Annotated in this window: 53 protein-coding genes; 28 read left to right on the top strand and 25 right to left on the bottom strand. The window is 38.6% G+C overall.

Annotation, left to right across the window (positions count from 1 at the left end; all coding sequences use genetic code 11):
• Positions 1 to 13: 13 nt before the first annotated feature.
• From DRW42_RS22295 to DRW42_RS22265, 7 genes are all read right to left on the bottom strand, one after another.
• Positions 14 to 352, bottom strand: coding sequence for an MmcQ/YjbR family DNA-binding protein (locus tag DRW42_RS22295; RefSeq protein WP_113951085.1), 339 nt, complete (start codon positions 350 to 352; stop codon positions 14 to 16).
• Between the two features lie 287 nt (positions 353 to 639).
• The gene (locus tag DRW42_RS22290; RefSeq protein ID WP_113951084.1) at positions 640 to 2,013 is read right to left on the bottom strand and encodes an exonuclease domain-containing protein; all 1,374 of its coding nucleotides are present in this window, start codon (positions 2,011 to 2,013) and stop codon (positions 640 to 642) included.
• 130 nt (positions 2,014 to 2,143) lie between these two features.
• Positions 2,144 to 2,770, bottom strand: coding sequence for a hypothetical protein (locus tag DRW42_RS22285; RefSeq protein ID WP_113951083.1), 627 nt, complete (start codon positions 2,768 to 2,770; stop codon positions 2,144 to 2,146).
• A 12-nt stretch (positions 2,771 to 2,782) separates the two neighbouring features.
• Positions 2,783 to 3,145, bottom strand: coding sequence for a response regulator (locus DRW42_RS22280; RefSeq protein ID WP_158544383.1), 363 nt, complete (start codon positions 3,143 to 3,145; stop codon positions 2,783 to 2,785).
• 128 nt (positions 3,146 to 3,273) lie between these two features.
• Positions 3,274 to 4,014, bottom strand: coding sequence for a LytR/AlgR family response regulator transcription factor (locus DRW42_RS22275; protein WP_113951081.1), 741 nt, complete (start codon positions 4,012 to 4,014; stop codon positions 3,274 to 3,276).
• A 158-nt stretch (positions 4,015 to 4,172) separates the two neighbouring features.
• On the bottom strand, positions 4,173 to 5,261 hold the full coding sequence (locus DRW42_RS22270) for a sensor histidine kinase (RefSeq protein WP_113951080.1): 1,089 nt from the start codon (positions 5,259 to 5,261) through the stop codon (positions 4,173 to 4,175).
• 91 nt (positions 5,262 to 5,352) lie between these two features.
• The gene (locus DRW42_RS22265) at positions 5,353 to 6,093 is read right to left on the bottom strand and encodes a LytR/AlgR family response regulator transcription factor (RefSeq protein ID WP_113951079.1); all 741 of its coding nucleotides are present in this window, start codon (positions 6,091 to 6,093) and stop codon (positions 5,353 to 5,355) included.
• 279 nt (positions 6,094 to 6,372) lie between these two features.
• Here DRW42_RS22265 and DRW42_RS22260 point away from each other — a divergent pair, with 279 nt between their 5' ends.
• The 5 genes from DRW42_RS22260 (at position 6,373) to idi (ending at position 10,068) form a co-directional block, all read left to right on the top strand.
• Complete coding sequence (locus DRW42_RS22260; protein ID WP_113951078.1) at positions 6,373 to 6,651, top strand: hypothetical protein; 279 nt, start codon at positions 6,373 to 6,375, stop codon at positions 6,649 to 6,651.
• A gap of 70 nt (positions 6,652 to 6,721) precedes the next feature.
• The gene (locus DRW42_RS22255; RefSeq protein ID WP_113951077.1) at positions 6,722 to 7,597 is read left to right on the top strand and encodes an SDR family oxidoreductase; all 876 of its coding nucleotides are present in this window, start codon (positions 6,722 to 6,724) and stop codon (positions 7,595 to 7,597) included.
• Between the two features lie 202 nt (positions 7,598 to 7,799).
• A complete protein-coding gene (locus tag DRW42_RS22250) occupies positions 7,800 to 8,705 on the top strand; it encodes a MerR family transcriptional regulator (RefSeq protein WP_113951076.1) in 906 nt (301 codons plus the stop codon).
• Entirely contained in the window at positions 8,689 to 9,525 is an 837-nt protein-coding gene (locus tag DRW42_RS22245; protein WP_113951075.1) for a phytoene/squalene synthase family protein, read from the top strand. Before DRW42_RS22250 ends, DRW42_RS22245 begins: the two co-directional genes overlap by 17 nt.
• A complete protein-coding gene (gene idi, locus DRW42_RS22240) occupies positions 9,526 to 10,068 on the top strand; it encodes an isopentenyl-diphosphate Delta-isomerase (RefSeq protein WP_113951074.1) in 543 nt (180 codons plus the stop codon).
• 188 nt (positions 10,069 to 10,256) lie between these two features.
• Here the strand turns inward: idi and DRW42_RS22235 are convergent, their stop codons facing one another.
• From DRW42_RS22235 to DRW42_RS22225, 3 genes are read right to left on the bottom strand one after another with little or no spacing between them, the layout of a single operon-like run.
• Positions 10,257 to 11,000 (bottom strand): DNA-formamidopyrimidine glycosylase family protein, encoded by a 744-nt coding sequence (locus DRW42_RS22235; RefSeq protein ID WP_113951073.1) that lies wholly within the window; start codon positions 10,998 to 11,000, stop codon positions 10,257 to 10,259.
• 1 nt (position 11,001) lies between these two features.
• Positions 11,002 to 11,205, bottom strand: coding sequence for a KTSC domain-containing protein (locus DRW42_RS22230; protein WP_113951072.1), 204 nt, complete (start codon positions 11,203 to 11,205; stop codon positions 11,002 to 11,004).
• 42 nt (positions 11,206 to 11,247) lie between these two features.
• On the bottom strand, positions 11,248 to 11,628 hold the full coding sequence (locus tag DRW42_RS22225) for a hypothetical protein (protein ID WP_113951071.1): 381 nt from the start codon (positions 11,626 to 11,628) through the stop codon (positions 11,248 to 11,250).
• Between the two features lie 111 nt (positions 11,629 to 11,739).
• Between DRW42_RS22225 and DRW42_RS22220 the strand changes: the two genes are divergently transcribed.
• The 5 genes from DRW42_RS22220 to DRW42_RS22200 all read left to right on the top strand — a co-directional run bounded on the left by DRW42_RS22220 (position 11,740) and on the right by DRW42_RS22200 (position 15,989).
• A complete protein-coding gene (locus tag DRW42_RS22220) occupies positions 11,740 to 11,928 on the top strand; it encodes a hypothetical protein (RefSeq protein ID WP_113951070.1) in 189 nt (62 codons plus the stop codon).
• A 108-nt stretch (positions 11,929 to 12,036) separates the two neighbouring features.
• Complete coding sequence (locus DRW42_RS22215; protein WP_425273506.1) at positions 12,037 to 12,849, top strand: HipA family kinase; 813 nt, start codon at positions 12,037 to 12,039, stop codon at positions 12,847 to 12,849.
• On the top strand, positions 12,827 to 13,210 hold the full coding sequence (locus tag DRW42_RS22210; protein ID WP_113951069.1) for a DUF3037 domain-containing protein: 384 nt from the start codon (positions 12,827 to 12,829) through the stop codon (positions 13,208 to 13,210). Before DRW42_RS22215 ends, DRW42_RS22210 begins: the two co-directional genes overlap by 23 nt.
• A 321-nt stretch (positions 13,211 to 13,531) precedes the next feature.
• Complete coding sequence (locus tag DRW42_RS22205; RefSeq protein ID WP_113951068.1) at positions 13,532 to 15,442, top strand: AAA domain-containing protein; 1,911 nt, start codon at positions 13,532 to 13,534, stop codon at positions 15,440 to 15,442.
• Positions 15,443 to 15,611: 169 nt separating this feature from the next.
• Positions 15,612 to 15,989 carry a response regulator gene (locus DRW42_RS22200; RefSeq protein WP_113951067.1) on the top strand — a complete coding sequence of 126 codons (378 nt, stop codon included), beginning with the start codon at positions 15,612 to 15,614 and terminating at the stop codon, positions 15,987 to 15,989.
• Between the two features lie 134 nt (positions 15,990 to 16,123).
• Here the strand turns inward: DRW42_RS22200 and topB are convergent, their stop codons facing one another.
• Positions 16,124 to 17,977 carry a DNA topoisomerase III gene (gene topB / locus DRW42_RS22195; RefSeq protein ID WP_113951066.1) on the bottom strand — a complete coding sequence of 618 codons (1,854 nt, stop codon included), beginning with the start codon at positions 17,975 to 17,977 and terminating at the stop codon, positions 16,124 to 16,126.
• A gap of 203 nt (positions 17,978 to 18,180) precedes the next feature.
• Between topB and DRW42_RS22190 the strand changes: the two genes are divergently transcribed.
• A complete protein-coding gene (locus DRW42_RS22190) occupies positions 18,181 to 18,624 on the top strand; it encodes a hypothetical protein (protein ID WP_113951065.1) in 444 nt (147 codons plus the stop codon).
• On the opposite strand, the gene DRW42_RS22185 is transcribed toward DRW42_RS22190, so the two are convergent.
• Positions 18,621 to 19,406, bottom strand: coding sequence for a murein L,D-transpeptidase catalytic domain family protein (locus tag DRW42_RS22185; protein ID WP_113951064.1), 786 nt, complete (start codon positions 19,404 to 19,406; stop codon positions 18,621 to 18,623). The genes DRW42_RS22190 and DRW42_RS22185 overlap by 4 nt on opposite strands.
• Before the next feature lie 225 nt (positions 19,407 to 19,631).
• Between DRW42_RS22185 and DRW42_RS29405 the strand changes: the two genes are divergently transcribed.
• Positions 19,632 to 19,754, top strand: coding sequence for a hypothetical protein (locus DRW42_RS29405; RefSeq protein WP_279634201.1), 123 nt, complete (start codon positions 19,632 to 19,634; stop codon positions 19,752 to 19,754).
• Positions 19,755 to 19,889: 135 nt separating this feature from the next.
• Here the strand turns inward: DRW42_RS29405 and DRW42_RS22180 are convergent, their stop codons facing one another.
• Complete coding sequence (locus tag DRW42_RS22180; protein WP_113951063.1) at positions 19,890 to 21,797, bottom strand: DUF3857 domain-containing transglutaminase family protein; 1,908 nt, start codon at positions 21,795 to 21,797, stop codon at positions 19,890 to 19,892.
• A 1-nt stretch (position 21,798) separates the two neighbouring features.
• On the bottom strand, positions 21,799 to 23,772 hold the full coding sequence (locus DRW42_RS22175; RefSeq protein ID WP_113951062.1) for a transglutaminase family protein: 1,974 nt from the start codon (positions 23,770 to 23,772) through the stop codon (positions 21,799 to 21,801).
• Between the two features lie 184 nt (positions 23,773 to 23,956).
• Here DRW42_RS22175 and DRW42_RS22170 point away from each other — a divergent pair, with 184 nt between their 5' ends.
• Together DRW42_RS22170 and DRW42_RS22165 are read left to right on the top strand one after the other, a co-directional pair.
• Positions 23,957 to 24,910 carry a 3'-5' exonuclease gene (locus DRW42_RS22170; RefSeq protein WP_113951061.1) on the top strand — a complete coding sequence of 318 codons (954 nt, stop codon included), beginning with the start codon at positions 23,957 to 23,959 and terminating at the stop codon, positions 24,908 to 24,910.
• 98 nt (positions 24,911 to 25,008) lie between these two features.
• Positions 25,009 to 26,868, top strand: a complete 1,860-nt coding sequence (locus tag DRW42_RS22165; protein ID WP_113951131.1) for a M1 family metallopeptidase — start codon at positions 25,009 to 25,011, stop codon at positions 26,866 to 26,868.
• A 109-nt stretch (positions 26,869 to 26,977) separates the two neighbouring features.
• Here DRW42_RS22165 and queG read toward each other — a convergent pair whose 3' ends face one another.
• Complete coding sequence (gene queG, locus DRW42_RS22160) at positions 26,978 to 27,910, bottom strand: tRNA epoxyqueuosine(34) reductase QueG (RefSeq protein WP_113951060.1); 933 nt, start codon at positions 27,908 to 27,910, stop codon at positions 26,978 to 26,980.
• Positions 27,911 to 28,048: 138 nt separating this feature from the next.
• Here queG and DRW42_RS22155 point away from each other — a divergent pair, with 138 nt between their 5' ends.
• Positions 28,049 to 28,255: a hypothetical protein gene (locus tag DRW42_RS22155; RefSeq protein ID WP_113951059.1), complete on the top strand. Its 207-nt coding sequence runs from the start codon at positions 28,049 to 28,051 to the stop codon at positions 28,253 to 28,255.
• A gap of 60 nt (positions 28,256 to 28,315) precedes the next feature.
• On the opposite strand, the gene DRW42_RS22150 is transcribed toward DRW42_RS22155, so the two are convergent.
• The 3 genes from DRW42_RS22150 to DRW42_RS22140 form a co-directional block, all read right to left on the bottom strand.
• Positions 28,316 to 29,824, bottom strand: coding sequence for a bifunctional GNAT family N-acetyltransferase/carbon-nitrogen hydrolase family protein (locus DRW42_RS22150; protein ID WP_113951058.1), 1,509 nt, complete (start codon positions 29,822 to 29,824; stop codon positions 28,316 to 28,318).
• 453 nt (positions 29,825 to 30,277) lie between these two features.
• Positions 30,278 to 31,300, bottom strand: a complete 1,023-nt coding sequence (ruvB, locus tag DRW42_RS22145) for a Holliday junction branch migration DNA helicase RuvB (protein ID WP_113951057.1) — start codon at positions 31,298 to 31,300, stop codon at positions 30,278 to 30,280.
• Positions 31,301 to 31,332: 32 nt separating this feature from the next.
• Positions 31,333 to 32,226: a 3-hydroxybutyryl-CoA dehydrogenase gene (locus tag DRW42_RS22140; RefSeq protein WP_113951056.1), complete on the bottom strand. Its 894-nt coding sequence runs from the start codon at positions 32,224 to 32,226 to the stop codon at positions 31,333 to 31,335.
• 560 nt (positions 32,227 to 32,786) lie between these two features.
• On the opposite strand from DRW42_RS22140, the gene DRW42_RS22135 reads away from it, so the two are divergent.
• Genes DRW42_RS22135 through DRW42_RS22125 form a run of 3 tightly spaced genes read left to right on the top strand, consistent with a single transcriptional unit; the run spans position 32,787 to position 38,447 of the window.
• Complete coding sequence (locus DRW42_RS22135) at positions 32,787 to 35,897, top strand: SusC/RagA family TonB-linked outer membrane protein (RefSeq protein WP_113951055.1); 3,111 nt, start codon at positions 32,787 to 32,789, stop codon at positions 35,895 to 35,897.
• A gap of 11 nt (positions 35,898 to 35,908) precedes the next feature.
• Complete coding sequence (locus tag DRW42_RS22130; protein ID WP_244215350.1) at positions 35,909 to 37,510, top strand: SusD/RagB family nutrient-binding outer membrane lipoprotein; 1,602 nt, start codon at positions 35,909 to 35,911, stop codon at positions 37,508 to 37,510.
• A 22-nt stretch (positions 37,511 to 37,532) separates the two neighbouring features.
• Positions 37,533 to 38,447, top strand: a complete 915-nt coding sequence (locus tag DRW42_RS22125) for a DUF1735 domain-containing protein (RefSeq protein WP_158544382.1) — start codon at positions 37,533 to 37,535, stop codon at positions 38,445 to 38,447.
• A 700-nt stretch (positions 38,448 to 39,147) separates the two neighbouring features.
• Here DRW42_RS22125 and pdxH read toward each other — a convergent pair.
• Positions 39,148 to 39,798 carry a pyridoxamine 5'-phosphate oxidase gene (gene pdxH, locus DRW42_RS22120; RefSeq protein WP_113951052.1) on the bottom strand — a complete coding sequence of 217 codons (651 nt, stop codon included), beginning with the start codon at positions 39,796 to 39,798 and terminating at the stop codon, positions 39,148 to 39,150.
• Between the two features lie 46 nt (positions 39,799 to 39,844).
• On the opposite strand from pdxH, the gene DRW42_RS22115 reads away from it, so the two are divergent.
• The 3 genes from DRW42_RS22115 (at position 39,845) to DRW42_RS22105 (ending at position 41,392) form a co-directional block, all read left to right on the top strand.
• Positions 39,845 to 40,408, top strand: a complete 564-nt coding sequence (locus tag DRW42_RS22115; RefSeq protein ID WP_113951130.1) for a YqgE/AlgH family protein — start codon at positions 39,845 to 39,847, stop codon at positions 40,406 to 40,408.
• A gap of 117 nt (positions 40,409 to 40,525) precedes the next feature.
• Positions 40,526 to 41,182: a DUF2975 domain-containing protein gene (locus tag DRW42_RS22110; protein ID WP_113951051.1), complete on the top strand. Its 657-nt coding sequence runs from the start codon at positions 40,526 to 40,528 to the stop codon at positions 41,180 to 41,182.
• A 9-nt stretch (positions 41,183 to 41,191) separates the two neighbouring features.
• Positions 41,192 to 41,392 (top strand): helix-turn-helix domain-containing protein, encoded by a 201-nt coding sequence (locus tag DRW42_RS22105; RefSeq protein ID WP_113951050.1) that lies wholly within the window; start codon positions 41,192 to 41,194, stop codon positions 41,390 to 41,392.
• A 154-nt stretch (positions 41,393 to 41,546) separates the two neighbouring features.
• On the opposite strand, the gene purE is transcribed toward DRW42_RS22105, so the two are convergent.
• Together purE and DRW42_RS22095 are read right to left on the bottom strand one after the other, a co-directional pair.
• Positions 41,547 to 42,053: a 5-(carboxyamino)imidazole ribonucleotide mutase gene (purE, locus tag DRW42_RS22100; protein ID WP_113951049.1), complete on the bottom strand. Its 507-nt coding sequence runs from the start codon at positions 42,051 to 42,053 to the stop codon at positions 41,547 to 41,549.
• Between the two features lie 53 nt (positions 42,054 to 42,106).
• Complete coding sequence (locus tag DRW42_RS22095) at positions 42,107 to 43,246, bottom strand: 5-(carboxyamino)imidazole ribonucleotide synthase (RefSeq protein WP_113951048.1); 1,140 nt, start codon at positions 43,244 to 43,246, stop codon at positions 42,107 to 42,109.
• A gap of 54 nt (positions 43,247 to 43,300) precedes the next feature.
• On the opposite strand from DRW42_RS22095, the gene DRW42_RS22090 reads away from it, so the two are divergent.
• The 3 genes from DRW42_RS22090 to DRW42_RS22080 all read left to right on the top strand — a co-directional run bounded on the left by DRW42_RS22090 (position 43,301) and on the right by DRW42_RS22080 (position 45,328).
• The gene (locus tag DRW42_RS22090; protein WP_113951047.1) at positions 43,301 to 44,491 is read left to right on the top strand and encodes a BaiN/RdsA family NAD(P)/FAD-dependent oxidoreductase; all 1,191 of its coding nucleotides are present in this window, start codon (positions 43,301 to 43,303) and stop codon (positions 44,489 to 44,491) included.
• Positions 44,492 to 44,775: 284 nt separating this feature from the next.
• Positions 44,776 to 45,018 (top strand): DUF433 domain-containing protein, encoded by a 243-nt coding sequence (locus tag DRW42_RS22085; protein WP_113951046.1) that lies wholly within the window; start codon positions 44,776 to 44,778, stop codon positions 45,016 to 45,018.
• Complete coding sequence (locus DRW42_RS22080) at positions 45,002 to 45,328, top strand: DUF5615 family PIN-like protein (RefSeq protein ID WP_113951045.1); 327 nt, start codon at positions 45,002 to 45,004, stop codon at positions 45,326 to 45,328. The genes DRW42_RS22085 and DRW42_RS22080 overlap by 17 nt, the downstream gene beginning before the upstream one ends.
• On the opposite strand, the gene DRW42_RS22075 is transcribed toward DRW42_RS22080, so the two are convergent.
• A complete protein-coding gene (locus tag DRW42_RS22075; RefSeq protein WP_113951044.1) occupies positions 45,319 to 46,032 on the bottom strand; it encodes a hypothetical protein in 714 nt (237 codons plus the stop codon). The genes DRW42_RS22080 and DRW42_RS22075 overlap by 10 nt on opposite strands.
• A 195-nt stretch (positions 46,033 to 46,227) precedes the next feature.
• Between DRW42_RS22075 and DRW42_RS22070 the strand changes: the two genes are divergently transcribed.
• Positions 46,228 to 48,444, top strand: coding sequence for a B12-binding domain-containing radical SAM protein (locus DRW42_RS22070; RefSeq protein ID WP_113951043.1), 2,217 nt, complete (start codon positions 46,228 to 46,230; stop codon positions 48,442 to 48,444).
• 647 nt (positions 48,445 to 49,091) lie between these two features.
• On the opposite strand, the gene DRW42_RS22060 is transcribed toward DRW42_RS22070, so the two are convergent.
• The 3 genes from DRW42_RS22060 to DRW42_RS22050 are packed head-to-tail and all read right to left on the bottom strand — an operon-like array spanning position 49,092 to position 52,956.
• Complete coding sequence (locus DRW42_RS22060) at positions 49,092 to 49,481, bottom strand: type II toxin-antitoxin system VapC family toxin (RefSeq protein ID WP_113951041.1); 390 nt, start codon at positions 49,479 to 49,481, stop codon at positions 49,092 to 49,094.
• Positions 49,468 to 49,689 carry a hypothetical protein gene (locus DRW42_RS22055; protein WP_113951040.1) on the bottom strand — a complete coding sequence of 74 codons (222 nt, stop codon included), beginning with the start codon at positions 49,687 to 49,689 and terminating at the stop codon, positions 49,468 to 49,470. Before DRW42_RS22055 ends, DRW42_RS22060 begins: the two co-directional genes overlap by 14 nt.
• A 39-nt stretch (positions 49,690 to 49,728) precedes the next feature.
• Positions 49,729 to 52,956: an amidohydrolase family protein gene (locus DRW42_RS22050; RefSeq protein WP_167437825.1), complete on the bottom strand. Its 3,228-nt coding sequence runs from the start codon at positions 52,954 to 52,956 to the stop codon at positions 49,729 to 49,731.
• A gap of 445 nt (positions 52,957 to 53,401) precedes the next feature.
• On the opposite strand from DRW42_RS22050, the gene DRW42_RS22045 reads away from it, so the two are divergent.
• The 3 genes from DRW42_RS22045 to DRW42_RS22035 all read left to right on the top strand — a co-directional run bounded on the left by DRW42_RS22045 (position 53,402) and on the right by DRW42_RS22035 (position 57,498).
• A complete protein-coding gene (locus tag DRW42_RS22045) occupies positions 53,402 to 55,294 on the top strand; it encodes a RecQ family ATP-dependent DNA helicase (protein ID WP_113951039.1) in 1,893 nt (630 codons plus the stop codon).
• Positions 55,295 to 55,430: 136 nt separating this feature from the next.
• Positions 55,431 to 56,738: an MFS transporter gene (locus DRW42_RS22040; protein WP_113951038.1), complete on the top strand. Its 1,308-nt coding sequence runs from the start codon at positions 55,431 to 55,433 to the stop codon at positions 56,736 to 56,738.
• 22 nt (positions 56,739 to 56,760) lie between these two features.
• Complete coding sequence (locus tag DRW42_RS22035; protein WP_113951037.1) at positions 56,761 to 57,498, top strand: (Fe-S)-binding protein; 738 nt, start codon at positions 56,761 to 56,763, stop codon at positions 57,496 to 57,498.
• Positions 57,499 to 57,671: the final 173 nt, after the last annotated feature.

Genomic DNA, 57,671 nt, shown 5'->3' with positions numbered 1-57,671 from the left:
CCATTCAGGACAATTAATCTTTGCTGTATTTTTCGGAAAGTTTTTGTGGGGCCACACTGCAGTATGAAAGGCTAAGTGCATCGATGATCATCTCATCTTTTAGTTCGCTTATCTCAAAAAGTGTCCAGCCTTGTTTGCCCCAGGCCCCGGTTGCGGGTTTTATTTTGCCAGGATCAAAAGCGCAAAAAACTGATTGATTAATTGCTGATAATTTTAGCGTAGCACTGTTTTTTTTGATATTCAGCGTTGCAAAAATCTTTTTATTTACTCTAAAAGAAGTTTTTTCGAAATGAGGTTGTTCTGTTGCCTCTTCAAAAGACAAACAAAGGACCTTAAAAGCTAAATTATCCATTTATCTGCTGGTGTTTGAGGGGAAAATATTTTGAAGTTAAATATATTACTTTACATTTCGTCATTTCGAGCGGAGTATATCGAAGCCGAGAACAACGAAGTGCTCAGCGAAGCTAAATCTATCTCTAGAAATAGACCTCTCCACTCCACTGCATTCCGGTCGAGATGACGACAATTTTTATATTAATCTGCCAATGGTAGCGGAGTGCAGCGATGCCAAAAACTCTATCGAGGTCGATCTCTCCATTTCACTGCGTTTCAGTCGAGATGACGATCTGCAATAACTTTTTACAATTTATATAATTTCTGCGGATGTTGTTCTGCGTGGCTTAAAATTAAATTAAGGATATAACTATTGGATTGATAAATGGATAAGTCGCTTTTAACCGGTGCCAAACCATCAGAGAGATAATTTTTATCGGTAAAATAACCCATTCCGTAAAATTTTCCATTTTCTACCACTAAACAACTAAATTCTTCCTCTTTTCGACCTTCATCAACCAGTGCAAAGCTTGGTTGTTGTTGCTGGATGTCGTTTAATGCTGTTTTTAACTTTTTATTGTAAACCGACACGGTTTCTATGCCGCTACAGGCACCAAAACATTGTCCGTTTTCGTGGGCGTAACATTTTGTAGCCGTTTTTTGCAGGTAACAGAGTTTGGCGCAAAGCTGATATTTATCAATCAGCTGGGTTAAAAAGTTGTAACCTTCTAATAAGCTGTTAAAACTTTGTATGGCATTGTTGTTCTTTTTGTGTTTATCAACAGCTAAACGCAGGTAGCCGTTCTGATCTTCGAAAACGTATAAATCGTATTTATGTTCGTAACGTTTCATGGCCCGGTTGTTTTCCGGCCATAAACGTTTAATTTCATTCGCTTCTAAAATTAAAGCCATCAGTTCGGTACCACAGATTACAAAATCTACATGGTGTATGGTCCGCAAAAAATCCTGCCGCTGTCGGTTGGGTGTATTGCCCGTAAAATGGCTGGTTACCCGTTTTTTAAGGTTTTTCGCTTTGCCTACGTAAACAATCTTACCTTTACTATCCTTAAAATAATAAACACCGGGTTGGTTGGGTAACCTTAAAATAGAACTCTTATCTAAATTTGGTGGTAAAACCTGTTCTTTTGAGGTTTTCTTCAGCATTTCTGCAATTACACCTTCCTGATCATGATCCAGCAACATATTAAAAAGTATACTGGTTGCATCGGCGTCACCAGCCGCCCTATGCCGGTTTTGTATGGGAATCTGCAAAGCTGTACATAATTTACCGAGGCTGTATGATGATTTTCCGGGGATCAGTTTCCTGCTCAACCTAACGGTACAGAGCTTTCGGCATTGCAAATCGTAACCTGAGGCAGCCAAATGGTGTTTCAGGAATGAATAATCGAAATTTACATTGTGCGCCACAAAAACCTTATCGTTAAGTAACTGAAATATCTGTAGCGCAACATCATCAAAAGTTGGGGCATCTTTCAGCATGGCATCATCAATACCTGTTAAGGCTGTAATGTATACCGGGATGGACTGCCTGGGGTTGATCAATGTTGTATAAGATTCAACAATCTGATTGCCATCATGTATGTTAATGGCAACTTCGGTAATGCCATTTGCTGAGGCATGACCGCCAGTGGTTTCGATATCTACAACGGCGTATAACATTAAATTGATTTGAAATACAAATTTATGCTAAAATAGTTAGTATGAAAATAATTTTGATGATTTCTTTAGCATAAAAAAAGCGGTTACATTATTTAAACGTAACCGCTCCGGTATTTTGTATGTGGATATGTTAAAGCTTACTTAATAGTTTACTTAAATTGGGCTTAATACCAATATTAATGGGTACGGTATTGAATGCCCTGTTCTGGATTTTGCTAAAGCCATACATATAACTGGCCTCTACAAATAAATTTGCGCCTCCAATATTGTATTCAATACCTGCACCACCTTCTGCAATGCCCAAACCATTCGATTTATTATCCTGCGTAACCTGTAAATTGGTGCTATTTACACCAACTTGTGGGGTAAGGATAAAACCACCACCAGCGCCAGCAAAACCATAAAAGGCCCATTTATTTACAATTTTACGGTAGCCTAATGCTACATTAAGCAGGTAAGTTGTGGCCCTTCCTTTTTGTATGGTATAGGTATAACCTTCATCCGGTGTAATCTGATTAAAAGTAAAAGCATGTAAGCTTACTTTTGGATAAAGGAACAATCCGCCATCGCCCAGGCCTAAATTTAAACCCAGTGAAGTAGAAAATTTCGGCTTAAAATAATCCGATGTTTCGCCCATGGGAAAGGCAAAGCCAATGCCACTCATTGAATAAAGTTTATCAGGCCTGCTTTGTGCCTTCGTTTTAACTGATACTATTGCACACAGCAACATCACCGGCATAATCAATCTTAATTTCATATCTGATTTTTTTTAATTTTCGGTTAAGGCATTTACTTTCTGTAGTAAATCGCCCATATTAAATGGTTTTTCTAAATAATCGTCGGGATGATATTTTTGGGATGCAATATAGGTTTCGTCGTATCTGGCCGAGGCTAAAATAACCGGTATATTTTCGGTTTCCGGATTTAGCCTTAACTCTTTAAACACGGCACGTCCATCCATTCCATTTAACATAATGTCGAGAATAATCAGGTCAGGATCAAAATCCCTGATGGTTTTAAAAATATACCTTGGTGATAATAAAGGGTAAACTTTATAGTGCTCAGTTTCCAAAACCTCCTGAAAAACTTCCAATACATCAGGATCATCATCCACAACCAATACTCTTTTCAAAACAGATAAATCAATTAATAACTAAATAGACTATCCTAATACAAAGTTTAAGCGGGAATGTTTTAACCAGAGGTTAAAAAATGGTTAAGCTGAAAAGCTGCGCTAAAATTTTATTCAATTGAAGCGTATTATGGTTTTCTATGGGGGAAATTATTTCGCACAAAATCGGCAAAAAGGGGCATATACATTTTGGAAATGGTAAATGCAGTTTCTCCGGATAACAGTACGGTATCGCCCAATACACTTTTTATATGTTGCTTGGCAATAATTACCATCGCACTGATTTGTATAAATGCAGAATGTTGCTTCAACATTTTTAAGGTTTTGATAAAATCCGACTTCGAACTCAAAAAAGTATCATTGATGATTGTAAACCGTATATCATCATTAATTTCTTCAATGGCAATAAGTTCATTCAAATCTACACGTACCAGGTTACCTTTTTCACCTTGGATGGGAATATAAAAGAAATGACCATCTTCAGGTGCAAACATGTTCAGTGTTTCTTTACCGGTGGGATAAAGATTATTTATTGTTTTGGCAAAATGTAATATAGAATAGGGTTTAAGGAGGTAGGCATCTGCTTCAACTTTAAAGGCATCGATGGCGTAACGTGCATGCGCAGTGGTAAAAACGAGGTGTTTGGTTTTCTGTCTTAATAAACCGGCCAGTTCTATTCCGGATAATGCAGGCATTTCTACATCCAGAAAAATAATGTCAACGGGATTCAGGACTGAAATTTCTGCCAATGCCTTTAGCGGTTCGGTAAAAGTTTGCACAAGTTTCAAATCTGGCAGTTTATCCACATACTCCGTTAAGCTTTCGAGCGCACTGGGGTCGTCATCTATTGCGATGCAACTTATAGACATTTTGATAGGTTTAGGTACTGCAAATTACAACTTCAGTGAATAAAAAGAAAAAAAAACCTGCCCGTAACGGATTTTTATCTATTCGGCAAGGAAAAATGGTTTTTTATTTGAGATTGTCGCAGAAATTTAAGCTTTTGGATAAAAATGCTAAAAGTCAGTTAATCTAACCTGATTGTTAATCTTACCTTAAAATAATTGTTTTCGTCGGTTATATAACTAAAGGCTGCATTTTTGCCATAAGTATAATTTAAACGTTTTTTGATGTTTTCAATACCCGAACTTAGCCCCGAATGATCTTTAACTTTATTAACCAGGTTGGATGTTTCGATAATAAGGTGATTATCTTCAATCCTGATATTTACTTCTGCCGGATCGGAAGCTTTAAATAACTCCCCGTGTTTAAAAATATTCTCTACCAGGGTGATCAGCACCATCGGAATGATTTTAATGTTTCTGATTTCGTCGTCATAGCCAAAACGCAACTGAATGCTATGGTCTTTGCGGAGCTGATGTAAATTGATCAGGTTTTCTACCTGATTAATTTCTTCATCAAGCAGAATAAATTCGCGGTCTTTGTTACTGTCTACCGAGTAGCGCATCATCTCTGATAACGAATGGATGGCTTCTGCTGCAACAGGCGACGACTCGCGTGCGTTCTGATAGATAAAATCCAGGGTATTAAATAATAAATGGGGTTGTATCTGTGCCTTTAAGAAAGCATTTTCCGACCTGGCTATCTGGATCAGGTTGTTTAAGCGCTGTTTTTCAAGTTCCTCTGTCTTTTTTCTTTCTTTAATGTAATTCAGCAAAAAATAATAGCCTGTAGAAAAACACATAAAATACACGCAACGGTATAAGGGAGACGAAAAATACTGCAGATCGAGCGTGATTTTTCGCGATCCGGTGTAGTGGGTATGATAAATAATGATATAATCCAACAGTACCGCCATAACAAGGTAACATGCAATTTCGAGTATTAAAGCTATGGGCAACTTCCAGAAGCTTTGCTTGGGGTTTTCAAAACCAAAGGCCAGTACAACATGGGCATGTACATAAAAGGTGATGATATTAAGCGTATAGTATAAAATATATGGAGGCAGGTTGCCAAATTTTCCGTTAATTAAGCCTACAATGATCGATTCGTAAAAAATAAAAATGATCCAGACAATGATATGGAGCTTTTTATCGGTAAGCCACTGTATTACCGGGCTTTTTTTTCTTGTTTCGCTTTCGTTCGATGCGTTCATCTGGCTAGTTAACTGGGGGGACGGCTATGTATAATTAACAAAAAAACTATTGTTTAATTGTTTTAATAACGAAAATACTAAAAAATTAGTTTTAAGAACGATTCGTTTTTATTGTTTTTTCTTTAATGTACTCCTGGATGCTTTCGCGGTAACTGTTTCCAATGTTAATAGTAAGGTCGTTGATCATTTTTAGTGTATTGCCTTCTATTTTTTCAATATAGTTTTTAGCAATAATAAAAGAGCGGTGAGCCTGTAAAAAATTCTGGAAATCTTTTAAAATGATCTTTACTTCTGATAAGGCGATATACGATACAATGGTTTCGTTCAGGGTAAAAATACGCACATAATTCTGCAGACTTTCTACTGCAACAATATCGGCATACCTTACTTTAATCAGGTTATTTTTCTCACTCTTATTTCTTACAAAAAAATAATCGTCTTTCTGCTTTACCTGAACATTGGGTACACTGGGTGCGTGGGGAAAAAGGTGGTTAATGGTTTCTGCAAAGCGCGCAAATGTATAAGGTTTTAATAAATAGGCGCTTGCATATAATTCAAAAGCATCATAAGCATATTTGGAATGGGAGGTGGTAAAGATCAATTTATCGGTTTTGTGCCTGATGCTTTTTGATAGTTCAAGGCCCGAAATCATGGGCATATCCACATCGATAAAAATGATATCGACATTTTGCCCTGCCGTGATTTCATTTAAAGCCTGAACCGGATCGGTATACGATTTCACCAATTCAACATTCGTTAGATTATTGATATACGCAGTTATCCCGTTGACGGCAAGGATGTCGTCATCGATTACGATGCATTTCAGTTTCATTGTGTGTGTGTTAAGGTATACTAATTTATGGCATGCATTTTTAAATAAAGAAATTATTTTTATTTTGTGTGTTTACTTAGTATAGTATGTAATAAAGAAGATACATTATCCTATCTGGCGTTAAATTGCTATCCCTGTAGCACAGACGTTGATAACCGGCAAGATGATAATCAAAACAAAATGTTTTAATTACTTGTATAACAATATATTGTATTTTGAAACGTGGTTATTAATAGATATATTTAATAACCTAATAATCATCCCTAAAACCAATGTCCCATGAAACGTAAAATCCGCACCACCAATAGATTAAACGTATCTATCACCAAAAAAGTTATCGAACTACAGGAAAAAGGTTACGATTGCGATTTTCTTCTACTGGCTAATGGCAGTTTGTTGTGTATGCAAACCAACCTGAAATATCCGGTAAATACAGTTGCCATTAAACAAATGGAACATGGTTACGATTTTTTTAGCCATTCTTACAAACATGTACATACCATCGAAACGGGTAATGGCGAAAGGGGCGTACTCTTAACCGAAAAACGTTTTAACTAGGTCTTCGTTTTCTTACAATTTTATTCCTGTCTGAAGGTTGAAATTTGTGATGTAATTAAATCTTAAAAACATGACACATTCACAACCAACCATACTGGTTATCGGTGCCACTGGTAGCGTAGGGTCTGCATTGGCTAAACAACTAGGCGATCACAACATCCCTTTTAGGGCAATGGTAAGAAATTTAGATCTGGCTAAAACTTTAAAACAGCTAAATGGTGCCGAACTGGTAGTTGGCGATTTTAAAGACAAACAAAGCATTGTAAGTGCCTTAAAAGGTATAGAAAAAGTTTTTCTGGTAACTAATTCATCAGAAGAAGCCGAAGATCTCCAGTGTAATTTTGTATATTCTGCCCGAAAAAACGGCGTAAAACACCTGGTGAAATTATCACAGTTTGCTGCCGATGTAAATTCGCCGGTACGTTTTTTGCGTTACCACGCAGTTGTAGAACAGAAAATCAGGGAATCGGGTTTGCAGTATACTTTTTTGAGGCCAAACCTTTTTATGCAGGGATTATTGGGCTTTGCCGAGCCGATTAAATACCAGCAGCAGTTTTTTGCTACCGCTGGCAATGCCAAAATCAGCCTGGTTGATATCCGCGATATTGCAGCCGTTGCGCTGAAAGTGCTAACCACAGCCGGACATGAGAACCATATTTACAACATTACCGGACCGGAAGCTATTACTCATCAGGAAATAGCTAAAATTCTTTCGCAGGTAATGGGAAGGGAGATAAGGTATATTAATGTTTCCGATGAAGAAATGCAAAGTGCTTTATTAAAAGTTGGTTTCCCAGCATGGCAGGCAGCCGGTTTAATAGAAGATTATGCGCATTATGCCCGTGGCGAAGCCGCGGTCATCAGCAATGCGGTGGAAGAGGTTACCGGTAAAGCTCCAAGAAAATTTATTGATTTCGTTCAGGAATATAAATCTGCCTTTGAGTAACGGTTTTCCGAGGTGGTGTCAGATGTTACGATCCGGCACTTAGTTTCATGTAGAACCGTTTTCGGATCGTGTTGGATGTTACCATCCGACACTTATTCTGAAAATTAGGATTAATCAGTCAGATGGTAACATCCGACTGCAAAAAAAAACTTTCTTTAATTTATTTTGTTTAGATTTTATTGAATATATTTAAACAAAATAAATGACCTATTCTATCTCAGATCTTGAACAGCTTTCGGGCATTCATTCTCATACCATCAGGATCTGGGAGCAACGGTACCATGCATTAAGCCCCATGCGTACAGAGGGCAATACGCGCCTTTACGATGATAAACAGCTTAGAAAGCTCTTAAATATTGTTAGTTTAAATAAAAGTGGCCTTAAAATTTCTAAAATCTGTAGTCTTTCTGATGAGGATATAGAACAGCTTTTAGATCAGCAGCTTACTTACCCTTCTCCTGATAAAGAAACGGAATATTATATATCTAAGTTAATTAACAGCGGATTAGCTTTTGATGAGCCCTCTTTTAATCATTTAATTGATGATGGAATAAGTAAATTCGGCCTTTCGGATTGTTACCGGAAAATCATGTATCCCTTGCTGGTACGTTTGGGCTTAATGTGGCGAAAAGACGATATTTGCCCTGCCCATGAGCACTTTTTATCCAATATTATCCGTCAGAAAATATTTACACACATAAATAACCTTCCATTTGCAAGTACATCTTCAGATAAATGGCTCCTTTTTCTGCCCGAAGATGAAGATCACGATATCGGATTGCTTTTTGCCAGTTATATGTTAAGGATGCATGGTCATCAGGTTATTTTTTTAGGGAGTAAAGTTCCGTTAGATTCTATCGAACGGGTATTTTCGACGCTAAATATTAACCAGGTTTTACTTTTTATGGTAAAATCGAGAACAGTTACTGCAGCACAGAAATATATAGATCAATTATCCGAAATATGCACATCCACCCGGATCCATCTTGCCGGAAACAGTCAGTTAATCGGTAACCTAAAAAATATAGGTCACATCAACTGGTTTAAAACGCTCGATGAATTTGAAACATCCATTAATTATCCCATTTTACATGAAAGAAATTTTTGATCAGCTATCTGCCGATTGTAGCCGGCTCACCACCAAGCGTTATAGTACCAGTTTTTCTTTTGGCATCTATTTTCTTGGTAAAGAACTGCGCATGCCCATCCATTCAATTTATGGTTTTGTGCGTTTGGCAGATGAAATTGTAGACAGTTTTCATCACTATGATAAAAAATTTCTGCTGGATAAATTCAAACAAGACACTTTTGAAGCGATTAATTTAGGCATCAGTTTAAACCCAATCCTAAACTCATTTCAAAAGATAGTTAATCATTATCAAATCGATCATGAGCTGATCCATCTTTTTTTAAAAAGCATGGAAATGGACCTTTCTACCCAAAAATATACCTCCGAACTTTATAACGAATATATATTAGGTTCTGCCGAGGTTGTGGGCTTAATGTGTTTAAAGATTTTTACAGGCGGTAATCAGGCCAATTACGAACAGTTAAAACCTTACGCGATGAAACTGGGCTCTGCTTTTCAAAAAGTAAATTTTTTACGTGATGTTAAAGCCGATCATCAAAGTTTAAACCGTAATTATTTTCCTAATGTTAACCTTGCTTTGTTTTGCGATAACCAGAAAAGGGAGATAGAGGAGGAGATTGAAGAAGAGTTTGCCATAGCCCTGGCCGGTATCAAAATGTTACCCCCAAGCGCCAGGAATGGTGTATATTTGTCGTATATCTATTATAAAAAACTATTTACCAAAATTAAGCAGTTAAGCGCCGAAAAAATTATGACGGAGCGGATCAGGATTTCCAATACCCATAAAGTGGGCTTGATGTTCGACTCGATTATCCGCAATAAGCTAAATGTAATTTAAATGGAAGAACAAGTTATTCTGGTTGATCAGGATGATAAGCCCGTGGGCCAGATGGAAAAAATAGAAGCACACGAAAAGGGCTTGCTTCATCGTGCTTTTTCTGTTTTTATCTTTAATTCTAAAAAAGAATTGCTGTTACAACAACGTGCGTTAAGCAAATACCACTCAGGCGGCCTGTGGACCAATACCTGCTGCAGTCACCCTCGATTAGGCGAAACCAATATAGCGGCTGCCAAAAGGCGCTTAAATGAAGAAATGGGGATGGATTGTGAACTTAATTATCTTTTTAAATTTACCTATAAAGCCAAATTTGAAGACGGTTTAACAGAGCATGAGGTTGACCATGTTTTTTTTGGTGCCAGCGACATACTTCCGGTGATTAACAGGGAAGAGGTAGAAACTTTTAAATATATCGATCTGGAAACATTAGCCAATGATATAAAGACAAATCCTCAGGTTTATACGCCATGGCTAAAAATTTGTTTAAGCAAAGTTATGGAGCACGTAAAACTTGCTGAAACAAAAAACGGGCATACAGCCTAAGCCATATACCCGTATCTAAATTAACGCTCTCGAGGACAAATATAGGAGTAGTTTCTAAAAATACAATAGCTTTAACACTTCTTTTACTTTAAAATTATAATTAATTAACCGCTTTTTGATTGATTTTAGGCTTAAGTTGCTGTAAATTAGTTTTTTAAATATTTCATAAAAAATTAAAAAAGTGGGACTTAATTTTGCTGATAAAGCTTTTGGCATTTCCCGCAATAGTAAGTTTGCCTGTGTGTTTTGCCAAGTTCCTTTTTAGTGATTGGATGTTTCCGCGGACATTCTTTCTGACTATAAACCTCCCAATGTTTACTTAAGGTATTTTCCTTTTTCCATTTTAAAAAATCGAAACTATAATTTCTGGCTTCTTTTACTAAAGCCTTTACCTTTGCGGGTGGTAAATCTTCAATCTTATTTAATGGATGTACTTTTATGCGGTATAAAACCTCATTTTTGATAATATTACCCACCCCGCTAAATATATGCTGATCCAACAGCACATCGCATACCAGTGCTTCGGGCATTTCTTTGAGTTTTTTAATGGCAGCCCTGCTATTCCATTCCTCTGCCATTATATCGTTTTCCCAATTGTAATGTTCTTTAACATTACCTTCAAGCAGGTCTACCTTGCAGGTATAAAAATTCAGTTCGTCATTTTTAAAAGCAAGGCCCAGTGTAAGCTTTGTTTTTTTGTGCGCGTTGATCAGATAAGTGCCAAACAACATAAAATGGATGCGGAGGGTAAAATCTTTAAAACAAATCAGGAAATGTTTGCCCCAGCTTTTAAAATCCTGTATTTTCTCGTGGAGCAGCCTGTCTTTATCTAAATTTTTTGCACTGCCTTCAACTTCCAGTATTTCGGGCTTGCCTAAATGCAGGTCTTTAATTAAATCTTTCAAAATTACAATCGACGGGCCTTCGGGCATATTATTCTTCCTCCAGTTTTTGAAACTTAAACTTATCTTTAATATAACTGTTAAAGTATCTTCCTTTAGAGCCCGATGCCTTTAACATTTTATAAATTCGCACGGGTACATTTTTATACAGGTAAAACATATCGGTGATGAACATGATTTTTAATGTTTTCCGATCTGCATCATAACTAAAATATTTAATTACTGATGAAGGCATAATCGCAGGTTTATTTAAAAACAGCTTCTATTGCAAATGGTTTTAATCGTTCTTCAGCTCCGATTCTTCTTTTGCCACCTTTATTTTTTCCTTTTTCAAGTCGATCCTGATGATGTTATACAAACTCATGTATACATTTGCTATCCAAACGATAGAGAAAAATGAAATGATGTAACCACGCCAATCGGGATAAAGCAGTGTAAAATTGGTAATGAATAACAGGAGTAAGGTTACATAGTGACTGAAACAGTATTCGCAGGTAAATACATAGAAAAATTTCCGTTTTATTAATTTATTGCAGTTTTTCGAACGATCAACACAAAATTCGCGAGCCTCTTTAAAAATTTCTTCTTTGGTAACCGTCCATGCGATGCATGCAACGGGCAATGCCATAATAAAAAGGTGATAAATGTGTGCTTCCATAACAATCAGATCCGGGATATATGTACAACCTCAAAGCCCTGAAAATGTTTAGTTATGCCAGAAACATTTTGGTTATATTTATGTTAATTCAATTATCTAATCAATATTGTTATGGAAAGATCAGAAATTATATCGCTGTTAGAAGTTATAAACCAACAGGTAAGTTCGTCGGTTTTGGGTGGCATGGAAGAGAAGTATGAAGAACTGGAAAGTATGGGACTGATTAAGATCAACCGCGAATCGGTACAATGGTCGTCGGCAATGACCCCGGCCGGAAATGCTTACTTAGGGCACGATTAAACCTGCTTTCATTTCAACCGTAAGCATTACTACCATACGCTGACTGATTTATTGTTGAAAATCTGCTAAATTTGCAGCAAGTTTAGAATTGTGTCCAAATTAAAATAAATGGCCATTCTATCTGCAGATATGAACGATTTACAACTCAGAACAGTAAATGTTACCCGTTATGTTACGCCTTTGCGCGAAGGAGGCTCTATGCCCGCCATTGCAGAGGCCGACGATAATTTTTTATACGTACTTAAATTTAGAGGTGCCGGGCAGGGTACAAGGGCTTTAATTGCTGAATTAATCGGCGGTGAAATTGCCCGTATTTTGGGACTACTTGTACCCGAATTGGTGTTTGCCAACCTGGATGAGGCCTTCGGAAGAACAGAGCCTGATGAAGAAATCCAGGATTTATTAAAAGCAAGCGTAGGCTTAAATTTAGCATTACACTATCTTTCCGGTGCCATTACTTTCGATCCCACAGTAACTACAGTTGATGCTAAACTGGCCTCGCAGATTGTGTGGCTGGATTGCTTTTTAACCAATATGGACCGCACCTGCCGGAATACCAATATGCTGATCTGGCATAAAGAACTCTGGCTGATTGATCATGGTGCATCGCTTTACTTCCACCATTCGTGGCAAAACTGGAAAGAACAGGCTGTTAAACCTTTTGTGCTGGTAAAAGACCATGTATTGTTGCCATGGGCTACCGAACTTCAAAGTGTACACGAAGAATTTATTAAAATCCTTACACCCGAAAAAATTGAAGCGGTTATCAGATTAATTCCTGATGACTGGCTGGAGGGTGAAACCAATTTCGAAAGTAAAGAAGAACACCGCAAGGCTTACATTTATTTCCTGACGGAAAGATTAGCCAATTCTGATATATTTTTAAAAGAAGCACAGCATGCAAGGGAAATTCTTATTTGAGTATGCTGTAATCCGCGTGATGCCGAGGGTTGAACGTGAAGAATTTATCAATGTGGGCATTATTTTATTTTGCGCCAAGCAAAAATTTTTAAAAAGTATATATGTGTTGAATGAAGCGCGGATTAGAGCTTTTTCTGCTGAAGTTGATGTAGATGAACTGAAAGAAAACTTAGCTGCTTTTGAGCGAATCAGTGTTGCTGCCAAAGGATCCGGATCGATTGGCCAATACGACCAGGCCTCGCGTTTCAGGTGGCTTACCGCAACCCGGAGTACCGTTGTACAATGCTCTAAAGTACATCCGGGTTTTTGTGATGATGCGGAGGAAACTTTGTTAAGGTTGCATCGGGAGCTGGTTTTGTAAATGCGTTGAACGTTTGGCGCACATTGTTGATTACCATTAGTTTTTAGCCCGTTTTCCAGGTGCGATCGTCATGCAGGGTGACGACTTGGAATTATTAGCGACGAACAATTAACCAGTTAACCAATTAAACAATTAACCTCCGCTAGCAATTAAGAATTCAGTCATGCAACAATTAACCAGTTAACCAATTAAACAATTAACCTCTGTTAGCAATTAAGAATTCAGCCATGCAACAGTTAACCAGTTAACCAATTTAAACAATTAACCCCATACGCAATCAAACATAGCAACAGAACAATAACCCACTAACCCATTCCACCCTTGCCAAAAGAATATTTTAAAAAACTTCAGGATCTGCTTAATACCGAACGCGAAGAAGATTTACAATCGTATTTAAAACTTACCGAAAATACTTCAGCGGCCGATAGGAGGGCTTTAGGCTTAACCTGGTATCCGATTGCGATCAGGAACACAGAAATAGGGCGTGGTGATTATTTAACTGTGGAACTGGAGCGTACCACGCATCAGGATTTTTCACATCAGTTCCGTTTTGGTTCGGCTGTGGTGTTGTTTTCCAATCACGATGCTAAAGAAGACCGTGTAGAAGGGATTATTACACACCATAGTGGCAGCCGGATGAAAATCAGTTTACGTATTGATGAATTACCTGACTGGACGCGTGATGGAAAATTAGGTGTAGACTTGCTTTTCGACAATAACAGTTACGATGAAATGCAGAATGCGCTGAAACAGGCTACACATTTAGCTGAAAATGAATCGGAAAATAAACTGATCCGCATTTTAACTAAAGGCGAAAAACCTTCATTCCGCGGAGAAGAGAAATTCATCATCCCCAATACGCTTAACGATTCGCAACAGTTAGCGGTAAATAAAATTATCTCTGCAGATCATTTGGCTATTGTGCATGGTCCGCCGGGAACCGGGAAAACCACCACATTGGTGCATGCCATAAAATCACTTGCAAAACACAGTGATCAAAAAATCCTTGTGGTAGCACCGAGTAATACTGCAGTTGATTTACTCACCGAAAAATTAGCTGCCGTGGGCTTAAAAGTAATCCGTGTAGGGAATCCGGCCAGGGTTTCGGAAAGATTGCTTGCTGCCACACTCGATCACCAAATGGCCGGTCATCCAGAAATGAAAACCATTAAAGCGTTAAAGAAACAGGCCAGTGAGTATAAAAATATGGCCCATAAATATAAACGCAGTTTTGGAAAGGCTGAGCGCGAGCAGCGTAAAGCTTTGTTTGATGAAGCGCATAAAATTGGCAGGGAAGTAGAAAAAACCGAACAATACATTATGGACAGCCTGTTTACCAAAGCGCAGATAATTACGGCAACTTTGGTGGGCGCAAACCATTATACGGTACGCAATTTAAAATACAATACCATCGTGATTGATGAAGCAGGGCAGGCATTAGAACCGGCCTGCTGGATCCCTATTCTCAAAGCACAAAAAGTGGTGTTAGCAGGCGATCATTTTCAACTTTCTCCAACCATAAAATCAAACGAAGCTGCCAGAAATGGTTTAAGTAATACTTTATTAGAGAAAACTGTAAGTCTTCATCCTGAATCCGTTGTACTGTTAAACGAACAATACAGGATGAATAGGTCTATTATGGGTTATTCGTCTAAAGTATTTTATAATAACGAACTTAAAGCACATGACTCTGTTGCTGACAGGTTATTGTTTGCAGATGACGAAGCTATTCAGTTTATCGATACAGCTGGTTGCAGTTATGATGAAAAATTAGACGGAACAAGTACTACCAACCCGGATGAGGCTGCATTTTTAGTGAAACATTTAACGCATTTGGCTGGTTATTTGGCAACATTAAGTGAGGTTAATTTTCCTTCAATAGCCATTGTTTCGCCGTACAAGCAACAGGTACAGATTTTAAATGAACTGGTTAAGGAAAATGATATTTTGAGTCCTTACCTGGAAAAAATTTCGGTAAATACCATCGATAGTTTCCAGGGGCAGGAGCGTGATGTGGTTTACATCAGTTTAACCAGAAGTAACGCTGAAGGAAGTATCGGCTTTTTATCGGATACCAGGAGGATGAACGTAGCGATGACGAGGGCCAGGAAGAAACTGGTGGTGATAGGCGATAGTTCAACGCTTTCTAAATCTAAATTTTATGCAGATTTTATTCAATATGCCGAACAGTTAAACGCTTATCACAGCGCCTGGGAGTTTATGGATTTATAGTCATAAAGCTGTTACTTTATAAAGGCTGAAAAAATTAAATAAATTTATTATTTTTACTTAAATCATCCTTTATCTAGTTGAAATTCTTGCTATTATTAATTTAGAATGCAATATCCGGTAAAGCATTTTTGTCAACAAATATGGGTTTACAGATTAATTAACCATCTAAATGACTGAAACAATCAAAATTCTTATTGCAGATGATAATGATTTGATGCGGCTTTTGATGAAGAGGTTATTCAGTAAATGCCTGGTATCTCCCAATATTTCCGAAACCAAAGATTTACCTGATACCATTAATTATCTTAAAGAAGAAATCATCGATTTTTTACTTCTGGACATTAATATGCCTCAGGGAGATAGTGATCCAAACACCATAAAAGAAATTTTGGCCATTCAGCCCGATATCAAAATCTGCATGTTCAGTGGTAATGATAAAGCCGTGTTAGAGCAAGGTTTTTTAGATGCCGGTGCAGTGGGTTTTATCCAGAAAGATGAAAACATGGGCGACTCCCTTCAGAGAGTGATCAAAAGCGTTTTTAATTAAGCAAGAGGCGTAGTCATTTCCCGGGAGTTATTTAAGTTACCGTCATTTCGGGCGTAACCTAGCGAAGTCGGGAAATCTGCCTCGGGATAGCTCTCTCCATTCCACTGCATTCCAGTGGAGATGACGATTATGCGTTAAGCCTTCTCAAGTTTCTTTTCTTCCTCCAGTTTTCCTGAAATAGTAGCGCCGGCGATTAATAACTCATGCGTGATGGTTTTGGTGTATTCGGTTATTTCCGATTTAAAATCCTTCACCGAAGAGCCTGAACGGATTTCTTCCAAACGTTTTTCCCATTGCCCGGTAAGTTCGGCCTGCGCAATCTGTTTATCTTTAACCACTTCATAAACGGCCAAACCTTTATTGGTTGGTACCAGATTCCTCTTTTCCCTCGTGATGTATTCCCTTGTAATTAATGTTTCTATAATTGATGCTCGCGTAGCAGGAGTACCCAGGCCGCTGTCTTTCATGGCATAACGTAATTCTTCGTCTTCTATCTCTTTACCACAGGTTTCGAGTGCTTTTAACAGCGAAGCTTCATTGTACATCGGCTTAGGTTTCGTCTGTTTTTCTAAAAGTGATTTTTCGGTAATTGGCAATAACTCTCCAACGGCCACTTTGGGTAAAGCGGCATTATCTTCGTCTTTTTTGTCATCTTCAGGATCGTTAAATACAGCCCTCCAGCCCGCAGAGCGGATTACCGTTCCGTTAGCTACAAAAGTGACGCCCGATTGTATGGTAATTTTAGTGAGTTCTTTTAAACATTCCTGGTGAAAGGCCTCAATCATCCTGCCCACAACCATATCATACACCGCCTGTTTATCGGCGCTTAAACCGTAAGCCTGCTCGCCGGTAGGTAAAACGGCATGGTGATCGGTTACTTTTTTGGCGTTTACACTTCGCTTGTTCAAAGTAATGGTCTGTAAAAACTGCGCCTGTTTTCCAAAATCCGGATGATCGGTAAATTTCGCAATCAGATCGGGAACACCTGCAAAAACATCATCTCCAATATACCTCGATCCGGTACGCGGATAGGATACGAGCTTGCTTTCGTAAAGATTTTGGAGAATATTAAGCGTCTGATCTGCCGTGTAACCTTTTTTCTTATTGGCTTCCTGCTGTAAACTACTTAAATCGTGCAGCAGTGGCGGTGGCTCTTTCCGAGGTTTGGCTTCTACTGCGGTAATATTTCCGCCGTTTGGAAATCCTGAAGCCACATCCTCAACCAGTGCAAATAATTTTTCTACCTCTTCTTTTTCTTTATAGTTGGAAGTAGATATGGCCTTAAAAACCTGTTCATCTTTCGTCAGCAAAATACTGATCTGATAATAGGTTTGCGGTACAAAATTTTTGATTTCCAAAAAGCGGGCGCAGATCATGGCCAGGGTAGGTGTTTGCACCCTGCCCAGCGAAAGTACCGTCCTGTTTCCTGCCGAAATACTTAAAGCCTGCGTGGCGTTCATGCCTACCAGCCAGTCGGATTCTGAGCGGCAATGCGCAGAATTGAACAGCGTATCGTAATCGGTACCAGGTTTTAGGTTCCTGAATCCATCTTTTATGGCTTCATCCGTTTGAGAAGATATCCAGAGGCGTTTAAAAGGTTTTTTGCATTTCAGATAGTAATAAATGTACCTGAAAATCAATTCTCCCTCACGCCCGGCATCGGTTGCCACAATAATTTCTGTAGCCTCATCAAAAAGTTTTTTTATCGTATCGAGCTGTTTCCTTACGGCAGGATCTTCTACAAAGCCATCTTTAGTTTTGATTTTCCTTACAGCAAGTTTAAATTTTTGCGGGAGCATGGGTAAATGCTGCTTCCGCCAGCCAATAAAGCCATAATCCTGCGGTGGTGCCAATTGTAATAAATGCCCGAATGCCCAGGTAAAAGAATATCCTTTACCTTCAATGTATCCATCTTTCCTGGTGGTTGCTCCGAAAACTTTGGCAAGCTCACGACCAACAGAGGGCTTTTCTGCAATTACAATCTTCATTAATGGGCTTATCTTTTCAAACCCCAAAGATGCTTAAAATAATGGCAATAGCTCAAAAAAATTACTCACAATGCTAATTTAAGGCATCTTTAGACAAACAATTATCCCATAACTTTGTCCATCTTCTGTGCCGGATTTTTTATATCAAATTGATTAACAATTTGGTAATATCATCATCTAAGTATTACAATTGGATTTTATTAATGGAGAAAATTTACGATCTGCTGGGGAATAAAATAAGTGTGGCGCTCGAACCTAAGCTTATCCGGGTGTACAGTAATGCAGCACTATGGAAATATCTTGATGGCATGGCCAACAGCCGCTTTGAACTTATAGTAAATACGATTAAAGCAGATTATGAAAAAGAGTTTGACAAGCCCTTGGATATAAGCACAAACTCACTTATTGTAGAAATCCTGGTTCACGTATATTGTGATTATCTCGGTTTATCATTTAACCGCATTGTGCGCGTAAAATGGATTCAAAACCTGGTTGAAAAACTGCTGAAAAGGGCTGAAGTGGTTGATTGCGGGGAAAAAAGTGTAGATAGCAACCGATGGGTTTGGGATTTACTGGCCGGCAGCAAATCCCTGTTTATCCGTATGCTTCCAAAAAACCTGAACGCAAAAAATATTAAAAAACATTAATCCATCTGCGCTGCTAAAACCTGTTCCTGGTTTAAAACTACACTTGCTGCCAGCGTTTCGTTTAAAAAGGCAGAATTATACAGTTGATCGGAATTATTGATAAAAAGCACGGTATGATCAGAAATGGTATTGATTACTTTATCAGCCAGTTTAGCCGGAACAGCCGGACAGCCCTGACTTCGGCCCAAACGGCCCAATTGATCGATGCTTTGCTGGCTTACATAGCTTGCACCATGTACCACAATCGATCTTTCCCTCGCATTACTGTTAAACCCTACGTCCATGCCATCTAATTTAAGTGAACGGCCATGTTTGCCATAGTAAATTTCTCCTGTTAAATAAAAACCTAAACTGCTCTGGTTGGAATTGATGTTGTTAGAAAAAGCAGAAGGTTTATCTCCGCCACTGTTCTGGCCGTGAGCTACCCAGGTATTCATTACCAGTTTTTTATTGGCCAGATCGATAATGTAAAGACGTTTTTTACAGCTTTCCTGATCGAAATCAGCAATGGTTAAGATGGATTTGGAATGTAACAATCCCGAATATTTCATGTTGTAATAACCGGTTAATGCTTTTTCGAAAACCTGTTCGCTTAATCCGGCCGAATCCAAATGTACCTGATGATAAATATTTAAAATGTATTGATTGTAAATACTATCGGCAGCAATATTTTGAACTGTTTCTTGCTGAGTGTTTGGACGCTCCACGGCTTTCCAACTTGTTCCGACAATGCTCATACTCACTAAAAAAATCGCAGCAATGCCCAGGATGTGTTTCTTCATTCAGTTTAATTTGTTTGACTATGAATTACTTATACGAAAGTTTGGGGCAAATGTTGTGTGATGAAACTTGTAGCATTAGAAATACATGCGGTTTTACATTGCTGTGACTGAACTCGTTTTCATCACCCGGGATTTATTTCAAGATCTATTTTGCAGGACGATGCTAATCCATTTATCAAAATAAATATTAATCTATTTCCTTATTTTTACCACAAATAACAAAAAATGCCAAACGAAGAACACGATTACTCTTTCTGGACCAAGTATAAAAAGTTTGCCTCAACAGAAATTTTAATGTACCTGATTATGATTATAGGAATCGGACTTGGGATTATTTTTTTAAGTTAGGTACTTTTGTTGCCCGCAGATTTAGTTGATTCCGCAGATTCATTTTGTTACCCTCGAGCGGGAGCTGAATGCTTTTTTTGCCAGCTGTTTCAGCATCATGCTAACCAATTCACCAATTGCAAATGAACCAATGAACTATTTCTTCAAACTAAGCGCCAGCTTTAAATAATCAGCGGCATTTACATCATTGATGAATTTAGAAAACTCTGCGTATTGTTCTGCAGGGAACGTTCCGTCGTTTAGAATGAATTTTCTGTAATAAGTAAGTTTATTTCCTTCCAGACTTGTTTTACAGGCATACTCGCCGAAAACACTTTTAAAGGTTTTATTTTGTGCGATAAACAACTCTGCATTTACATTGTCGGGCAGGGTGTATATAATGGTATCTTCATCCGTATATCCACGGTTAATGTAAACAGGTAAGGTTCGGTTACGTATTTCCGGCACCGATTTTTTAACGTTAAAAGCATTAAGCTGCAGGAACATTTTGTTGCTGTTAACCGGGGCATAATTGCGTATGTTAACCGTTATATCTTCCGTTAATTTTGGTGCGATATCCTTTTTCTGTGCAAAAGCAACCGTTTCAAAGTCGATATTGTCAATATTATAGGTCTCTTTAAGCAGTTTGTGCTGCTCAGTAATGGATTTTCCGATCAGTTCTTCCTGATTTTCGTACTGAGCGCCTTCGTAAACCGTATTCATTTTTCCCGTTACACTACCATCAGTTTGGATGGCGAGGTTAGCTTTTCGGATCTGCAGATTTTCGGCTGTGGTGAGTTTTGGCGTATGCAGCAATTTCCCGCCCTCAGGTGTACAGGCGAGCACTAAACGATCGTCGGTAAAGTCGCTTAAAAAGCCGAAGGGAATTTTCTGGCTTGTACATTCGAGCCAGGTGGTATCACCCTTCAGTGGCATACATAAAATAATGTGGTTGCCCTGTACCATACTGGCATATTTCGGGTCCATGCTCTTTTTCTCCGAACCTGCCTCTACCACGCAATAAAGCGATTCAATATCTGCTGCGCTCAGCAAACTTTGCATATAGTTTACAAGGGCCTTACAATCGCCATAACCCAGGCGGTCTACCTCGCTGGCAGAAATGGGTTGAAAGCCACCAATTCCAATCTGTACACTGATATACCTTGTTTTATCCTGCAGGTATTGATAGATTTTTCGTGCTTTATCTTTATCTGTTTTTTCGTTTTTCACCAGGTCTTTTACCATTTGCACGGTAGATGGTGGCAATGCCCTGCGGTCTTTCAATAAATCGTTATAAACCCATTTACCCAGTTCATCCCAGTTGGTATAATTTCCTTTGTGGTTATAATAATAAAAATCCAGGGGGGCAATCTGTATACTGGTAGAGTAAGTGTTATGTGCCGGACTATAGGGTTCTGTTCGTACTGCTAAAATATTGTTTACCTTCCAGATGGTTTTTTTCTGTTTTTCATCCGTTACTACATCCGGCGTTCCGCTATAGTTCTGCGTTTTTATCCTGACCTGATCGTTAGGTTTAGAAATAAAGGTATAACTGCTTTTTTCTACCGAAACATCATCCGCAGGTTTTGGTGTCCAGTCGGGGATAATAAGGTTTTGTTTATTTCTGATCTCATAATTGTAAACGATAGTATAAGGATATTGGTTTACCGACGGAAGGTAGTGTTTGAGGCGACTATCTACAAAAAGCGAAAAGCCATCGGCAGCACTCATATCGGCAAAATCGCTCTGCGAAAATTTATTGGTCAGTTTACCTACGCTATTGTAAACTTCGCCCTTAATGCTTTTTATGGAAATATTCTTATCATAAAAGATAACTAAACGTGCCTCGTCTTCTCCATTCTGATTAAATACCGTAATAGCTTTTTTTACACTGAGCATTACGTTATCCGGCGCCCGCATATCAATCACAGTCTCTTCATTACGGATACATGCATTTGCACGGTTCCGGAGGTTTGACGGAATCAGGTCAACATCATAATTATCCTGTGCAAGAGCGCCTACAGCAATAAATAGTGATAATAACAACGCGAATAAAGACCTCATCTTAGTTTACCTTTTTTAATAAAAATTCTGTTTTCTGGTTCTGGATAATCTTACTGTAGAATTCTTTAAGGTAAAGGTATTCATCTGGCTGATAAATTGCATTATTAAACTGCAAAATCTGGTTTACTGCAAGCGTACCATCCTGTAAATTAGTTTGCAGTAAATATTTCCCGCCGGCATTTGGCAGTGCAATTGCCATATCTTTCGGTTTCTCCAAAAGTTCATAATGGTCTGGCATTGTTACATTGATAATAATGCGTTCATCGGATGCCGCACCTAAATCAACAGGGTAGGTGCGATCGTTTAAATTAAACGGATTTTTTGAAATCGGATTGATAAAAAACGGACTGAGGTAGAACTGTTTGTTATTTGATCCGTCGTTAACCGTAAATTCTATCTCGTATTTTTCTGTCAATGAGTTTTCTACGCTATCCAGATTGGAAATTGTATGTTCCAGAATTTTGATCCTGGTTAAGCGTTCATCCAGTTTTTCGACATATTCATCTGGTGAGCTGTATTTGCCGATTTCTTTTCTCTTTGCATAAGCCGCATAACCCAAGGTATGCGTCATCAATGTGCCTAAAATTTTTCCGTCTGCCGTCAATTTTCCCGTAAGGATATAACTGGTAACGGTTTTCTGACTGGCCTTTAAATCAATCCAATAAGATGGCTTTTTCAGGTTAATTACCCTGCCCTGATCGTTAATGCAACGCAGCGGCAATAATGCGAAAGGTAAAAGTGGTTCGGTAGCATCCAGCAGGTAACTTTTATCCCCAATATTTACTTTAGCCACTAAGTAATTAAAATCGCTCATTACCGGATAAAGTTTGTTTACGGTTCCATTTTCGCGTGTTGATAACAATACAGCTTCGGCATCGAGGTTAGCGGCAGAAAGTGCTGCAATTAAACTCAGGTTCACATCAGCAACATTACCCGTGCGGTTATCGAATGCTCTTTTAATGTTGTCTTCTGAGTATATTCCGTAATAGTTATTCCACTGAATCTGTTTTTTGATGTAGTTATAAATGGCTTTGGCTTTTTCCAGGTCGTCGGCACTTCCTTTGGTAATGGCAGGAATAAGCTCTTTAAATACATCTTTCCGCTTCATCTGATCGCCAAGGGTTTTATAATTCGATAACTCGTAATCGATATCTTTCCATGTTTTGGTATAAGATGTTTTTCCACCATTTAAATTCTGAACATCCGAAAGCTCGAAATAAATGGCTGATTTAAAATTGCTTGGGGCCGTCATGTTATCTTCTTCTATAAATGCAGGAATATTTTTCATGAGGTATTTAATTTTTGAGCAATCTATTGGCGTACCGGATAAACGAAGGCACTCCTTACTCAGCTCAACTTTCTGATCAGTTAACTTCTGAAACCCACGTAGCGAAACATTGTAATTATAAATACCCGGAATGTAAACGAGGTATTCGCTTGATACTTTTGGAATGTCGGACTGAAATTCCCAGGTTTTAAAATTAAACAGGTTGGGTGACCTTAAAATATAACTGTATTCGATTACCGATCCTTCTTTCAAATTGGGGAGGGTAAACTTTGTTAAACGGGTATATTTTGATCTGTCTTCGGTAAAAACAGCTTTTTTATCCATCACTGTTTCTACAAAGTTGTTGTTGATATAGTTAAATGTTGAGGCTTTTAATTCGCTGATGGTTTCTTCGCGATTATTGTCTTTATAAGTGGGGATGATAATATTAGCCTCTTTAAAGCCTTCTTTATTATATAATTTGATTTTCACATGGTGTTCAAAAACAAGGACGAGCGAATGGGTATTATCATCCAGTTGCACCGAAGCCGTGCCAAACTCCTTTAAAACGATGGCATTGGCATTACTATCGAGCGTTTTCCTGTCAAACTCATAGTCATCGTGTGTAATGGCGCCGTAATTAAAATTTTGAGCCTTAGCGGCTAATGATAGTAATAAAAGGAATAGTATGCTTAGTGTTTTATTCATGTGAGCGTATATAAATCTGCGCAATTTAGGTGGAGAAAATAACATTCTAAAATAATTTGACAATTAAATTTATAAATTAATAAAGTGGTTTTAGGGAACTAATGAAACCTTTTTAGCACTTTTGAAAAAAAGAATTTGACATTCCGATTCAAATCTAAATGTCGCTAATCTCACATCTTAAGAAATGAAATTAAATTTAAAACGTCCGTTGGCATTTTTCGATCTCGAAGCTACCGGAATAAATGTTGGAGCTGATAGAATTGTAGAAATCGCGATTTTAAAGGCCATGCCAGATGGTTCTGAAATTGTAAAAACATGGCGTGTAAACCCCGAAATGCCTATTCCTTTGCAAACCTCTTTAATACATGGTATTTATGATGAGGATATTGCAAACGAACCCACTTTTAAAACCCTAGCGGCAGAAATTGCAGAATTTATCGGTGAAAGTGATCTGGCAGGGTATAATTCGAATAAATTTGATATCCCAATGCTTTTAGAGGAGTTTTTAAGGGCTGAAATCGATTTTGACATGAACAACCGGAAATTTGTTGATGTCCAGAATATCTTTCACCAGATGGAACAACGTACTTTAAAAGCGGCCTATAAGTTTTATTGCCAGGAAGATTTAGTAAATGCACATGCTGCTGAAGCTGATGTAATTGCGACTTATAAAGTGTTGCTTGGTCAGTTAGAAATGTATAAAGAAACCGAGTTTGAAAGCAAGCAGGGGGTAAAAAGTATTCCGGTTGTAAACGATGTAGACGCGCTGCATGTTTTTACCAACATCAATAAACCTGTTGATTTTGCAGGCAGATTGGTTTACAATGATGATGACGAAGTTTGTTTTAATTTTGGTAAACATAAAGGTAAAACAACACATCAGGTATTTTCTGTAGAACCGAGTTATTATGCCTGGATGAAACAGGGCGATTTTCCTTTGTACACCAAAAAGAAACTGGATGAGGAATGGGCAAAGTTTAACGCTAAGAAAAACGAAAACAAAGCACCGCGACCTCAAAATGCCGCACCGGCTCAAAAAACACCTTTCCAGAAGAAACCACAGCCAAAACCTGAAAAACCCGCACAACCAATCAATAACGATATGTTAGAGCAGTTGAAGATGAAATTTGGGAAGTAGATATTTGCCTGATTGTTGTATTGCCTGATTGTTAATTGTTAGTTGCTGCGAATTAACTTAAAGCCAAACGCCATGCGCCTAACCCTATGTTTAAAAACATGAAATCTATAAAAATATTTAGTCTTTTATTGTGCACTGCTACTTATGTAAGTGCACAAACAACTCTATCGGTAGCGCCCGAATTTCAGAAAACCTATCAAAAGGAAACCAGGAATGTTAACGGTAAGCCTGGTAAGAACTACTGGCAGAATACTTCGAAGTACGATTTAAATGTAGATTTTAATCCTGTAAGCAGGTTGTTAAAAGGCAAAGTACAGGTTACTTATACCAATAACAGCCCGGATACTTTAAAAGAAATCTGGTTTAAGCTTTATCCTAATCTTTATAAAATAGGTACACCGAGGAAGACCAAGTTTGCCGAGTCTGACCTGGGTGAAGGTGTGGCGATTGAAAAAATGGCTGCTAATGGAAAACCAATCAGCGATTTTAAAATTGACGGGACCAATATGACAGTTAGCGTTCCGGCGGTTATGCCTGGAAAAACAATCAGTTTTGCGATTGATTATAGTTATACTTTAAATAAAGGATCTCATATGCGTACTGGTCAGGTAGATGAAGGTTCGCATTTTGTAGCTTATTTCTTTCCACGTATTGCCGTTTATGATGATGTGGATGGCTGGAATAAATTCCCTTATACCGGTGCTGAAGAGTTTTATAATGATTTCGATCAGTTTAATGCTTCGATTAAGGTTCCGGGTGGCTATGGTGTTTGGGCGACTGGTGACCTGAAAAATCCTTCAGAAGTTTTTCAGAAAGATATAGTTTCCAGAATGTTATCTGCAGAGAAAAATGATGCCGTTATTGATGTAATTACCGATAAAGACCTGGCTGATAAAAAAGTGACGCAACCCAATGCATTTAATACCTTTAAGTTTGAGGCTAAAAATGTAACAGATTTTGTATTTGCCTTGAGCGATCATTATTTATGGAAATCGAGCAGTTTGGTGGTTGATCCTAAAACGAAAAGAAGAACCCGTGTAGATGCTGTTTTTAACCCGAAACACAAAGATTATTATGAAGTAATCGATTTTGCCCGTAAAACGGTAGAAGCAATGAGTTATACTTTTCCAAAATGGCCTTTTCCTTATAATCACGAAACAATATTTGATGGTTTAGACCAGATGGAATACCCGATGATGGTGAACGATAACCCGGTTGATAACCGAACTGATGCCATTACTTTAACCGATCATGAGATTTTTCATACCATGTTTCCATTTTACATGGGCATAAACGAAACCAAATATGGTTGGATGGACGAAGGTTGGGCAACGATAGGCGAGTGGTTAATTTCACCAATGATTGATCCGAGTATTGTGGATGAATATGGTGTACAGCCAACAGCTTCTTCTTCTGGAGGAAAAGACGATACTCCGATTATGACTTTAACACCTGATTTAAAAGGATCGGGCTCATTTACCAATTCTTATCCTAAACCAGGTTTAGCTTACCTGTTTGTTAAGGATTATCTGGGCGATGAACTGTTTACCAAAGCATTACATACTTATATCAAAAACTGGAACGGTAAACACCCAATGCCTTACGATTTCTTTAACAGCATTAACGAAGGTAGTGGCAAGGATTTAAACTGGTTCTGGAAAGCCTGGTTTTTTGAAGGTGGTGTTACCGATTTGGCGATAAAAGCTGTAGATAAAACAGCAAGCGGTTACACGGTTACCATCGAAAATAAAAGCATTAAACCATTACCTATTGATTTAGCCCTGAATTACTCAGATGGTTCAGCAGAAAATAACCACAATACCATTGGTGTTTGGGAAAAAGGAAACAAAGAGGTAAAAATTGATATCAAAACGAATAAGAAATTATCAAAAGTGGTAATGGGCAATCCGCACACACCTGATAAGGTTAAAAGTGATAATAGTTTTTCGGTGAATTAGTATCGGGGCAATTCGTCATCTTTACCGGAATGCAATGAAGCGGAGAGATCTAGCGTGTTAGATTTCTCCATTTCGCTGCGCTTCAGTCGAAATGACGGTAACACTTCATTCAGGGCTTCAAAAAGTCAATATTCCTTTTCAGTCCGGCAAATTTGGTGCGTTTTACGGCCGATCCTTTAAAAACCTTTTTAAAAACATCGTCGGTAATTTCGGTTAAATCTTTGGCACTTAAATCCAATAAGCCACTTTCGGGTTTAAAGGCACTTTCGTTGTGTGCTTTAGAAAAGCGGTTCCAGGGGCAAACATCCTGACAGATATCGCAACCGAACATCCAGTTACTCATTTTATCCTTAAACTCAGTCGGAATTTCGTTTTTAAGCTCGATGGTAAGGTACGAAATGCATTTGCTTCCATCCACCACCTGCGGGGCAATAATGGCATCGGTAGGACAGGCATCCAGACAGCGCGTACAGCTTCCACAGTAATCAGCCTGATAGGGATGGTCGTAATCCAATTCGAGATCAATGATCAGTTCTGCTAAAAAGAAAAAAGAACCATTGGTTTTGCTAATCAGATTTGAGTTTTTACCAATCCAGCCAATTCCCGATTTTTTTGCCCATGCACGGTCTAAAACCGGCGCCGAATCTACAAAAGCCCTTCCGGAAATTTCTCCGATATTTTCTTCAATAAAATAGGTCAGTTCTTTTAGTTTGTCTTTAATTACCGTGTGGTAATCCTGTCCGTAAGCATATTTGGAAATTTTTGGTGCATTAGGATCTGATTGTTTTTCTTCCGTATAATAATTTAAAGATAAGGAAATCACAGATTTAGCACCTTCTACCAAAAGCCGTGGATCAAGACGTTTATCGAAGTAATTTTCCATGTACTTCATTTCGCCGTGGTGGTTTTTATTCAGCCATTTTTCCAGTCTCGGGGCTTCTTCTTCCAGAAACACAGCTTTTGAAATACCACAGGCCAGGAAACCCAAACGCAGGGCTTCATCCTTAATCAACTGGCTATATTTTGCAGAATTATTATACACCGGTTTGCAAAGATAAGGCTTATGATTTAAAACATTTTCAATAATCGCTTGTTCTAAATACAGAAACTAAATTAATTGATTATCGCGCTTCTACATTAAGAAAACAACTTAAACCGGAGTGCTTTTTACAGATAAGATATGGAAAACATAGATCCACAACATACGGAATCAGGAGAAGCTCCTAAACCGATTGAAAAAGATTACGAAAGTCATAAAGAAGATCCGGGACCGGCAAAACCAGCTGTTACCGAAAAAGATGAAAACGGAGGTGGCCAGGCCTTGAAATGGGTATTGCCAATAGCGGTGATTATTGGTTTGATTATCTGGTTTGTACTCAGAAAATAATATTAGCTTTAGATTAAAATGAAATGCCGGTTAGTGATGTGACCGGCATTTTTTATGTTATTATTTTAAAAGTTTAATCTGGTAAAGATCTTTTCTCCTGTCTTTCAGGATTTTTACTGTGCCATAGTGGTGGAGTTCATCAAGTAAGTGAAGATCAACATCTACCACCAAAACCATTTCGGTATTTGGCGTAGCTTCTGCTTTAATGGCATTGGTTGGAAAAGCGAAATCGGAGGGGGTAAAAACGGCCGATTGGGCAAACTGGATATCCATATTGTTCACCTTTGGCAAATTTCCTACACAGCCTGCAATGGCTACATAACATTCGTTTTCTATCGCCCTAGCCTGTGCGCAATGGCGAACGCGGGTATAACCATTCTGTGTATCCGTTAAAAAAGGTACAAAAAGAATCTGCATCCCCTGATCGGCATAAATACGGCTTAACTCCGGGAATTCTACGTCATAACAGATCAGAATACCTACTTTTCCGCAGTCGGTATCAAAAACCTGTACTTTGTCTCCACCGATCATTCCATAATATTTCTGCTCATTTGGAGTGATGTGGATTTTTCTGTATTCGTCGATTTTTCCGGTACGGTGGCAGAGATATGTGGCATTGTAAAGTTTACCGTCCTCAATCAGCGGCATGCTTCCGGTTATGATGTTGGTATTGTAACTTAAAGAGTATTCGTGCATTTTTTGTACAATCTCCTCCGTTTTCTCGGCGAGCTTGCGCATGGCCTCAATCTCAGGCAAGTGGTTATAGGGCTGGAGCAGTGGGGTATTAAATAGCTCCGGAAACATCACAAAGTCTGATTTATAACCACTCAGTGCATCTACAAAGAATTCTACCTGCTCGTAAAAGGCATCCATATTTGGGAATAAACGCATTTCCCATTGTACCAAACCTAAACGGATGGTCATGGCCGAACGGGCCGAAGCATCAATACCCTGATAATAAATGTTGTTCCACTCAATTAGAGTAGCGTATTCTTTTGATTCTTTATCGCCAGGCAAATAGTTCTTTAATACTTTTCTTACGTGAAAATCATTGGAAATCTGAAAAGTAAGCGTAGGATCGTAAATTTCTTTCGACTTTACTTTATCAATATACTGTCTTGGACTTAGTTTATCTGCATATTGGTGATATCCGGGTATCCTGCCACCCGCGATGATGCTTTTAAGGTTTAAACCTTCGCAAAGTTCTTTACGTGCCTCGTACAATCTTCTCCCTAAGCGCAAACCACGGTAATCAGGGTGCACAAAAATTTCGATACCATAAAGTGTATCGCCATTAGGATCATGGGTAGAGAAAGAATAATCGCCGGTAATGAGTTTGTAAGTATGGCGATCGCCATATTCATCGTATTCAACAATAATTGCTAAAGAGCAAGCTACCACTTTATCATCAACCGCAATACATAGCTGCCCTTCGGGAAAGATATTGAGAAGTTTTGCAATACTTGATTTTGGCCAGATGGAGCCGCCCATACTATCGTAAGCCTGAAGCATAGATTCTTTAAGATCTGCGTAATCTTCGAGCGTTAGTTTACGTAATTCAATATTCATAATGTTTGATTTCTATATTAGTGAACACCGAAAGGGCTTAAATGTTCAGAGGGATTTTGTTTTTTAGCAGATCGTCATTGCGAACTGAAGGGTGGGTTTAAGTGGGTTGCGTGAAGCAATCTATTGAACAGATTAGTAGAATTCTCTCCCGAATTGGTAGCATGGACAACTTTCAATAAAAAGGCTCGTCATTGCGAAGAGGTACGACGAAGCAATCTTACAACGATCGCTAGCTACGAAGTTCATTTTTTTTTACCCACCCATAGTAGTAGGATTGCTTCGTGCCTCGCAATGATGACTTTTCGTAGCTTAATCGCCGCACAAGAGTCGAAATGACGGGAGTATGGACAGTGGCGTCATCTCGACTGAAACGGAGAGATCTATCTCAAGATAGATTTCTCGACTTCGTTGCACTCCGCTCGAAATGACGACTTATAATGGAGTCACATTATCCTAAAACAACTTCCCGGTTTGCCCCGGATAATTCTTTTTCAAGTGTTTATATGCGGCTTCAGTAACCTCGCGGCCCCGGGAAGTTCGCATAATATAACCTTCCTGAATTAAAAAGGGTTCATAAACCTCTTCAATAGTGCCTTCATCTTCTCCAACGGCCGTTGCAATGGTTTTTAGGCCTACCGGACCACCTTTAAATTTATCGATAATGGTTACCAATATCCGGTTATCCATCTCATCAAGTCCGTGTTCATCCACATTCAGTGCATCCAGAGCATAACGGGCAATTTCTGTATCAATGTTCCCATTGCCTTTAATCTGCGCAAAATCCCGCGTCCTGCGCAAAAGTGCATTGGCAATACGTGGGGTGCCGCGGCTACGGCGGGCAATTTCGTAAGCACCTTCATCGCTGATTGGTGTTCTAAGTATTTCTGATGAGCGTAAAACGATCGTGGTTAAAAGTTTAGCATCGTAATAGGCCAAACGTGCATTGATTCCAAAACGAGCCCTTAATGGCGCTGTTAGTAAACCAGAACGCGTAGTGGCTCCAACTAATGTAAAGGGATTAAGTGATATCTGTACGGATCGGGCGTTAGGACCAGTTTCCAGCATGATATCGATCTTAAAATCTTCCATGGCTGAGTACAGGTATTCTTCTACCAGGGGAGATAAACGGTGGATCTCGTCGATAAAAAGAATATCACCTTCATCCAAGCCGGTTAACAAACCTGCTAAATCGCCTGGTTTATCGAGCACAGGACCAGAGGTAACTTTAATACCTGTAGCCATTTCGTTGGCTATGATGTGCGAAAGTGTAGTTTTACCCAATCCCGGAGGACCATGTAAAAGCACATGATCCAAAGCCTCACCACGTAATTTCGCCGCCTGAACAAAAATCTTCAGGTTCTCCATCACTTTTTCCTGTCCCGTAAAATCTTCAAAAGCCTGTGGCCTCAACACCCTTTCAATATCGCGATCGGTAGGGGTTAAGTTATTTGCTTCAGGATCCAGATGCTCATTCATACAGCAAATATAAAATTAAAATGCTAAAAAAATTAGGATTTTTTAAATTTATCTGAAACTACGAGATCTTTAGAACCTGGGGTATATTGATAAAAACCTTCGCTAGTTTTAGCTCCTTTTTTACCTGCGGCAACCATATTTACCAGTAAAGGGCACGGTGCATATTTCGGATTGCCAAAACCATCATGTAATACTTTAAGGATGGCCAGGCAAACATCCAGTCCGATAAAATCGGCTAGTTGGAGCGGTCCCATTGGGTGCGCCATGCCTAATTTCATTACCGTATCAATTTCATAAACACCGGCTACACCTTCGTAAAGCGTATAAATGGCTTCGTTAATCATTGGCATTAAAATGCGGTTGGCTACAAAACCCGGATAATCATTTACCTCAACGGGAACTTTTTCAAGGCTTTGAGATAGCGACATAATCGTATTGGTGGTTTCATCGCTGGTGGCGTAACCACGGATTACTTCTACCAGTTTCATTACCGGTACAGGATTCATAAAGTGCATCCCGATAACTTTATCACCCCTGTTGGTTACCGCGGCAATCTGTGTAATGGAAATTGATGATGTATTTGAAGCTAAAATGGCATTTGCCGGCGCATGTTCATCTAAATCTTTAAAGATTTTCAGTTTTAGCTCAACATTTTCGGTAGCGGCTTCAACAATTAGATCTGCATGTTGAACACCCTCTTTAATAGAAGTGTATGATGTAATATTTTTTAGTGTAGTGCTTTTCTGGTCTTCGGTTAAGGTGCCTTTGGCAACCTGACGATCAAGGTTTTTGCTGATGGTTTGTAAGGCTTTATCCAGGGCAGCCTGGTTGATATCAACTAAATTTACCTGATAGTTAAACTGGGCAAAAGTATGGGCAATTCCATTTCCCATGGTACCTGATCCTATAACTGCGATTTGTTTCATCTTTTAAGGGATTTAAAAAGCGAATTTAATTATTTGTAGCAGAGTTCTGCTAATCTTTGATGAATAACCTTTCTGTTATATCACGATGGGGCCCATCATATATTTTGGGTTTTATACGCATGTGGTAGTCATTTTTTTTTTGCTCATTATGTATTCAAGCCTTGAATAGTTGAGAAATATTTTAATTTTTTTTAGTATTTCCATTGTGTTTAATGATAATTAGGTATTTTTTTAGGTGAAAAATAGCTCTATTAACAAATAATATCGAAATTTTAGTTAAAAAATGTCATTTAACATTGTTAAAGTTGTTTATCGATACAAAATATTGGTTTATCGTTTCTTAAATTCTTAGTTATTTCAATTCCTTTTTATTAGAGGCTGAATTATTAATCATCGCATTTGTTCGTAACAGACCGGAACCCTCTCAAATTTCCGCGTGGTGATAAATTTAACTAATCATTTTACAGGTTTTAATTGAAACAGGGCTTCGGGCGCTGTTGCGGTTCTTGTTGTGATTAATTTTTCAGACACATTATTAACTTATTAAACTAAAAATGTAAATGAAAAGAAAACTACTAAAATGTTTGTTGTTCTTTATTGTTCTGCTGGTAACCAGGGTTTCGGCGCAAGAGCGAACAGTTACGGGGGTGGTATCGGCCAAAGAAGACGGATTACCGATTCCCGGGGTAAGTGTAAAAGTGAAAGGAACAAACAACGGCGTAACCACAGGCGCCAATGGAGCTTATTCCATCAAAGTATCATCTGGTAGCCAGATACTGATTTTTACCTTCGTTGGCTACAAAACAAGAGAACAGAATGTTAATGGGAAAAACATTGATGTTACTTTAGAATCTGATGTAAACAGTCTGGATGAAGTTGTAGTTGCTGCAGGAGGTATTAAAAGAACCGCCAGGGAGCAAGGTTATGCATCAACCAGGGTTGATGGTGAATCGTTAACTGCAGGTAAATCGCCAACCATTGCAGGTGGTTTGGTGGGTAAGGTAGCAGGTTTACAGATCAATGCGGTTGGCAGCGGTGTAAATCCAAGTTACCGTTTAGTATTAAGGGGTAACCGCTCCATTACGGGTAATAACCAGGCTTTAATTGTATTGGATGGCGCTGTGGTGCCGAATGCAATTTTAGGAAACATGAATCCTGATGATATCGAAGACATTACCGTACTGAACGGAGCAAGCGGAGCTGCACTTTATGGTTCTGACGCATCAAACGGTGCATTGATCATCACGACCAAAAAAGGTAAAGTTGGTACACCGGTGATTAAGGTGGCGAATACCACTGTATTGGAGCAGGTGAGTTATTATCCCTTATTGCAGAACCGTTTTGGATCAGGCTCAACTTCCGGAGCACAGGTTTATGATCCTATCGAGAATCAACAATACGGACCTGCTTTTGATGGTACATTAAGGCCAATTGGCCGTGTAACCGAAAGTGGTGCCCAGCAATATGCTACTTATTCGGCTACTGATGATAAATACAATTTCTGGAAAACTGGGGTGTCTAATCAAACCGATTTTTCTATTTCCTCAGCAGATGATAAATCATCGAGTTATTTATCGGCACAGTACCTTGATGGATCCGGTACTACTCCAAAAGATAAATATACAAGGGCAGCCATCAGGTTTAACGGCACACGAAAATTTACCGATAGGTTTAGCGCAAATTATAATGCGAGTTATACACAGAACAAGTATGATATTACCAGTGCAACTTCTACTGTTTATGATAACCTGTTAAATACACCTGCCCAGATTCCTTTGTTATCGTATTCTAACTGGCAGGATCCTACTGGCTGGGGTAATCCCGATAGTTATTATAACGATTATTATAAAAATCCTTACTGGTCTATCGATAATTACAGACAGAATACCACAAATGATTATTTAACGGGTTTACTCGAACTGAAATATAAAGCAGCCGACTGGTTGGATTTTACCTATAGGGCGGCCATTACCAACCGCTATTACAGGAATAAGAACAGCACTACAGGTTATAATTACACGCAATATAGTTTAGATCATTCGGCTAAAACCAATCAAAGCAGCGGTGTAAGCGATGAAATGCTGAACACAAGCAATTTTAGCACTGATTTTTTTGCGAACATTAAAAAAGACGTGAAAGATTTCTCATTCAATGCTTTACTCGGTACATCATTAAAAAGTTATATCTATAAAGACCTGAATGCTTCAGGAAGTGGTTTGCAGGTAGCTGAGCTTTATAATTTAGGAAACATTACCGGAACACCATCTGCCGGCGAAGCCAATTACAATACCCGCCAGTATGGCGTATGGGCCGATGTAACGGTCGGTTATAAAAAATACCTTTACCTGCACTTAACAGGCAGGAACGATTGGGTTTCGGTGCTTGCGCCGGCCAACAGGTCGTTTTTCTATCCTGCGGCCGATGTTTCATTCATCCCCACGGATGCTTTTAGCTTCCTGAAAAACAGTAAGGTTTTAGATTACCTGAAAATCAGGGCAGGTGTTTCAAAAGTAGGTAACGTTAACGTAGGTAATACCACAAATGGTGGTGCTTATTCGCTGCAATCTACCTTCGATTCGCAAACTGGTTATGGCTATGGTACCGGATACACACCAAACAATACCCTGGTTTCGAACAATTTAAAGCCTGAGATTACTACGGGTTATGAAGGTGGTGTAGATTTTAGGTTATTTAAAGGTTTAATTGATGGTACTGTAACATATTACAATACCAGCTCAACCGGGCAGGCCATTACAGCCGGTGTGCCTATCACTACTGGTTATAGTTATTACCTCTTAAATACAGGCGAACTGACTAACGAGGGTTTGGAAACGGCCTTACATTTTACGCCGATCAGAAAAGGCGACTGGAAATTAACCGTTGGTGGTAATTACACTTACAACAATAACAAACTGGTTTCATTATCGAACGATTTAACCCGTATCGGGGTAAGCAACAGCTCAACTATTTTCGGTCAGATTGGGGCGGTTTATCCGGTAATTATCGGATCAGATTATATCCGCGATCCGGAAGGCAGGGTAGTGGTTGATAAAAACACGGGTTATCCGGTAGGAACAACAAATGGTAATATTTTAGGTAATACCATCCCTAAAAACAGATTAGGATTGGATTTTCAATTAACCTATAAAGGCTTAACGTTTTCCGGATTGTTTGAATACAGGTCTAACTATGTACAATACAGTACTGCAGGCTCAACATACGATTTTTCGGGATCATCAGCCAGAAGCGCGTATTATAACAGGGAGAAATTTGTATTCCCTAATTCATCGTATTACGACGCTACAAGCGGAACTTATGTTGCCAATAACAGCGTTACCGTATCAGATGGTGGAGCGGGTTTTTGGACCAGCAGCAGTTTATATTCAGGCGTAACGAGCAATTATGTGTATTCGGGTAACTACTGGAAATTGAGGGAGCTTGCATTAGCTTACAAACTTCCATCATCGCTATTAAGGAATGTAAAGTTCATTAAATCGGCCACCATCAGTGCGCAGGGCAGAAACCTGTTTATCTGGCTACCAAAATCGAACGAATATGCTGATCCTGATTACAGCAATAACGGATCTGACAGTAATGCTGTTGGTATTACTTCCTTATCGCAAACGCCTCCAACAAGATACTATGGTGGAACTATATCATTAACTTTTTAATGGCAAGAATTATGAAAAGATTTTTAAAACTAACTGTCCTTTTAACCATCATTTTTGCTGCGCCGGGCTGTAAAAAAGAATATCTGGATATCAATAGCAATACCAACTCGGCTACCTCTTCGTCTCCGGAACTGGTTTTGCCGGCCACATTAAATAATACGGCATCGAATTTTATTACTTATTTTAATTATGGTGCATGGATGGCGGGTTATCAGGCCAATGCGGGTGGATACTCTTTCTCAGGATCGACTTTCTTTACCTATAACTGGAATTCAGGCACAAACAACGGGCTTTTTAACAGCGCTTTCACTGATTTAAGAAGTTTCCAGTATATCATTACTTCAACTTCTGGCGTAAACAAATATGTACTGTTTAATTCAGTGGCCAGGATTATGAAATCGTACTATTATCAGATTCTGGTTGATGAATATGGCAATGTGCCCTATACCGAAGGTTTAGCTGGTACAGATAACCTTACCCCGCATTATGATGATGCCGCAACAATCTATAAATCATTGGTATCTGAAATCGACGCCGCAATTGTTCAGCTTAAAGCAAATGGTACAAGTACCGTAGTAAAAGCGTTAGGTTCTGCCGATGTAATGTTTGGTGGAGATGTTACCAAATGGATTCAGTTTGCAAATAATATTAAACTCCGCATTTTAACCCGTGCACAGGATGGCCCTTTGGCTTCCTTTGCAGCTACCGCATTCGGTACTTTTTCATCAGAAGGTTTTTTGACCAGTGATGTATTGATCGATCCGGGTTATGTAAGTACCAGTGCACGTCAAAATCCACTATGGAATACCTATCATTCTTCTTACACTGGTAGTAATGGCGCTTATGCAGCACAGCAGATCCCTACAAAATGGATTTTTTCATTCTATAACGGAACAAAACTAAGTGATGCAACGCGCGGCGCGCTGATTTATAAAAATTTTGCCGCCAATACTACGCCTACCAACCAGTTGGGTAATGAAAGTAATGTGCCTTCGTGGATTTCGGGATACCCGGCATGGTACATCGGTGTTGGAACAGCTTTAAGTGCACCGGCAGCTCAGGGTATCATTAAAAGCAGGGTAATGGGACAATTGATTATGCCTGCTGCAGAAACCTATTTCTTACTGGCTGAGGCAGCATTGAAAGGTCACACTTTATCGGGCGATGCAGCAACTAATTTCGATAACGGCATCAGGGCATCTTATAATTACCTGCAAAAATCAGGTACAACCACAACATCGGCTTCAAGTACTGTTTTAGACGCTTATCTTACTGCTTATAAAACAGCGAACGCCAGTAGCTACCTGGTAAATTACAGTTTGGCAACTACAAATGCACAACGTTTAGAAGCCATTATTACGCAAAAATATATTGCCCTCAATTTTGTAAATGGTTTTGAAGCCTGGCAGGAATACAAAAGAACAGGTTACCCGGCCATATCCGGAACAGGGGCAACCACAACATTTGTTTCTTTACAGTCGTCGGCAACTACAACAGATCGTTTACCTGTACGAAATTTATACCCTACTACAGAGTATAACTTAAATCCAAATGTTCCGACAGGATTGAGCGCCTACACTTCGAAAATTTTCTGGGATGTTAACACCAATTAGTTTTTAGATAATGAAAATAGATATGAAAAATTATAAAAAAATTGGCCTTGCGTTACTGGCCATTGCAATCGGCTTTTCATCATGCACCAAGCAGGATGGCATTTTTGCCGAAAATGGTTCGAACGGTATTGTAGAGCTGGCCGATCTTCCTTCAAGAACGAGTTCTACTGCTTATGCTTCGGTAACTAAATCTTTTGATGCGGTAACTGAGGTTGATTGTCCAATCCTGATCAACTATACAGGTGTAGATGGTGCTCCGGAAGATGTAACGGTTACTTTAGGGCTCGACCCCACAATTGTTAGCGCAATGTCTACGTCAACTGCAGTTTTAACCAGCTTAGATGCAAGTTTATACACGGTTCCGTCTTATACGGTTACTATACCAAAAGGACAAAAACAGGGAATATTCCACATCAAACTTAAAACCAGTGCTTTCGATTTTAGCAAAAGTTACGCTTTAGGTGTTGTAGTTAAATCTACTTCAGCGGGTACGGTGAGTGGTAATTATGGCAGTGGTTTATTTAAAATTAATGCCAAAAATGTTTACGACGGAATTTACACTGTTGGTGCAGGAAGCAGTGTAACCCGATATACCGCGCCAGGTGTGCCCGCCAATGACGCTTTAAGCGGAAGTTTAGCCGGTAACCCCAATCTAACTTTAAGTACAGTTAGTGCAACAACGGTAGAAATTACCAATTTAAGGTGGGCTGGTGGAACTTCAAGCGTTTCTGGTATTGATAATTTACGGGCTACGGTAGATCCTGCAACAAATTTAGTAACCATGACGGCGCTGGGAAATACCACACTGGCAAATTTAGCAGGTGCAGTTAATAAGTACGATCCAGCTACCAAAACATTTACATTGAATTTTAGATGGAATCCTACCAGCACTACCAGGGATATGACTTTGGTGATTAAGTATGCAAGTGCGAGATAGAAGTTTTGAAATAACTTTAATTTAAATAAATAACTCCTTCTGTTTGTCACGTTGAGCTTGTCGAAACGCCTTAAATAAGTTGATTTTATATAAGGCCTTCGACAAGCTGACGTAGGCAGACTCTAATAGAAAATTCGTCATCTCCGGAGCAAAGCGAAGAGGAGAGATCTACCTCGAGACAGATTTAGCTTCGCTGAGCACTTCGTGGTTCTCGACTGCGTAGCACTCCGCTCGAAATGACTGTATTTTTTGTAGACATATGCACTAACTTCTCTGTCGCTCATATTTGAGTTTTATACAATAAATTATTCTTCAAGCTGACAGGTTGTATGTAGAGAAGAAGTTTTTTTATTTAATTTTTACTTATTATTTAGCGCTCAAAGTGCTGATTAACAAAAATATATAGTTAAAATTTGTTAAATAAAATGTTAAAAAATGTAGTGTTTTTTTTAGTCGATACAAAGCATTTATTCATCGATACCTGCTTCATTTTAATGTCTTTTTTAAGGACATTTGATCTATCAGGAAAAACAAAAGAGCAAATGATTTGCTTATAAAACATAGAAAATTATCGTCGGCATCTAACAAAAAATGAAGACGTTTTAATAAAGGTACTTCCTAGTAAATTTAGGTTAGTTAATGATTAGTTAAAATAGAGATCTTGCTGGATAGCCGATCTCTATTTATTTTTATAAGCCATTTATGGCGCTAATCTGGTTTTGATCCAGCTACCTTTTACCAATTCAAAATTGATCCGATCGTGCAGCCTGCTTCTTCTGCCTTGCCAAAACTCTATCCTTGTCGGTTTTACGATGTAACCGCCCCAATGTGCAGGTTTAACTACACTTTTATCACCACTTTTAGCTTTTAAATCTTCCACTTTTTCTTCCAAAAAAGTTCTGTTCGGGATGATCTGGCTTTGTGGCGAAACTACTGCTCCAATCTGACTGGCGATTGGCCGTGTGTTGAAATAAGCCTCAGATGTTTCTTTATCCAGTTTTTCTACAGTGCCTTCAATTCTAACCTGTCTTTCAAGCTCTGGCCAGAAAAATACCAATGCAGCGTAGGGATTGCGTTTTAGTTCTTTTCCCTTGGCGCTCAGGTAATTGGTGAAAAACCTGAAACCATCTGTATCCACACCTTTTAACAATACAATGCGGGCATCTGGTCGGCCTGCTTTATCGGCCGTTGCCAAAGTCATTACATTGGGTTCGTATATCTGTGCATCAACTGCGTGCTCAAACCACTTTTTAAACTGGACAATCGGGTCTTGATCAACGTCAGATTCATCCAGCGAAGCGCTTTTGTAATCTTGGCGCAGGTTTTGTAGAAATTCATTTGTAACTTGCATTTAACAAAAATAGGCATCTTTTATGGTGTAACAAATGATTATCATCATGCTGAACAATATAAAACCCAAAACCGGCCGTTTGCTCATTTCAGAACCATTTATGGCTGATCCAAATTTTAAAAGATCTGTTGTGCTCTTAACCGAACACGGCAATGATGGTAGCGTAGGTTATATTCTCAACCAGGTAGGAAACCTGATCCTGAATGATGTAATCCAGGATTTATGGGATGCACAGAACTATATTTATTTCGGCGGACCTGTTGCTGCAGATACTTTACATTTTATACACCGCTGTTATGATAAACTGCAAAGCGGAGAAGATATCGGGAACGGATTGTACTGGGGAGGGAATTTTGAAACCCTTAAAATTCTTTTAAATACAAATGCCATTAATGCAGATGAAGTGAAATTTTTTATGGGTTATTCGGGTTGGGACAAAGGTCAGTTAGACCGCGAAATTGAACAAAATGCCTGGATGGTGAGCGATAAATTTGATCCTGAGCTTATTTTCAGCAATGATGATGAAAAACTATGGCGGGATGTAATCGTAAACTTAGGCCCCAAATATGCCCATATCAGTAATTTTCCGGTGGATCCGAGTTTGAATTAATCAGGTTCATTACGCAGTTACTAGTCACTCAGTAAGTATTTAAAATAAAACGATAAAATATTATTGTTTTATTTTAAATATTATTTTATGTTTGTTTCATATTTCAATTTGTAATTTATGAAACTCTCAGAAAGTAAGGTTATTAAGTGGCTAAATAGATTTGCTGGTTTTGCACTAGTTCTATACATAGTTATCCTAATGGTTTCTATATTTAATTCAGGTGTACCAAGTGCCGCTAAGGGAATAAAATGGTATACTGTATTCAACGTCAAAGCGGAAGAAAAGGTAAAGAATAATGCAGTTTCTATTAACGAGGGGTTAGATAACTGGTTTAACAAGGGATTTTTGGTGAGCGAAACGAAAATGTCATCAGTATCTCTTCGCTTCAAATCTTATTCTGACTTATTTTCTTTTTCAGCCATTACTTTTCAGCTAGCTTATCTTTTCTATTTTCTTTGCATAGGTCTTTTGATCCTGCTCGTTAAACTTTTTTTTAAATCACTTACCAAAGATGAAATTTTTACGAGAAAGAATGTTTCAATTATAATATACAGCAGTGTGATACTAATGTTATTGCCGAGTATACGATGGATTACACAGGAATTTTTAATTAATTGCATCACCAAGCTAAAACTTAACGATTCGGGTTATGTTATTAGCAATGGGGCAAGCTTTTTTGGTACTGAAACGCTCATTGGCCTGGTATTATTGGCATTTGGCCTTGCATTTAAGGTTGGCGTAGATATTAAACAGGAAAACGAAGCATTTGTATAAATCTAAACCATGCCTATAATTATTAATTTAGATGTGATGTTAGCCAAACGGAAAATGTCTTTAACAGAACTTTCTGAAAAGGTTGGCTTAACCATTGTAAACCTTTCCATATTAAAAACAGGAAAGGCTAAAGGAGTAAGGTTTGATACTTTAGAAGCCATCTGCAAAGTTTTGAATTGCAAACCAGGCGATATTATTGATATGGAGTAAAAGTAGCCGCTACCATGGACAGCCTTAAATAAAAAAGCTCGTCATTGCGAGGAGGAACGACGAAGCAATCTTACAACGATCGCTATAACCCATAGTTGTAAGATTGCTTCGTCGGCTGAAAAAGCCTTCTCGCAATGACGATTAGTTTAAGGATTTAAGCCTCTAAACTATCCGCACTTTCCTCAACTTTCCTTCTCAACTCATCTTTGTAAGCCTGCATTTTTACTGTTAAGGAAGCATCGGCTGTTGCTAAAATCTGAGCGGCCAATAAGCCAGCATTTTTAGCGGCATTTAAAGCTACTGTGGCAACAGGAATACCATTTGGCATTTGCAAAATCGATAAAATACTGTCCCAGCCATCAATAGAGTTTGATGATTTTACCGGAACACCGATTACAGGTAAAGTGGTGATAGAAGCCACCATACCTGGTAAATGTGCAGCACCACCGGCACCAGCAATAATTACTTTTAAACCTCGGCCTTGTGCTTCCTTCGCATAATTAAACATGCGTTCTGGCGTTCTGTGTGCCGAAACCACCGTAATTTCGTAATCTATTCCAAATTCTTTTAATACATCAGCTGCATCCTGCATAACAGGGAGGTCTGATTTACTTCCCATGATAATTCCAACCAATGCCGAACCTGAATTTTCCTGACTCATATCTATATTTTATTTCTCTTTTAACTATCTAATGTCCTTTAATGGTAAAGGGACTATGCAATTACTTTTAATGTTTTTTGTACGTAACGGGCTTTTTCGATGGCTTTTTCCCTGTCGATGTCTACAATGGTAACATGGCCCATTTTACGGAAAGGTTTGGTATATTTTTTACCATATAGGTGAACGTAAACGCCATCAATAGATAATATTTTCTCCAGGTTTTCATATCTGGCCACACCTTCATAACCTTTTTCGCCAAGCAGATTAATCATAATGGCATTGGTAATGCTGCTGGTATCGCCTAGGGGCAGGTTATAAATTGATCGTAAATGCTGCTCAAACTGCGAAACATAGTTGCCTTCGATAGTCTGGTGGCCGCTGTTGTGCGGGCGTGGAGCTACTTCGTTAACCAACAGTTCGCCATCTTTACAAACAAACATTTCAACCGCTAAAATCCCTGTAATATTCATTGCCGAAGCGATGTTTTTAGCAATGTTTTCTGCCTTGTGCTGTAAACTTTCTGCAAATGTTGAAGGTGAAATCAGAAACTCAACCAGATTGGCTTCCGGATTAAATTCCATTTCTACCATCGGGAAGGTTTTCATATCACCATTGGCATTACGGGCCACAATTACAGCTACTTCTTTTTCAAAATCTACCAGTTTTTCTATAATGCAGGGCGCATCAAATGCATTATCCAGATCAGCAGCACTATTAATTTTCATTACACCCTTGCCATCATAACCGTCTTTTCTCAATTTTAAAATGTATGGAAAATGGAAAGGACTATTCTCCATATCTTCCTTAGTATTTACAATCTGGAAAGGAGAGGTAGGGATATCGTTTTCTTTAAAAAACTGTTTCTGTACACCTTTATCCTGGATTAAACGGATCACCCTCGATTGTGGAAATACCTTTTTGCCTTCTTTTTCCAGTTGCTCAAGCGCATCGATATTTACTTTTTCAATTTCGATGGTAATGATATCTGCTTTCTTCCCGAAGTTATAAACGGTATCAAAATCGGTGATTGAGCCATTTTCGAAATAATTTGAGATATGTTTGCAGGGGGCATCCGGATCGGGATCTAAAACCAGTGTGGTTACATTGTAGTTAATTGCCTGTTGAATGAGCATTCTGCCCAATTGTCCGCCGCCTAAAATACCTAATTTTAATTCGCTAATCTGTTTTGCCATGCGCTTGAAAATAATGCTATTTTTGCACAAAAGTAACCATAATAAATTTTATTGATGAATGCTGATGCAATAATTATTGGTGCAGGTGCTTGCGGATTGATGTGTGCGGTGCAGGCAGGCTATCTGGGTAAGAAAGTAATTGTGCTCGAAAAAAATGAAAAACCCGGTGCCAAAATCCTGATTTCGGGTGGTGGCCGATGCAATTATACCAACCAATTCGCATCAGCTGAACAGTTTATATCAGCGAATCCGCATTTTATTAAATCAGCTTTTACGCAGTGGACGGTTGATGATACCATAAGCTTTTTTGAAACTTATGGTATTGAAGGCAAAGAAAAAACTTTGGGACAATTATTTCCTGATGATAAAAATGCCAAAGATGTGGTGCAGGTTTTTACGTCTATTTGTGAAGATTTTGGTCAGGAGATCAGGTGTAATGCTGATGTAAAAACAATTGATATAATACCCGAGGGCTTTAAAGTAAGTTACGAAAAAAATGGCAAAACGGTTATTTTAACAGCCGAAAAGCTGGTGATTGCAACAGGCGGTTTACCGATCCCAAAAATGGGGGCTACCGATTTTGCCTTACGGTTTGCCAGAAAGCACGATCTAAAAATTGTAGAAACCGGCCCGGCTTTGGTGCCTCTAACCATTACCGGAAAAGATGAGGAGTGGTTTGCTCAGCTTTCGGGGAATTCTGTTTTTTGTGAGGTAAGTAATGAAGAAATATCGTTTGAAGAAAATATACTTTTTACGCATTGGGGACTAAGTGGTCCGGCTATTTTGCAGATTTCTTCTTTTTGGAGAAGGGGCAAAAGCATTAATCTGAATTTATTGCCTCATCAAAATATTTTTCAATTATTGGATGAGGAGCGTAAAAGCAATGGGAAAACTTTATTATCAACCTTGTTGAACCGTTTTTACACCAAAAAGTTTACCGATGCTTTAGGTAAGTTTTTACCTTTAAATAAACCGGTTGCAGCATTAACAAAAACTGAAATTGATTTAATAGAACAAACCATCCATCATTTTAAAGTTAAACCTGCAGGAGATAAAGGCTACGATAAAGCCGAGGTTATGCGTGGCGGAATCGATACCAATGAGATTTCTTCTAAAACACTGGAGTGCAAAAAAATCCCGAACCTGTTTTTTGGCGGCGAATGCCTGGATGTTACAGGCTGGCTGGGCGGTTATAATTTTCAATGGGCCTGGGCCAGTGGTTTTGTAATAGCGCAGCATATTTAGACTCTGCTAAACCTATCAGGTTTTCGAAACCTGATAGGTTTGTTAAGGTGGTCTAGAATATCTTTTTGAAAATGAACGGCTGTAGTACTTAGGATACCGCAGTCCTGCTATCCCTCCAAGTCCTCACTCATGCTTCGTTCCGGGCTTTCCGTTCTATCAGGTTTATTTAACCTAAAATAGTGGTTCTTTTGGGGCAGGTTAAAATAAACCTCGCAGGTTTTAAAACCTGCGAGGTTTGTACAATATCTAAAATTTACGATTAAATTTAGTAAATTTGGTATGCTATGGAATCGTTAAAAGATATTATCTCAACAAATGCAGACATTTTAGGTGGTTTAGCTGTTTTTGCAGGTACTCGAGTTCCTATCGAAACCTTATTTTTTCATGTAGAAAAAGGAATTACCATTGATGAGTTTCTGGAAGATTTTCCAAGTGTGTCAAAAGAACAGGTAATCAGCATATTAGAAGTTGCTAATAAATTGATAACTTCTAATCATATAGATAAGATATATGAAATTGCTTCTTGATGAAAATCTACCTAAAAGATTAAAACAGCATTTTGAGGAGCATGAAATTTACACTGTCCGCGATATGGGTTGGAATGGAGTTAAGAATGGCGAATTATTGCAGTTAATGATTGCTGCTGAATTTCAGGTATTAATTACTTTTGATAAGAATCTTCAATTTCAACAAAATTTTGCAAAATATACGCTGCCAATAATAGTTTTAAATGCGTTTGATAATACTTATTTAACTTTAAGAGAATTTATACCTCAAATTTTATTGTTATTAAAAGCTAATCTTAAAGCTGGTGCAAACATAATCACCTACAAATAAACATTCGGCATAATTTCCCAGGCCCAGGGCTTCTTAAATGTTTTAAAGGTTCTAAGCTGCGAGAAAAACAAAACCTCGCTGGTGCGCTGGTTGGCAATATCCCTGTTATGCAGGTTGCCATACGTGGTAAAAAGCTCACGCCGTTTAAAATCGTAAACCCTTTCTGTCATATCGCCATTGTTCTGGTTGTAGTAAAGATTAACCGCACTGGTTAAAAACCAATCTTTATTTTCAAATTTAAAAGTATAACCCAGTTCCCAGCGCCACTCTGCGCCGCCCTGAAAGCGTAGGTATAATTGTTGATCTTTAATCGCTATTTGTTGTAAAGGATCACCCAGTTTACCTCCTTCTTCTGAACGTAAGATAAAATCGTTGTTCTGGATTGATAAAGTGTATGTGCCTGATTTATCCTTGAAAAATAACGCTAAAATCCGCGGTTTTTGCGTTTCCTTGATAATTTCGCTGCTGTTGTCGCCATAAGTGCGCGTTTCATCAATTTGTTTAGAGTATTCAAAAACTACAGCTAAATCGGCTAAGTCATCATTGTTTAAATCGCCCTGAGCCTGATCAATTATAGTCCAATTAGCTGGTGTAAACTGCTCAATCGAAGCTCCTTGTGATTTGATTTTCGGAAATGTAAATGTTTTTTGCGCAAAGCCAATCTGTACAGAAAGCATCAGGAAATAAAAGCAAAGGATCTTCATTCAGGTAGAAATGGTGTTGATGTAAGGTTAAAACGTTTGGTTTGGGTTTTTAGTTTGTATACTGCTTAATAGCCACGGATGCACAGAAAACACGGAAGATTATATTTGGGTTGCAAATGACCAATGCAATAGTGTTAAAATCACACCCTCAAACTTCCAAAATTCCCGTACTTTTGCAGAAAAAAATAATTTCTTTTGAAAACCGAAATCTTTGCCATTACGCCGCCATTTACTCAACTGAATACCCCATATCCAGCAACGGCGTATATAAAAGGTTTTCTGAATACCAAAAATATCAGCTCTACACAGGCCGACCTGGGTATTGAGGTTATTTTAGAACTTTTTTCTAAAAAAGGATTACAGGATTTATTCAGTCACACTGATCTGAATCGAAGTGTCGACATTCAAAAACCTAAAAGCGATAATGCTAAACGTATTTTTGCTTTACAGGATGAATATTTAAAAACCATCGATGCCGTAATCGCCTTTTTGCAAGGGAAAAATCCAACTTTAGCTTTGCAGATTTGTAGCGACGATTTTTTGCCCCAGGCTTCTCGTTTTTCGCAATTAGAAGAGTTAGACTGGGCTTTTGGGGCCATGGGTACACAAGATAAGGCAAAACATCTGGCAACACTTTATCTTGAAGACATATCCGATTACATTGTAGAATGTATCGATGAGAATTTCGGTTTTAGCCGATATGCAGAGCGTTTGGGCAGAAGTGCAAACTCTTTTGACGAATTGTATGATAATTTATTAAAAGAGCCTACCTATATCGATCATATCTTATTTTCAGTACTAAAAGAGAAAATTGAAACCGTACAACCTAAATTGTTTTTAATTTCGGTTCCTTTTCCGGGCAATTTATATAGTGCTTTCCGTTGCGCGCAGTGGGTAAAAGCCAATCATCCTGAAATTAAGATTTCTATGGGGGGTGGCTTTCCGAACACCGAATTAAGATCTTTATCAGATGAGCGTGTTTTCGAGTTTTTCGATTATATCACTTTAGATGATGGTGAATTGCCGATCGAACTGTTATATCATAACATAACACATCCCGTTCCGGTTGAAGCCCATTTTTATAAAAGAACTTTTTTGCTCGAAAATAGTAAGGTAGTTTACCGCAATGATGCTTTCAGGAACAATTATAAACAGGCTGATGTGGGTACGCCGGATTATACCGGACTGCTTTTAGATAAATACATCTCCGTGATCGAAATTGTAAACCCCATGCACCGCATGTGGAGCGATGGACGCTGGAACAAACTTACCATGGCACATGGATGTTATTGGGGCAAATGTACTTTTTGCGACATTTCGCTGGATTACATTAAGGTTTACGAACCCGTAGCTGCCAGATTAATTGTAGACCGTATTGAAGATTTATATGCCAAAACCGGGCAGAATGGTTTTCATTTTGTTGATGAAGCTGCTCCACCAGCCTTAATGCGGGAAGTGGCTCTGGAAATTATCAGAAGGAAACTGGCAGTAACCTGGTGGACAAACATCCGTTTTGAAAAGAGTTTTAGTCAGGATTTATGTTTATTGCTTAAAGCATCAGGCTGTATTGCGGTTTCAGGCGGATTGGAAGTGGCATCAGACCGATTGTTAAAACTGATCGATAAAGGTGTTACTGTAGAACAGGTGGCCAGGGTTACCCGTAATTTTACCGAAGCGGGGATTATGGTGCACGCTTATTTAATGTACGGTTACCCTACGCAAACCATACAGGAAACGGTTGATAGTTTAGAAATGGTGCGCCAGTTGTTTGAAGTTGGCATACTGCAATCGGGTTTCTGGCACCAGTTTGCCATGACGGCGCATAGTCCCGTAGGGATGTACCCCGAAAAATTCGGAGTGGTTAAAGATACAGAAGCTATCGGAACGTTCGCCAACAACGATATCAACTATACCGACAAAACAGGGATTGATCATAATAAATTTAGCTATGGCTTAAAGAAATCGCTATTTAATTTTATGCATGGTATCTGTTTTGATTATGAACTGCAGGATTGGTTCGATTTTAAAATTCCGAGAACCAAAATACCAGCCGACTTTATTGAAAAGGCTTTAAATGATGGCGATCATTTTAATACCAAAGCAACCGCAAAAGTAGTTTGGATAGGGGGGAAAGCCTCAGCCGAATATTTCACCAAATCAAAAAAAGGAAATACCTGGGAGATGGCTTCGCTAACTTTCCACGATAAAAAGGAAACTTTTACCATTCAAACCAATAAAAAAGAAGGTGAATGGTTAGCGGCCATTTTAAATCAAATTTCGATCTCGAATGAGAAAGTATTTACTTTCCAGGAAGTTAAAGCCGATTTTGAACAGGAACTGGAAAACTTCGAACTGTTCTGGTATTCGAAACCCATTAATACATTAAGAGAATACGGTTTGCTGGTTTTGTAGACAGAAACCGTCACCAAAACTTCACAGAGCGGCGTCATTTCGACCATAGCGGAGAAATCTAGCTTGATAGATCTCTCCATTTCGCATTGCTCGGGTAAAGAACATAAATTTCATCTCGCATCTCGTCACCCTGAACTTGATTCAGGGTCTGTTTAGTATGGAAAGATGATGATCCGCGCCGGACATTAGCACTACATCTTCATTTTAAAATGTGTAAGGAAATAGATAATGCAGATTATTATAATTGAATTGAAAACAAGCAATAACCAGCCAATAACAGACTTACGATCTTTCATCACCGCAATAAAAGAAGTGATGTATGCCATTGCAATCAGTGCAAGAAAAAGATTTACCGTTTGAATGCCCAGAATGTAATATCCGCTGTACGAAAAGACGAGTATGCTTAATATTAAGAAAATAACTGAGGCGATAGTATAAAGTTTAGTTGGTTTCATATGATGTGATCTAAATTACCTATTTGATGCTATAGGTTTTGTGCTTTCGAAGTATTAAGCAATTAACAAAGAAATACTAATGCAATACAATATCTCATGGCTTTAATAATCCGTATTTTATATTTCGAGCAAATAAGGAATATTTGATTTAAGCGATATGTGTCTTATATGCTCAAAAAGTCTTTCCTAAGTTTACCAGTTCAATATCGTTAATCCGGTGATTTCCTGAAAGTGCTTGTCTCTGGTGCTTAATTTAAGCTTGTGCTGTATTGCCGATGATGCGATCCAAATATCGTTTTCAGGTATAGGAGTGCCTTTTCTTCTTAAATCAGCTTTTATTTTACCGTAGATAAGTGCTGTTTCATCATCAATGGTTAAAATGTTATAGGCTGAAATAAGTTGTTTAATATTGGCAATGTTTTGTTTAATTTTAGTGGAATATTCTGCTCCGTAACATAGTTCCCCAATAATAATTGAAGACAGGTATACATCTGATTTATCAATATGATTGGCGATGGTAACATCACCTTTAAACAAAGCAGAAATGATATTGGTATCTAATAAAACCTTATTTCCAGCCATCTAAGTCGATATTTTCACAATCTTCTTCAATTGCTTTGTCAATCAGCTCCATATCTGACTTTGAAATAAGGCCTATAAAATCATGGGCTGATTTTTTTTTATCAGTTGATACTGTTTTTTTTAAAACCTTTACAATATTCAAGTCTTCCAAATCCTTAAGAACTTGGTATGCTTTATTATTGTTGATCTGTAGTAGTACGGTTTCCATAAATCAAATTTACTTAAAATTAGATTATTATGCTAAAAATTAATCGCAATGCGGAACAGTAAATGTCCAGGTTTCTGATTCGCCTGTAGGAATGATATAACCATTTCCCCTGATATTTTCGAACCATAGTTTACCACGCAGTTTTTCTCTTGTACCCACTTCGTTTAAAGTTGCACTATCGTAAAGGCGGCCATTGATCATCACATATTTGATTTTTTCAGAGTTCCTGATATCATCCAAGGGATTGGCATCCATGATTATCATATCAGCCAGTTTACCTACTTCTAACGAACCTATTTCCTTATTCATGCCCAAATAGCTTGCGCCGTTCAATGTAGCTGCCCTAATGGCCTGTAACGGACTAAAACCGCCCTGTACCAACATCCACAGTTCCCAGTGTGCACCTAATCCCTGAATTTGCCCATGTGCGCCAAGATTCACTTTTGTGCCCCCATCTGCAATTTGTTTGGTCGCTTTTGCAATGTCGATGTGGTTGTAATCACTATATTCAGAAGTGGTTCTGCGTCTGGCCCTTGCATCTATTATAGAGCGTGGAGTGTAAGTCATTAATTTTTCATTCTCCCAAACATTGGTTCTGTCGTACCAATAATTTTCGCCCCACTGGCCGCCATAAGCCACAATCAAAGTAGGGGTATAGCCCACTTCGGTATTGTTCCATAGGGTGGTAACATCTTTATAAACCGGTAAAACAGGTATACTGTGCTCAATTCCGGTATGGCCATCGGCAACCATATTCATATTGGTGAAAAATGTTGAGCCACCTTCAGGCACCACTTCCATTTTTAACTGCCTTGCGGCTTCCAAAATCTGCTGACGCTGTTCTCTTCGTGGTTGGTTGTACGATTTTACCGAAAATGCCCCAACGGCTTTTAACCTGCGTAAATTAGCCAAAGCATCATCTAAACTGTTAATTACCACTTTAAAGTCACCATCTGCACCATATAAAATAGAGCCTGTAGAATAAACCCTCGGACCGATCATCCGGCCGGCTTTAAGCATTTCGCTCTGACTAAAAACCATTTCTGTATTGCTCGATGGATCGTGCGAGGTGGTTACCCCAAAAGCTAAATTAGCCATGTAACTCCAGTCACTTTGTGGCGTTATCCCATCCGGACTGGTACGCAAATGTGCATGTACATCAACAATACCCGGCATAATGGTTTTACCGTTTACATCAATTACTTTGGCATTGGCTGGGATGGTTACCGCATCCGATTTCCCAATTGCTGTAATTTTATTGCCATCAGTAACAATGGTTCCATTTTCTATTACTTCATCGCCTTTCATCGAAATAATACGGGCGCCTTTTAAGGCCACAATTCCGGTAGGTACATCAGATTTTAAAACAAGATTGATTTCAATTGATGATGCTTCGGTTTTTGGCGTGTTTCCATCAAAATTAAAAGCACTGTTTACATCAATGGTGAAATATTTTGGTCCCAATGTCCAGTGCAGGTTTTTACTGTCGGCACTCCATTGGATATAGGTTCCACCATCTGTAGTCACTTTAGTAACCGGAATGGCTTTATTCCCAGCAGAAGCATCCTGAGCGGTACCAACATTGATCATCGGCGTAATGTATACATTAAAAAGCTCGTTAAATGCCACCCACTTATTATCCGGACTGATGACAAACTGATTGGCATATTGGGAAGTAAAATGCGTTCTTTCATTTGCACCGTTTAAATCGATACTTTTTAAAGCTTTTTTACCATCGGCATAACTCTGGAAATAAATGCGTGTATCGGTGTTGTTAAATTGTGGACGGATTCCATTATCAGAAATCAGCGTTTTGGCACCTCCGTTTGCGGGCATGATAAAAATACCTGTGCCACGGCCATAGTTATAACCCAGAACATCATTTCCACTGCCTTTTCTAAAAACAATTTTATCTCCCTTGGTCGAATATTGAGGAGAATAGTAAAAGCCTTTTTCATCACTTAAAGTGATCGTTTTTCCAGATTTCAGATCGGTTCTTTTTATAGCTCCGCGTAATTCATCACTCCAGGTGGTATAAACCACATATTTTCCATCCGGACTAAAAGCAGGTTCAAATTCGAAATCCAAACCATTGGTTAATCTTTCTGCTATTCCGGCAGGTAATTCCTGTTTATATAGAAATCCTGCTGCGTTAAAAACAATGGTTTTTCCATCAGGGGAAGTACTTAATTGTCTTAACATTTTGGCTGAAAATTCATTGCTGAAAACCTGTTGCTCAAAATGTAAAGCCTGTTGTACGGTTTGAATGGTATTGGCCTGAAAGGGAATAGTAGTATTGATTAATGTACCGATTTCAGTTTTTCTGATTTTCCCTCTGGCATAAAAAACAATGCTTTTGCTGTCGGGTGTCCATGCGAAATTAGGATAAACGCCAAAAATGGCCCAGGTTTCCTGCTGATCATGTGATAAATCTTCGTTTACCGGCCATTCTTCACCGGTTTTAAGATTCTGCACATATAAAGTGGATTTTAACCTTACGCGTTTTACAAAAGCAATCATATTTCCGTCGGGAGAAACCTGCGGACGGCAGGCGCCTCCCTGTTCGTTAATTAAAGTACTTAGTTTTCCTGTAGTTAAATCCAGCTGACGGATGGCATAAATAGTTCCATTGGGATCTTTACTGTATTCAAAATTTGGCCCAGGACTTACATCTTCGCTAAAATAAACATACCTGCCATCTGGCGATACGTTCGGCTCACCCGCATCCTGCTGATCGTTTTTGCGTTTAGTTAACTGCACACCATCACCGCCATTTATACTGTACATCCACATCTCGCCGGCACCTAACGACCGGCTGGCTGTAAAATGTTTTCGGGCCACTACATATTCGCTGTTGGGCATCCAGGTAGCATTGTTCAATAACCTGAAACTCTCTTTGGTAATTTGTTTTTTGCCCGAACCATCACGATTCATGATCCAGATATTATCGCCACCACTTTTATCGCTGGTATAAGAAATATACTTTCCGTTGGGGCTAAACCTTGGCTGTACATCCCAGGCCACACCTCCACTGATCAATTTCGCCATACCACCAGTAATCGGCATTGTGTAAATATCGCCCAGTAAATCAAAAACAATTTCCTGTCCGTCGGCGCTTACATCAAGGTTCATCCAGGTGCCTTCGTCTGTATTTAAAGTGAAGTTTTTAGTGGTACCCAAATATTTTTCGATATCCCATTTCTTTTCCTGGGCATAAGAACTGAAAAATAATAAGGAAAGAGCGGATAGGAAATAGAGGTGTTTCATTATATGCGGGATGGTTATTTAAATAATTTGTGTATTTTTTTCTGAAGTAGTTTTTTATTGAAATGTAATTGTCTCAGCACTGCTGAGAGTTTTGTTAGGCTTTTAAAAAAGTATTAAAAAGGTTCAATTTTCAATTTCCCTCAGTACTGCTGAGCGTCTTGATAATTCAATTAATATTTCAATCTGATAAATGAAGTTTAGTCAGATCGTCATGCTGATCCGATAGCTATCGGATTTATTTCAGCATCTCTCTTGCTTTACAGACCCTGAAATGAATTCAGGGTGACGGCGTTAAGAAGAAAATTTTATCTGTAAACTGTGTTTCTAACATCTAACCTGTCTTATTTGGCAAAGTTAATAATCTTTTCTGAAGATGATTTTTCAATTTCTAACAATAATAAGTGGCGATTTTGGATTAAATGTATAGTTTTGATACCGCCGATTTATGACAGCAATAGAGATTTTACAAAAATATTGGGGACACCAAGCTTTCAGGCCGCTACAACAGGATATTATTGCTTCGGTTTTAGAAGGAAATGACAGTTTAGCGCTATTGCCTACAGGTGGAGGAAAATCGATCTGTTTTCAGGTGCCGGCAATGGTTAAAGAGGGTATTTGTATTGTAGTTTCGCCATTAATTGCCCTGATGAAAGATCAGGTAGAAAACCTGAAATCAAAGGGGATTGAGGCGATTGCCATTTATGCGGGGATGGGGAAACGTGAAATTGATATCCTGCTTGATAACTGTATTTACGGCAAAATTAAATTTCTTTATTTGTCTCCCGAGCGTTTATTGGCCGATTTAGTCCGTGTGCGTATTTCGTACATGAATGTAAACCTGATTGCGGTTGATGAAGCACATTGTATTTCGCAATGGGGTTATGATTTCCGTCCGCCTTACCAGCAGATTGCCAAACTCCGCGAAATTCTTCCAAATGTTCCGGTATTGGCACTTACCGCTACCGCTACCGAATTTGTAAGGAAAGATATTATCGAGAAACTGGAAATGAAAGATCCTCAGGTTTTTGTTAAAAGTTTCGCCCGCGATAATTTGAGTTATGTAGTATTCGGTAATGAAGATAAATATAAAAAGCTGATCGATATCTGTCAGAACGTTAAGGGCACGGGACTGGTTTATGTACGCAACCGCAGAGAAACAGCTGAAATAGCTAATTTCATCAACAGAAACCAGATAAAAGCCGATTTTTACCATGCCGGACTGGAGCGTGATGTGCGTTTTTTAAAACAGGAAGAATGGAAAAACAATAAAACCCGGATTATGGTGGCTACCAATGCCTTCGGAATGGGGATTGATAAAGCCGATGTAAGGTTCGTGGTACATTTAGATCTGCCCGAAAGCCTGGAAGCCTATTACCAGGAAGCCGGCAGGGCAGGGCGTGATGAAAAAAGAAGTTACGCGGTGCTGTTGGCCAATCAATCTGATGTACTGGGTTTAGAATCGCGTTACCTCGATAGTTTTCCTTCTCCAGAGGAGATTAGAAAAGTATACCATTACCTTGGTAATTATTTTCAACTGGCATTTGGTGCCGGCGAAGGTTTAACCTTTAATTTCGATATCGCGGACTTCTGTAAACGGTTTAATATAAGTGTGCTTAAAACCCTTTCTGCACTAAAGTTTTTAGAGCATGATGGCTACCTTACCTTATCCGAAAGTGTTTTTCTGCCCTCAAGGATGATGTTTATTGCTGCCCACGAAGATATTTATCGTTTCCAGATCGAAAACAAAGCTTATGATGGCATTATTAAAACCATCCAGCGTTCGCATGGCGGTGCCTTTGATGGTTTTGTGAAGATCAATGAAGCCGATTTAGCCAAAAAAACGGGACTTTCCTACAAGGATATCGTCGCATTGCTTAAGAAATTGGAAAGCATCGAGTTACTTACCTATATTCCGCAAACCGATCAACCGCAATTGCAGTATGTGAGACCACGGGTGGATATGGATCATTTCGATCTTGATGTTAAATATCTTGGTTTAAGAAAAGAGATATTACATAAGCAGATTAATGCAGTGGTAGCTTATACCTCATCAAATGTTTGCAGGAGCATTCAATTACTCAACTATTTTGACGAGCATCATGCTGTAAAATGTGGCGTTTGTGATGTTTGTTTGGCCGAAAAAAGGGCTGAAAGCCAAAGTCAGATGGGCGAAGAAATCGCCTTTGAAATTATTTCGCTGCTTCAGCAACAACCTTTAAGCCTTGATGATCTGGTTACAAACATAAAAAATGGTACTGAAACTGAAAGAATTGATGCAATAAGAGAATTATTAGATGCGGGTAAGATCAAAAGTGATGGGAAGAAGTATTATATTTAGTTGTGAGATTTGAGATTTGAGATTTGAGAAAAATGACGAAACAAGTTAGCAATAAAATATTAGTTTTGTATTGAACTATTTAGCCGCCTATAATTAACCAGTTAACCGATTAACCAGTTAACCTCCTTAAAACTAAATGATAGAAAAAAACAATAAGAAAACCATCCGTTCGTGGGCATTCTTCGATTGGGCAAACTCAGCCTATAACTTAGTCATTACTTCTACTATTTTTCCTGCCTATTATACCATTATTACCACTACTAAAGAACACGGTGATAAAGTTCAATTTTTCGGCAGGACATACATCAACACTTCACTTTCCAATTACGCCTTATCATTCGCTTATCTGATCATGGCTTTTGCATTGCCAATGCTTTCGTCTATTGCTGACAGAAGGGGAAATAAGAAATCGTTTATGAAATTCTTTACCTACATGGGTGGTTTAGCCTGTATCGGGTTGTATTTCTTTAAACTGGACACGCTCGAAATGAGTATTATTTTGTTTGCCCTGGCCGCCATGGGCTATATTGGCGGTGTATTGTTCAGTAATTCTTACCTGCCGGAAATTGCGACAGAAGAGCACCAGGACCGGGTAAGTGCACAGGGATTTTCTTATGGATACATTGGTTCTGTTTTGCTTCAACTGATCTGCTTTTTATTTGTATTAAAACCGGAATGGTTTGGCATTACCGATGCATCTTTCCCGCCACGACTGTCCTTTTTACTGGTTGGTGTATGGTGGATCGGTTTCTCGCAGATTCCATTTAAGGCACTTCCAAACGGAACACCGCAAAATGATAAAGTAAAAACTAATATTTTTAAAGATGGCTTTAGTGAACTTTCTAAAGTATGGGGGCAGTTAAAACAGATCAATAAACTGAAAGGATTTTTATTCTCTTTCTTTTTCTACTCGATGGGAGTACAAACGATTATGCTGGCAGCAGCAGGTTTTGCCGAAAAAACTTTAAAATTAGGCACAGCGAAACTCATTGCCGTGATATTGATCATCCAGCTGGTGGCCATCCCCGGTGCGATGCTGATGTCGTTTCTTGCGAAAAAAATCGGTAATGTAAACGTATTGATTATGGTTGTTTTAGTGTGGATAGGCTGTTGTGTTTATGGCTATTATATCACCAATGAATATCAGTTTTATTCATTAGCTGCAATAGTAGGTTTAATTATGGGCGGGATCCAGTCTTTATCACGTTCTACTTATTCTAAATACCTGCCTGTTGATACAAAAGATACCACTTCATTTTTCAGTTTTTATGATGTAACCGAAAAACTGGCTATTGTAATCGGCTTATTCAGTTTTGCATATATTGAAGATTTAACCGGAAATATTCGCTTCTCGATTATTGCTTTGGCATCATTTTTTATTGTTGGATTAGTCTTTTTAGTGTTATTAAGAAAAATCGAGCGTAAAGAATCGCTAAAGTTGTAAGTTTGCAGTCGTTTAGAATATGATGAAAGTAGAATTATTTGTTCCCTGTTTTGTAGATCAGTTATACCCCGAAACCGCTTTTAACACGCTGAGGTTATTGGAAAAATCGGGATGTGAGGTAAGCTATAATTCAAAACAAACCTGTTGCGGACAACCGGCTTATAATGCAGGTTATTGGGATGAAGCGAAAGAAGTGGGTACAAAATTTCTGAACGATTTTACCGAAAATACTTATGTGGTGGCCCCATCAGCATCTTGCGTGGGTATGGTGAAAGGTGGTTTTAATGATCTGTTTACCAATACCATTGTGCACAACAAGTGCCGTAGTTTACAATCAAACATCTGGGAACTTTCTGATTTCCTGGTGAACGTAGCCAGAAAAGATTATTTCGGGGCTGAACTGGAAGGAAAAGCAGTATACCACGATTCGTGCAGTGCTTTGCGCGAATGCAAAATTAAAGATGAACCCCGTCAACTGCTTTCTAAAGTACATGGTTTAGAAATGATCGAAATGGAGGATACCGATATGTGCTGTGGTTTTGGCGGTACATTTGCGGTTAAATTCGATGCCATTTCATCAGCCATGGCCGAGCAAAAAGTAAATCATGCTTTAGCGCAACAGGCAGATTATATTATCTCAACAGATCTTTCCTGCCTTTTACACCTCCAGGGCTATATTGATAAAAATAATCTCGCGATCAAAACCATGCATATTGCCGATGTGCTTTGTAATGGCTGGTTAGAGAGTACGGAATATTAATTGACTAAACCTATCAAGTTTTTGTACTAGGAAAAGAAGTCAAGTTTTTAAAACTTGACTTCTTTGGTTATAAACTTACCCATAGTCTGTATCTCCACAGACCATCATTGTTTTAATCACAAGTTTCGGTCGGTGAGGACACCAATGCTATTAACTTAGTGTTATAAATATTT

The sequence above is a fragment of the Pedobacter miscanthi genome, assembly GCF_003315595.1.
Taxonomy (GTDB): domain Bacteria; phylum Bacteroidota; class Bacteroidia; order Sphingobacteriales; family Sphingobacteriaceae; genus Pedobacter; species Pedobacter miscanthi.
Note: the sequence above shows the minus strand (reverse complement) of the source record. Positions and strands in the feature narration are given on the sequence as shown.

Excerpts from the sequence above, each read along its gene's own strand:
- DRW42_RS22295 (WP_113951085.1), bottom strand. The coding sequence starts at position 352 with ATGGATAATTTAGCTTTTAAGGTCCTTTGTTTGTCTTTTGAAGAGGCA.
- DRW42_RS22050 (WP_167437825.1), bottom strand. The coding sequence starts at position 52,956 with ATGAAACACCTCTATTTCCTATCCGCTCTTTCCTTATTATTTTTCAGT.
- DRW42_RS22200 (WP_113951067.1), top strand. The coding sequence starts at position 15,612 with ATGACTGAAACAATCAAAATTCTTATTGCAGATGATAATGATTTGATG.
- DRW42_RS22250 (WP_113951076.1), top strand. The coding sequence starts at position 7,800 with ATGACCTATTCTATCTCAGATCTTGAACAGCTTTCGGGCATTCATTCT.
- DRW42_RS22285 (WP_113951083.1), bottom strand. The coding sequence starts at position 2,770 with ATGAAATTAAGATTGATTATGCCGGTGATGTTGCTGTGTGCAATAGTA.
- DRW42_RS22275 (WP_113951081.1), bottom strand. The coding sequence starts at position 4,014 with ATGTCTATAAGTTGCATCGCAATAGATGACGACCCCAGTGCGCTCGAA.
- DRW42_RS22105 (WP_113951050.1), top strand. The coding sequence starts at position 41,192 with ATGCCTATAATTATTAATTTAGATGTGATGTTAGCCAAACGGAAAATG.
- DRW42_RS22060 (WP_113951041.1), bottom strand. The coding sequence starts at position 49,481 with ATGGCTGGAAATAAGGTTTTATTAGATACCAATATCATTTCTGCTTTG.
- DRW42_RS22245 (WP_113951075.1), top strand. The coding sequence starts at position 8,689 with ATGAAAGAAATTTTTGATCAGCTATCTGCCGATTGTAGCCGGCTCACC.
- DRW42_RS22135 (WP_113951055.1), top strand. The coding sequence starts at position 32,787 with ATGAAAAGAAAACTACTAAAATGTTTGTTGTTCTTTATTGTTCTGCTG.
- ruvB (WP_113951057.1), bottom strand. The coding sequence starts at position 31,300 with ATGAATGAGCATCTGGATCCTGAAGCAAATAACTTAACCCCTACCGAT.
- DRW42_RS22260 (WP_113951078.1), top strand. The coding sequence starts at position 6,373 with ATGAAACGTAAAATCCGCACCACCAATAGATTAAACGTATCTATCACC.
- DRW42_RS22165 (WP_113951131.1), top strand. The coding sequence starts at position 25,009 with ATGAAATCTATAAAAATATTTAGTCTTTTATTGTGCACTGCTACTTAT.
- DRW42_RS22290 (WP_113951084.1), bottom strand. The coding sequence starts at position 2,013 with ATGTTATACGCCGTTGTAGATATCGAAACCACTGGCGGTCATGCCTCA.
- DRW42_RS22190 (WP_113951065.1), top strand. The coding sequence starts at position 18,181 with ATGGAGAAAATTTACGATCTGCTGGGGAATAAAATAAGTGTGGCGCTC.
- DRW42_RS22255 (WP_113951077.1), top strand. The coding sequence starts at position 6,722 with ATGACACATTCACAACCAACCATACTGGTTATCGGTGCCACTGGTAGC.
- DRW42_RS22035 (WP_113951037.1), top strand. The coding sequence starts at position 56,761 with ATGAAAGTAGAATTATTTGTTCCCTGTTTTGTAGATCAGTTATACCCC.
- DRW42_RS22095 (WP_113951048.1), bottom strand. The coding sequence starts at position 43,246 with ATGGCAAAACAGATTAGCGAATTAAAATTAGGTATTTTAGGCGGCGGA.
- DRW42_RS22080 (WP_113951045.1), top strand. The coding sequence starts at position 45,002 with ATGAAATTGCTTCTTGATGAAAATCTACCTAAAAGATTAAAACAGCAT.
- DRW42_RS22220 (WP_113951070.1), top strand. The coding sequence starts at position 11,740 with ATGGAAAGATCAGAAATTATATCGCTGTTAGAAGTTATAAACCAACAG.
- DRW42_RS22155 (WP_113951059.1), top strand. The coding sequence starts at position 28,049 with ATGGAAAACATAGATCCACAACATACGGAATCAGGAGAAGCTCCTAAA.
- DRW42_RS22115 (WP_113951130.1), top strand. The coding sequence starts at position 39,845 with ATGCTGAACAATATAAAACCCAAAACCGGCCGTTTGCTCATTTCAGAA.
- DRW42_RS22140 (WP_113951056.1), bottom strand. The coding sequence starts at position 32,226 with ATGAAACAAATCGCAGTTATAGGATCAGGTACCATGGGAAATGGAATT.
- DRW42_RS22210 (WP_113951069.1), top strand. The coding sequence starts at position 12,827 with ATGCAAGGGAAATTCTTATTTGAGTATGCTGTAATCCGCGTGATGCCG.
- DRW42_RS22170 (WP_113951061.1), top strand. The coding sequence starts at position 23,957 with ATGAAATTAAATTTAAAACGTCCGTTGGCATTTTTCGATCTCGAAGCT.
- DRW42_RS22185 (WP_113951064.1), bottom strand. The coding sequence starts at position 19,406 with ATGAAGAAACACATCCTGGGCATTGCTGCGATTTTTTTAGTGAGTATG.
- DRW42_RS22175 (WP_113951062.1), bottom strand. The coding sequence starts at position 23,772 with ATGAATAAAACACTAAGCATACTATTCCTTTTATTACTATCATTAGCC.
- DRW42_RS22040 (WP_113951038.1), top strand. The coding sequence starts at position 55,431 with ATGATAGAAAAAAACAATAAGAAAACCATCCGTTCGTGGGCATTCTTC.
- pdxH (WP_113951052.1), bottom strand. The coding sequence starts at position 39,798 with ATGCAAGTTACAAATGAATTTCTACAAAACCTGCGCCAAGATTACAAA.
- DRW42_RS22180 (WP_113951063.1), bottom strand. The coding sequence starts at position 21,797 with ATGAGGTCTTTATTCGCGTTGTTATTATCACTATTTATTGCTGTAGGC.
- DRW42_RS22225 (WP_113951071.1), bottom strand. The coding sequence starts at position 11,628 with ATGGAAGCACACATTTATCACCTTTTTATTATGGCATTGCCCGTTGCA.
- DRW42_RS22215 (WP_425273506.1), top strand. The coding sequence starts at position 12,037 with ATGGCCATTCTATCTGCAGATATGAACGATTTACAACTCAGAACAGTA.
- DRW42_RS22075 (WP_113951044.1), bottom strand. The coding sequence starts at position 46,032 with ATGAAGATCCTTTGCTTTTATTTCCTGATGCTTTCTGTACAGATTGGC.
- DRW42_RS22085 (WP_113951046.1), top strand. The coding sequence starts at position 44,776 with ATGGAATCGTTAAAAGATATTATCTCAACAAATGCAGACATTTTAGGT.
- DRW42_RS22055 (WP_113951040.1), bottom strand. The coding sequence starts at position 49,689 with ATGGAAACCGTACTACTACAGATCAACAATAATAAAGCATACCAAGTT.
- topB (WP_113951066.1), bottom strand. The coding sequence starts at position 17,977 with ATGAAGATTGTAATTGCAGAAAAGCCCTCTGTTGGTCGTGAGCTTGCC.
- idi (WP_113951074.1), top strand. The coding sequence starts at position 9,526 with ATGGAAGAACAAGTTATTCTGGTTGATCAGGATGATAAGCCCGTGGGC.
- DRW42_RS22235 (WP_113951073.1), bottom strand. The coding sequence starts at position 11,000 with ATGCCCGAAGGCCCGTCGATTGTAATTTTGAAAGATTTAATTAAAGAC.
- DRW42_RS22150 (WP_113951058.1), bottom strand. The coding sequence starts at position 29,824 with ATGAATATTGAATTACGTAAACTAACGCTCGAAGATTACGCAGATCTT.
- DRW42_RS22110 (WP_113951051.1), top strand. The coding sequence starts at position 40,526 with ATGAAACTCTCAGAAAGTAAGGTTATTAAGTGGCTAAATAGATTTGCT.
- DRW42_RS22270 (WP_113951080.1), bottom strand. The coding sequence starts at position 5,261 with ATGAACGCATCGAACGAAAGCGAAACAAGAAAAAAAAGCCCGGTAATA.
- purE (WP_113951049.1), bottom strand. The coding sequence starts at position 42,053 with ATGAGTCAGGAAAATTCAGGTTCGGCATTGGTTGGAATTATCATGGGA.
- DRW42_RS22230 (WP_113951072.1), bottom strand. The coding sequence starts at position 11,205 with ATGCCTTCATCAGTAATTAAATATTTTAGTTATGATGCAGATCGGAAA.
- DRW42_RS29405 (WP_279634201.1), top strand. The coding sequence starts at position 19,632 with ATGCCAAACGAAGAACACGATTACTCTTTCTGGACCAAGTATAAAAAG.
- DRW42_RS22090 (WP_113951047.1), top strand. The coding sequence starts at position 43,301 with ATGAATGCTGATGCAATAATTATTGGTGCAGGTGCTTGCGGATTGATG.
- DRW42_RS22045 (WP_113951039.1), top strand. The coding sequence starts at position 53,402 with ATGACAGCAATAGAGATTTTACAAAAATATTGGGGACACCAAGCTTTC.
- DRW42_RS22125 (WP_158544382.1), top strand. The coding sequence starts at position 37,533 with ATGAAAAATTATAAAAAAATTGGCCTTGCGTTACTGGCCATTGCAATC.
- DRW42_RS22130 (WP_244215350.1), top strand. The coding sequence starts at position 35,909 with ATGAAAAGATTTTTAAAACTAACTGTCCTTTTAACCATCATTTTTGCT.
- DRW42_RS22265 (WP_113951079.1), bottom strand. The coding sequence starts at position 6,093 with ATGAAACTGAAATGCATCGTAATCGATGACGACATCCTTGCCGTCAAC.